This is a genomic window from Pseudomonas sp. MWU347, from assembly GCF_017947305.1.
In the GTDB taxonomy this organism is placed as follows: Bacteria; Pseudomonadota; Gammaproteobacteria; order Pseudomonadales; family Pseudomonadaceae; genus Aquipseudomonas; species Aquipseudomonas putida_A.
In genome coordinates this window covers 285,727-343,397 of record NZ_JAFGZB010000003.1, presented here as the reverse complement: position 1 = coordinate 343,397, position 57,671 = coordinate 285,727, and the positions used below count along the sequence as shown (strand labels likewise).

The following is a 57,671-nucleotide window of genomic DNA, read 5'->3' as shown; positions in this document are numbered from 1 at the left end:
TTCGGCCGTGTGCCTGCTGCTGGGGATCGGCATCGGCCCCAGCGGTCTGGATCTGCTGAAGCTGTCACTGGAAAACGCGTCGGTGTGGATGGAGCACCTCACGGAAGTGGCGGTGCTGTTTTCGCTGTTTGTCTGCGGGCTCAAGCTGCGTCTGCCACTGCGCGACAAGCGTTGGCGGATTGCGTTCGGGCTGGCGGGCCCGGTGATGGTCGTGACCATCGCCGGGGTCAGCGTATTGCTGCACTGGGGCCTGCAACTGTCGTGGGGGCCGTCGCTGCTGATCGGGGCGATGCTCGCGCCGACCGACCCGGTGCTGGCCGCGCTGGTGCAGGTCAACGATGCGCGGGATGTCGACAGCGTGCGCTTCGGCCTGTCCGGTGAAGCCGGGCTTAACGACGGCATCGCTTTTCCGTTCGTGATTCTCGGCTTGCTGCTGTTGCAGGCCGACGCGCAACCCGGCGCCTTGACCGATTGGGTGCTGCACGGTTTGCTCTGGGCGGTGCCGGTCGGTTTGCTGACCGGTTACTGGATGGGTCGCGGCATCGGTCGGTTGACCCTGTCGCTGCGCATCCGTAACGACGACAGCACCCTGAGCCCGAATGATTATCTGGCGCTGTCGCTGATTGCCCTGGCTTACGTCGGCGCAGATGCGATTGGCGGTTATGGTTTTCTGTCGGTATTCGCCGCCGGCCTCGGCTTGCGTCAGGAAGAAGTCAAATCCACCGGCGCCAGCCAGCCGCCCGCCGAACATCTGGTGCAACCGGTGGTCGGCCACCAGAACATCGAACCGCAGCACGCGGTGCACGGCGATACCGAACGACTGGAAAGCAGCCAGGTCGCGGCCGGGATCATGATGGGCGACATGCTCTCATTCGGCAGTCTGGTGGAACGGGCCATGGAAGTGTTTCTGGTGACCCTGCTCGGTGTGGTGCTGGTGCCACATTGGGACTGGCGGGCGTTGGTCATTGGCGCGGTGCTGTTCTGCGTGGTGCGTCCGGCCTGCGTTGCGCTGATGCCATGGGGCACTTTGCTCGACGGTGGTCAGCGGCTGTTGATCGGTTGGTTCGGCATTCGCGGGATCGGCAGTCTGTTCTATCTGTTTTATGCCTTGAACCATGGCCTCAGTCCTTCAGTCGCGACGTTGTGCACCAACATCACCCTGTCCGTGGTAGCGCTGAGCATTTTACTGCATGGCATCAGCACCCAGCCGCTGCTGGCGCGCTACGAACAACGGCAAAAACGAAAAAACTGATTTTTCCGGCGGCAATATGTCGGGAAATCCATCGAAGTTTTTTCTGAAAATAAATGGATCCCTCGGCCAAAACCGACAGTCACAACCATAACCCCTCGCTGGATGCACTCGGCGGGGTCCGGCAGGTTCGGTTCCCCTGCGGCTTGCAGCCCATGAAGAGGAATCTTTGGATAACAAGGTCACGGTCATGAAAGAATGCTCGACTCCGGCACAAATCAAGGCTTGCAGGGCTTTGGCCCTGGAACGCAATCGTCAACTGTTCGAAGATGCCCACGCCCTCAACCGAGCGGCTTACGAGCTGCTGGAAGCGGACAATCTGGACCTCGAACAGTTTGAGTACTATCGAGCACTGCGCCGCAAAGCCGATGCGAAGTTCGAGGAAGCCATCGATCACTTGTGCGTCCTCAACGAAGACTTCCCGCCGATTCCAATGTCACCGCATCACTCGCAGGAATTGCGTCGGCAACTTGAAACCGTCGAATAAAGCACACAAGAAAAAGCCCGGCAGCGATGTCCGGGCTTTTTCTTTGGGCGGCGTTCAGCCCCCAGGGTTGGTCACCTGAATGAACACCGCGTAAGCCCCGAGCAGGATCCAGAACGTGGCGAAAATCCATGGCGTGCGCACCGAAAACAACAGCGACTTGCGATAGCCCTTGTGGCTCGACTCCATTTCACTGAACAGCGGCGACTCGTCGTAAGCCATGCCCATGATCGGCTCGCTGCGCAACAACTCGCTCTGCTTGTAGTGCCAGTGATCGATGATGTCGTACGCCGCACGAATCCCCGGCCAGGCGTTGAGCGAACTGAGCAACCCGAGCAGTGCGAGAAACGGCGGCACCACCAGCGTGAACAGCTTGCCCCACTCGGGGTTGAGGTTGGCCATGCACGAAGCGAAGGCAATCACCAGAAACGACTGCGCCGCCAGATAGGCATCGGTGCGATTGGCGAGGATGCTGGTTTCGTACTGGATTTCCTTGCGATAGAAATCCAGCCGTTCCTTGGGTGAGCCGAACATCTTGGCATCGTGTTCGGTCAGGTGCTCTTCAGCGCTGGGCTGAGTCAGTATGCGGGGCAAGGGACGCGCACTCCGTGGCGGGGAAACCTTTTAGAAGGCCCTCGCCACGGACAAGTTCAGGCGGATTCACTTCATCGACTGCGCGATGATTTCCACCAGGTTGAGCTGGGTGAATGGCTTGGGCAGACGCGGCAATTGCGCGGCAAAGCCTTCCAGACGTTCGGCGTAACCGGTGGCCAGAATGATCGGCAGATCCGGCTTGAGCAAACGCACCGCATGCGCCAGTTGCGCTCCGCTCATCTGCGGCATGGCCATGTCGGTGATCATCAGGTCGATGACTTCGCCCTGTTCGAACAACGCCAGCGCCTTGGCACCGGACGTGGCGCTGATCACGCGATGGCCAAGGTCTTCGAGCAGCAGCGTGGTGCTGGTCATCACCAGCGAATCGTCGTCCACCACCAGCACGCTGAGGCGCGGCACCAACACCGGTTTGACCGCCGGGTAGAGGTTTTTTGCCGTCTCCCCGGCTAACGCCACCGGTATCCACATTTCAGCGCGGGTGCCATGGCCTTTTTCGCTCTTGAGAATGAAACGGCCGCCCAGTTGCTCGATAAAGCCATGCACCATCGACAGGCCCAGCCCGGTGCCCTTGCCCACGCCCTTGGTGGTAAAAAACGGATCCCTGGCCGAACCCAGCGTGGCTTCGTCCATGCCCTCACCCGTGTCGATCACGCTCAGGCACACATAGCGTCCCGCCGCCATTGACGAATGGCTTTGCTCAAGCACGACTTCCGGCTGCGCGCAAATGCACAGGCTGCCACCGTCGGCCATGGCGTCGCGGGCGTTGGTCGCCAGATTGAGCAACGCCAGTTCCAGTTGGTTGCTGTCGGCCAGCACCGGTTGCAGATCCTCGGGAAAGCGTGTCTCGATGCGAATCCCGGGGCCTATCGAGCTGCGCAACAGTCCGGTGATGCCTTGCACCAGTTGCGGAATATCGACCGGCTCGGTCTTGAGTTCCTGACGGCGGGCGAAGGCCAGCATGCGTTGGGTCAGCGATACGCCACGCAATGCACCCTGCGTGGCGTTTTCCAGCAGACGACTGTTTTTCGGGTCGTCACCGATGCGTTTTTGCAGAATCTCCAGATTGCCCAGAATCACCGTCAGCAGATTGTTGAAGTCATGGGCGATGCCGCCGCTGAGCTGACCGATGGCCTGCATCTTCTGCGCCTGAAACAGCGCTTCGCGGGTCTTTTCCAGCGCCACTTGCGACTCATGGGCTTCGGTGACATCGCGGGTGATCTTGGCAAACCCGAGCAGCGTGCCGGTTTCGCCGCGAATGGCATCGACCACCACGTGGGCCAGAAACCGCGTGCCATCCTTGCGCATGCGCCAGCTCTTGTTCTCGAAACGGCCCTCGCGGGTGGCAATCTCCAGTGCCCGTTGCGGTTCGCCGGCCACACGGTCTTCCGGGGTGTAGAAAACCGAAAAATGCTGGCCGATGATTTCTTCCGGCTGGTACCCCTTGATCCGCTGGGCGCCCTGATTCCAGTTGCTCACACGACCTTCGGGGCTGAGCATGTAGATCGCATAATCGGTGACACCCTGCACCAGCAGGCGAAACTGCTGTTCGCTTTGCTTGAGGGTTTCCTCGGCCATCTTGCGGTCGGTCAGGTCACGGGTGATCTTGGCATAGCCGAGCAGTTTGCCGTTGGGATCAATGATCGGATCGATGACCACATGGCACCAGAAGCTGGTGCCATCCTTGCGCACCCGCCAGCCTTCGCCTTCGAAGCGTCCTTCGTGCAGCGCTGTGTCGAGCGCGCGTTGCGGCAGACCCGCCGCACGATCATCGGCGGTATAGAAGCGCGAGAAATGCTCGCCGAGAATCTCCGCCTCTTCGTAGCCCTTGAAGCGTTTGGCGCCGGAGTTCCAGCTGGTGATGATGCCGTCCGGGTCGATCATGTAAATCGCATAATCGACCACCGCATCGATCAGCAGACGGAAACGCATCTCCTCGATCGCGGCAGTTTTGCTCGGGTTGTCACTCATCAGATTCACCGCTGGTTTTCATTAGCGCAAGTATGCGGCAATCCGGCGCCATGGGAAGGTGCAAACGCGCCTCTATTCACGGCATGATCAATGGGTTGATTGAGGACGAGTCGGTGCCGAGCGACCACCAGCGTGGCAGCAGTTGCTGAATGCGCGGTTCGGCGAAGCGGTCATCGATCAGCATCACCACGCCACGATCTTCACGGGTGCGGATCACCCGCCCGGCGGCCTGCACCACTTTCTGCACGCCCGGATACAGATAGGTGTAGTCGTAACCTGCGCCGAAAATCGCCGCCATGCGCCGTTTCAACTGTTCGTTGACCGGGTTGAGCTGGGCCAGCCCCAGGGTCGCAATGAACGCGCCGATCAACCGTGCTCCGGGCAGATCGATACCTTCGCCAAACGCACCGCCCAACACGGCGAAGCCGATGCCCTGGCTGTCGGCGGTGAACTGATCGAGAAAGGCCTGCCGCTGCCCTTCGGCCATGCCCCGGGACTGCTGCCACAGATTGATCTGCGGATGGCGTTCGGCGAGCAGCGTCAGCACTTGTTGCAGGTAATCGAAGCTGCTGAAGAACGCCAGGTAATTGCCCGGGCGCTCGCTGAACTGGCGGGCGATCAGCTCGACGATCGGTTCCAGCGACGCCTGGCGATGATTGAAGCGCGTGGAGATACGGCTGACGATCTGCACTTGCAGCTGTTCGGCGCTGAAGGGTGATTCGACGTCTATGCATACCGTGTCGGCGGGCGTGCCGAGCAGATCGGCGTAATAGCGTCGCGGGCTCAGCGTCGCCGAGAACAACACGCTGCTGCGCGCCGCTTTCAGGCGCGGGCCGATGAACGCCGCCGGCACCACGTTGCGCAGGCACAACTGCGACAGCGGCCGCTTGCGCTCAAGGTCGCGCTTGCTGATGTCGAACAGGTAATGCTCGTCGAACAGCTCCGCCACCCGGCCGAACTGCAGCATGTCGAAGTAGAAGGTTTGCAGTGCGCTGTCGAGTCCCTGCGGATGATCATTGAGGTAGTCGCCGATGGCCGCACTGCACAGCGACACCGCTTGCAGCAGCTTCTCCGGGGCCTTGTCGTAGGCCTGATACGGCGCCAGTTGCGGCTGATGCAGCGCGTTCCATTCACGGTTGACCCGTTGCAGGGATTTTTTCAGCACTTCGGGGGCAGTCTTGCGCACACTGGCCAGCGCGGCCTGATCGAGACTGGCGCTGTACATCGAACGCCCACGTTCGACCAGGTTGTGCGCTTCATCCGCCAGCACCGCAACCTTCCACTGGTTAAGCTGAGCGAGGCCGAACAGCAGCGCGCTGAAATCGAAGTAATAGTTGTAGTCCGCCACCACCACATCGGCCCAGCGGGCCATTTCCTGGCTCAGGTAGTACGGGCAAACCGTGTGCTCACGGGCCACTTCGCGCATCGCCGCCTGATCGAGCAGATTGATCCGGCTGGCCGCTTGCCGGGCGGCGGGCAGGCGATCATAAAAGCCCTGGGCCAACGGGCAGGACTCACCGTGACAGGCTTTGTCCGGGTGTTCGCAGGCCTTGTCGCGGGCGACCATCTCCAGCACCCGCAGCGGCAAGCGTTCAGACTGATCGAACAACACCTGACTGGCATCCAGCGCCAGTTTGCGCCCCGGGGTCTTGGCGGTCAGGAAGAACACCTTGTCCAGTTGCTGCGGCGCCAGCGCCTTGAGCATCGGGAACAGCGTGCCGAGGGTTTTACCGATCCCGGTGGGCGCCTGGGCCATCAGGCAGCGGCCGGTGCTGACCGCTTTGAACACCGATTCGGCCAGATGCCGCTGGCCGGGGCGAAAGTCGGCGTGGGGAAAGCTCAATTGCTGCGCGGCCAGATTGCGCGCCTCGCGATGGGCCATTTCTTGCTCGGCCCAGTTCAGGAACAACCGGCATTGCTGTTCGAAAAAGGCCTGCAAGACTGGCGCACTGAAGGCCTCGACCAGACAGGTTTCCTTTTCGCTGACGATGTCGAAATACACCAGCGCCAGATTGATCTGCTCAAGCTCCAGCTTGCGGCACATCAGCCAGCCGTAGATTTTCGCCTGCGCCCAATGCAGCTGGCGATGGTTGGCCGGTTGCTTGCTCAGGTCGCCGCGATAGGTTTTGACTTCTTCCAGACAGTTCTGCGCCGGGTCGTAGCCGTCCGCCCTGCCCCTGACCTTCAACTGCAGAAACTCGCCTTCCAGTGCCACTTCGCTTTGGTATTTGTCGCTGCGCCGCGAGGCCACGGTGCGGTGCCCGAGCATGCCTTCGAGGGCTGTCGGCGAAGGGGTAAAACGCAGGTCGAGGTCGCCGGTCTTGGCGGTGAACTCGCACAGCGCGCGGACGGCAATGCTGTAGCTCAAGCGCTCTGCTCCGCCCATTGCACGTAGCACACGGCGACCGGCATCTGGTGTTGGTGGCAAAATTCCAGCCAGCGCAGTTGGTTGTCCTGCAAGCGGTCACCGGGGCCTTTGACTTCGATCATCCGGTAGGTCTTGTGCTGCGGCCAGAACTGGATCAGATCCGGCATGCCGGCGCGATTGGCCTTGATGTCGAGCAGCAGGCGATTGAACCATTGCTTGAGGTGTTCCGCCGGCAAACACGCCAGCGCCTGCTCCAGCAGTTGCTCATTCAACGCGCCCCAGAACACGAACGGCGACTGCACGCCCCATTTGGCGGCGAAGCGCTCACGAATGGTCGCCGCATAACGGCCGTCGTCGAGTTGGTCGAGGCAAGCCTGAAACAGTTCGGCGCGGCGTTGCTGAAAGTCTTCGTTGAGCAGATCCACCGGCCCGCGCTGAAACGGATGAAAGAACGCTCCCGGCAGCGGCGCAAAAATCGCCGGCCAGCACAACAGGCCGAACAGCGAGTTGATCAGGCTGTTCTCGACGTAGTGCACCGGGCCGCTGTCTTCGTGCAAATGCGCCTGCACGTAAAACTCCACTGACAATCCCGGATCAGTGCGCGGCAGTTGCAGATCAAGGCGCTCGACCGGGCGTGGCGTTGCCCGTTTGAGCGGTGGCCCGCCGAGTTTGCGTCGCAGCCGTGGCAGCATCCGTTGCAGACTCTGCTGCTCCGCAGCGCTTTCCGGCGCCTGTTCGGCGAGGCTGGCGAGCTCCAGCGCCAGTGCGTATTCGCCACAGCGCTCCAGCACGCGGATCATTCGCTGACGGGCGCCGGGGTAGGCGCAATCGCGGTAAATGCTCAGCGCCAGGGCGAACTCAGTGATGCGCTCGCAATACTGGCCGATCTGGAACAGCACCTTGCCACGCCGCCGTTGCAGCCACGGGTTGTCGAACTGCAGCGCGCTGACCTGCTCGACAATGGGCTCCAACGGTTCACCGGCTTCGAAACGCTGTTGACACTGATGCAGGAACAGGCAGGCGTCAACGTCCTCTCGACTGCGCAGACCACGGGAGTCGGCGCAGAACTCGACTTTTTCGTAGGTAAAGATCCCGAGGTCGGCGAGGACGAATTCCGACCAGTCCTGATAAAGGTTGCCGAAGAACATCAGACGCAGGCGGTCGCACAGGTCCATGATGGTCAGGCTGAGCAAGCGGTCGCCGAGCGTCGGTGCCCAATCGGAGAGGCTGCGCGACTCGCTGAATTGCTCGGCGAGCGCCGGCAGCCAGTCGTCCTTGCGGCCCTTGGGTTGCTCGATAAAGCTGCCGAACGCCTGCAGCAGCTCAGCCTTGAGCAACACGTCGAACACTTCGGGCATGCTCAATAAAGCCTGATCGTCGAGCCAGCCGAGACGCAACAACGGCTGCGCGGCGTTGCTGATGTCCCCGATTTCCGGGTAGTTGAGTTTGCCGAAGCGGAAATGCACGCCCTTGCGCATTATCATGCGCACCAGCAAACCCTGCGAAGCGCGTGGCAAGGCCTTGAAGTCGCGGATAAAGCCGTGCTCGGATTCGCTCATCACATCGGCATAGCGAAGCTCAAGCCAATCAAGCACTTGCCGGAAGTTGTTGAGGTAATAGAACGGATAGTCGAGCGGGTTGGCAGTCACGGTAATTCAGGGCCATGGCGAGCGAATACTGGTTATGCGTACAGATACCAGCTCTGCCCCGTCGCGTGCAAACGGAAAAAGATCAGTGGCAGCGCAATCGGGATTTTTTCAGGGTGCCATCGAACTTTTCCCCGTTCGATGGCACCAACCGCGTTAGAGACCGAAGTCGGTCAATTGATATGGAATGAGGGATTTGAGGTGGGTATGAACATCAAGACTCTGGGTCTTCCCCTGGCGGTAGCAGCCTTCCTGGCATTGGGCGGCTGCTCGACACCGACCGTGGTGACCTTGCAGAACGGCACTCAGTATTTGACCAAGGACATGCCGAAAACCAAAAACAAGGACGGGTTCTATGAGTTCGAGGATATTTCCGGGACCAAGGTGAGAGTCCGCGGCGACGAGGTCGCGACGGTGCGCAAAGAAGACTGACCACCCGATAACCCTGTAGGAGCTGCCGCAGGCTGCGATCTTTTGACTTTGTTTTTCAAGATCAAAATCAAAAGATCGCAGCCTGCGGCAGCTCCTACAGGGGAAGTGTTATCCGCCTGGGTTATTCGAAAGCAGGCAGACCCACAATGCTGTGATCACAGCTGAAATACTGTTCACCCCGCCGCGCCAGCTCGGCTTGCAGACGTCGGCAGCGCTCCAGATCCTGCTGGGTCATGCGGTCAATGCTCAGATTGCCAGTGGCCTGCTGCTGTTTGCCGTCACCCAGGCGAATGGTCACGAACGGCTGTTCGGGCTGGATCTGAAACAGGCTTTTCTCTTCGACCGGCTCGGCTGCTTCGGTCTTCGCCGGTTTCGGCAATTGATCGCTACTGATGCCGTAGCGGCTCAGAATCGAGGTTTGAGGCAGATCGGCCCAGGCATTGGCCGATAACAGCGCCAGTCCGACAATCCCGATATACCCCTTGAACCTTTTCACGTGTGCATCTCCTGTACTCAATGGCGGCTGGCTATAGAACGTGTGTGCACGTGCTGGCTTTAGGCCGCTTCTGCTGTTTGCAGAGCTTTTGAGTCAGGGTGTGGCTGTTGAGTCACTTTTGATACCGAGTTGTGGCGAGGGAGCTTGCTCCCGCTTGAGCGCGTAGCGCTCACAAAATCTTCAGGGCCGCTTCGCGACCCAGCGGGAGCAAGCTCCCTCGCCACAGGTTACGGATGCATCAGGCGATCACAATTCCATCGGCACTGAGGCTATTCAGCGCCACCCCAACCAGCGTCACCGAATCCCCGCCAAACTTCAGCACCGTGTCCTGCCCCACCATCGAGGCATGCGCGCGGAAGTCGTCATTGGGCAACACGCCCTGCACGCCAAGGAATACCAGTTTGTCGTTGGACGTAAAACCCACCACCCGATCCTGACCGAACGCGCCGTTGAACAGGAACGTATCCGCCCCGCCCCCGGACTCCATCAGGTCATTGCCGGCGCCACCGACAAACACGTCGTTGCCGACGCCGCCAATCAAATGATCGTTGCCATCCAGACCAAACAACCAGTCACCGCCGGCATGCGCCTTGAGCGTATCGGCGCCATTGGTGCCCTTCACGCTGGACTCATACTGCGTGACGTTGCTGCCGACCTTCAGACCGCTGGCCGTGACGCTGTGGGTCACGTCGTCCTTGAACAGGCCCCAGAGGAAGCCCGGCTCCTTGGTGACGATGCTGCCGATGTCGCGGGTGATGCTGATCCCGCCGTTGGCGTCGCGCACGTACAGATTGCCCGCGCCGTCGTTGGCGAAGTCGAAAGTGTTCACCGATTTCTGCAAGTCGAGGGTGTTGTTGCCGGCGCCACCGAGGATGACGTTGTAGCCGCCAGCGTCGCGGAAGGTGTCGTTGCCGGCGCGACCTTCGAGGTAGTCATTGCCGCTGCCGCCCTGGATCAGGTCATTACTGTCACTGCCGATGATGAAGGTGCTGCCCTTGTGGGTTTCGGCGTTGCGGTTGAGGTCCTGCACCCAGGTGTTGGCCCGCGCCGGATCCGACAGGTTGGCGACGATGATCGTCGAGTCCTTGCTGGTCAGGTCGTAGAACTTCGACTCGATGATGCGGTTCATGCCGTCGCCGTAAGCGGTCGGCAGGTGCGAGATCCAGGTTGGGATGTTGAGGATGGAAAACGGCAGCAAATTCCACGCGGTCGAGGCGTAGTGATCGTTGAAGCTGACGATATTGTCAGTGGCCGACTCCTTGGGCGCGTCGTGCACGCCGACCGAGGCGCCGGTGAAGGTCGAGCCGTCGAGGGCGCGGAACACCGGATCGTTTTCGTAACCGACGTTGAGCACTTTGTCGGTGCTGCTCTGGGTCGGTGAGGCGTAGGCGATGTAGTTGGAATCGGCGAAGAACCCGCCCCACTTGCCGCCACTCAGGTCAGCCATGCTGTTGACCGCCAGCCCGCCGAGGCTGTGGCCGCTGACCAGCACGTCCTTGCCCGAAAGGCCGTTGGCCTTGGCAAACGCCACCACATCATTGAGCAGATTGCCGAACGCTTCGCCGACGTAATTCTTGGCGTAGTCCTTGGGACCGAACGCTGCCAGCAGGTCGTTGATCACGTCGCCGATGGAATCGAGGATCAGGTTTTCCCGCGGGCCGCTGGTGCCGCGAAAGGCGATACCGATTTCCGTGAGATGGCCCTGGGCGTCGTACTTGCCGAGGATTTCCACCTGGGCGGTGGTGTAACCGGCCTTCTCGCCGAAGAAGGTTCCGCGCGCGTCGGTCTTGCCGTCGTAGCCCAGTTGCGAGGCGGTGATCGGTGTCCAGCCAGCCTTTTTCACCGCGTCGAGGGCGAGTTTTTCCGAGTCGGGGTTCCACGGAATACCGGGGATCACCCCTTGCGAATCAGTACCGCCGAGCAGCGCAGTCACCAACGTGGCCGGCAGGCCGAGACCGAAGCCGTTGTGCTGATAACCGGCGGCAAAGCCGTTATCGAGGTTGTGGTAGGAATACAGCGTGATCGCCATGGCATCGCTGAACAGCGCCTTGGAATCGGCTGTGCCGAAGTTCTTGTAGTCATACACACCCATTGCTATTGCCTCTCTTTTGTTGGAATTGTCAGAGATAGCTCACAGCCAGGGCGCCCCTCACGGGCACGCCCCGGAGCATTTCAGTACTACTTGCATTGCTTTTAACTGTAGGAGTGAGCCTGCTCGCGATGAGACCGTGTCAGGCAACATGGATGGAGACTGACTGACCGCGATCGCGAGCAGGCTCACTCCTACAGGGTTTGTCTTAACAAGGAGCTAGGCGAACACGAACGCCGAGTCCGACAGGTTAGCCACTCCCACCCCGACCAGGGTCACGGCATATTCGCCAATCTTCAGCACGGTATCAGCCCCCGACTGTGCAGCATGCTGCTTGTAGTCGTAGCCCTGCCCCGCGCCTTCGACGCCCATGAACACCAGTTTGTCGCTGCCCTGATAGCCATTGATCGCGTCGAAACCGAACGCGCCGCTGAACAGGAAGGTGTTGTTGCCACCCACCGCCGTCATCACGTCGTTGCCTGCGCCGCCGACGAAGGTCACGTGGCCCTTGTCGCTGATCAGCTTGTCATCGCCACCCAGCCCGAACAGCCAGTCACCGTCGGCGCTGGCGTGTAGTGCGTTGCCATACGCATCGCCGTTGAGCGAATGGGTGTACTGGGTCAGTTCGCTGCCATTGGTCAAACCCTTGGCCGTGACACCCCAGGTGATTTCCTTGCTGCCCCACCACGAACCCGACTCCTTGCTCACCAGCGCGCCGATGTCGCGGGTCATGCTGATGCCGCCGTAGGCGTCGCGCACGTACAGCGTGCCGTCACCGTCGTTGGCGAAGCTGAAGTTCTGCAGCGGTTTCTGCAGCTCGAAGGTGTTATGGCCCTGACCACCGAGGAGGATGTTGAAACCACCGTCATCGCGGAAGCGGTCATCGCCGCCCAGGCCTTCGAGGAAGTCGTTACCCGCCCCGCCCTTGAGCCAGTCGTTGCTCTGCGTGCCGATGATGAAGGTGCTGCCGGTGTGCGGCTCGCCGCTGCGCCCCAGATCCTCGACCCAGGTCTTGCCCCGGGACGATTCCTCAAGGTTGGAGACGATGAGGGTCGAGTCCTTGTGCGTGAGGTTGTAGAACTTCGAATCGATCACCCGGTTCAAGCCATCGGCATACCCGAGCGAGCTGTGGGCCGACCAGTTCAGCGGATTGACGATGCTGAACGGCACCAGGTTCTGCGCGGTGGACGCATAGTTGTCGGTGAAATTGACGATGTTGTCGGTGGTCGACTCGTGCGGCCCGTCGTGCTTGCCCAGCGAACCGCTGCTGAACGTGGTGCCGTCCAGCGCACGGAACACCGGATCGTTTTCGTAACCGATGTTCAGCACGTTGTTGCCGGTGCTGCTCTGGGTCGGCGAAGCGAACGCGATGTAGTTGGCGTCCTTGAAGAAACCGCCCCAGTTGCTGGCACTCAACTCGGCCACGCTGTTGACCCCTAGCCCGCCGAGGCTGTGGCCGCTGAACAGCACGTCCTTGGCGGCGATGCCGTTGGCGATGGCAAACGCGGCAACGGACTTGAGCAGGTTGTCGAAGGCGTTTTTCGCGTAGTTGCTCGCGTAATCCGATGGGCCGATGGCGGCCAGCAGGTTGTTCTTCATGTCGCCGAAGGTGTCGCTGTAACCCAGCCCGCCAGTGCCGCGAAAGGCCACGCCGAGGCCGATCAGCTTGCCGCCGGCGTCGTACTTGCCGAGCACTTCAGCCTCGGCGCTGGTGAAGCCGTCCTTCTCGCCGAAGAACGTGCCTTGGGCGCCGACCTTGCCCTGATAACCCAGCGCCGTGGCGCTGAGCGGTTTCCAGGCGGTGGCCGGCAACGGCTGGCCGGTTGGCGTGTAGGCATACAGCGTCAGTGCGATGGCATCGCTGTATAACGCTTTGCCGTCGGCATTTTTATAATCGAACAATCCCATGTTGTGCTCTCTCTTCCTTCAAAACCGGCAGCCCCCAAGGGACTGCCGGCACGCTTTTAGAACTGCCAGTCGAGGGTCAGACCCAAACCGTGGTCCTTCTCGTTGTTACCGATCAGTCCGTTGTAGTCCAGGTTGACCCGGACATCGCGATTGAGCGCCAGCCCGGCGCGTACGCCGACCACCGCCGCATCACGATCCATCGACACACTCTGCACGGTGAACGCGCTGTTGCCATTGGCGAAGGCCAGGTGGCTGTCAGCATCGACACTGCTCAGGTTGTGCTGCCAGCCGAGGGTCGCGCCCAGTTCCAGTTGATGCTTGTCCGACAGCGCGAAGCTGCGTTTGGCGCGTACGCCAAGGGTCGACAGCACCACGTCGCGGTTGTCTTCGCCGCTCTTGAGCGCCGCAGCATCACCCTTCTCGGTGAAGCTGTCGGTGTTCAAGTGCACGTACGACAGGTTGGCGAAAGGCTCCAGATTCATCGGTTGCAGGCGCAGATCGTAAGCCGCTTCGGTGAACACCTGAGTGGTCGCCGCATCGTGCTTGGTTTTCTCTTTGCCATTGACGCCCGCGAACTGCAGATCACGCTTCACGTCCACGCGATGCCAGCTGTAAGCCGCACCGGCGGTCAGACGCAGCGCATCGATCTGATGCCCCAGGTACGCACCCAGGTGGTAGCTGTCGACCGAGGCCGACGAATGCGTGTCGCTGCCCATGTTCAACGAGCTGTCGCTATAACCGGTAACGAAACCCAGACGCGTATCTTCAGCGATTAAACCGTCGACACCGGCCAGCAGGCCGCCGATGGAGCTGTTGGAGTCGGCGTTTTCGTGGCCGCCATCGCTCTTGCCCCACGACCCCAGCACCTTGACCCAGGCGTTGCTGCGGTCGTCGGTCGGTGCGTCGGCATTGAACAGATCACGCTCACGCAGACGCTCGCCCACCGCTTCACGCAGGTAGCGGCTGTCGTTGATCAGCATCGTACCGATGGCCGGATGAATCTCGCCGGACAGTTGCTGGAAGGCTTGTTGCGCCGAGGCCGCATTCGGCGAAAGCAGCAGGGTTTCGAACAGCGCATTGCCCGCGCCCAGACCCTCGGCAGCCGCGCCAACCGCACGCTGGTTCGGCGTCAGGCCGACACTGGCGAACGACGCGCCGTTGCGCCCGACGTCCAGTTGCACGCCGTTTGCCGAGTACGCCAGGGTGCCGCCGAGGAACGCGTAGTTCGGCAGCACTTGCCCGAACTGGCCTTGGATGCCACCGGCCGCTTGCAGGATGTTGAACTGCGAACCGAGCAGGCTCTTCACTTCAGTCGTCGTCAGCAAGGTCGGGCTGTTTTCCAGCGACAGACTGACCGTGGCGCCATCGATCACCGCTTTGCCACCGGCAACGATCTTGTCGCTGCTGGTCGGCGAGACTTCCACCGCGTAAGTCGAACCGCGCTCGAAGGTCACGTCACCGGCGACGTTCAGCGTGCCGATCGAGTTGCCCGGGGCGACGGTACCGCCGCTTTTCGCGGTCAGTGCACCGATGCGGCCGTTACCGCCGAGGATGCCGCTGTCGTTGACCGTGACCGCCGAAGCCAGCGAGCCATTGATCGCCAGACGCCCCTGATTGACCAGGGTCGGGCCGCTGTAGGTGTTGTTGCCGGTCAGCACCAGCGTGCCGATGCCCTGCTTGGTCAGGCCGCCGTGACCGGAAATGTCGTTGCGCCAGGTGTCGAGGCCGCAAGTGATGTCGGTGCACAGGCGCTCGGTCGGTTTGCCCTTGTCGATGATCGCGCCGATGCCCGGCAAGTCCGCGACAAACTGCCCGGAACCGTAGGCCCCCTGAATGCGGAACTCTTCCGGGATGTCCTGCTCGGTGACGAACATCGCCGGGCCGTCGATGCCTTTGCGCAGGTTGATCATGCCCCAGCCGTACAAGGCGTCGATGCCCGGTGCGCCGAGGTCGGTGGCGGTGGTACGCAGCACCGTGGCGACCTGATCGCCGGTCATGTACGGGAAGCGCTCCATCAACACCGCCATCGAGCCCGCCACATGCGGTGCGGCCATCGAGGTGCCGTTGTAGTTCTTGTAGCCGGTGGTCAGGTTATCGGCGTTGGTGCCGCTGATGATCGAGCTGTAGATCTGCGTGCCCGGCGCCGAGACGCAGAAGCTCGCGGTGTAGCCGCAGCGCGAGGAAAACGTACTCATGATGTACGGATTGGCGCTGGCCAGATCCGGGTTCTTCTGCAACGCGGCGACGGTGATCCAGTTCGGCGCGATGTCCGGCACGAAGTAGCCGAGGCCGGCGATGGCGTCCGGGTTGTTCAGGTTGTAATCGTTACCGGCGGCGAAGATCGTCACGATGCCGCTGCGGGCGGCGGCGATGGCGCCGTCGTAGGCGCCGCCGGGCTTGGTGCCGAGCAGTGTGCGGATCTCGTTGAACTGCACTTGCGCGTCGTTGACGGTGAAGTGCGGATACGCCGGGTCGCGGCCGCCGAGGTCGAAACGGTCAGTGATGCCGATGCCCCAGCTGTTGTTGATGATCCGCGCGCCACTGGCGATCAGCGCATCCCAACCGGCCTTGTACACCGCGCCGTCGTTGCCACGGACGATGCCGTCTTCCGGGCCCGGGTCGCCGTTATCCGCGCTGATGATCTGCGCACCGAACGCCACGCCGTGCATCGGCCCGCCGTCACGGCTGCCGGCAGCGATGCCACCGACGTGGGTGCCGTGGGCACCGAGCTTGCCGTCGGAACCGACCGAGGGCGAACCGTCATAACGGAACGCATCGCCGGCTTTGACCGGGATGTACGGGTCGGTGTATTCGCGGATCCCGCTGGTGACCAGGGTGATGACTTTATTGGCACCGGAAAACTCCGGGTGCGCGGCGTACACCGGCTGGTCGAAGATCCCCAGTTTCACACCTTTGCCGGTGTAACCGGCGGCGTAGGCGTAATCCGCGCCGATGGCGCCCAGGCCCCATTCCGCCTGGAACTCGGCGCTGCGCCAACTGGCGGGATCGCCGCTGCGGCCGCTTTCCACATAAGGCGCCGCGTGCGCGGTACCCCAAGTGGCCAGTGCGCAGAGTACGGCGCAATTGAGGGTTTTCATGGCGAAGCGACCGCCCGTTTGCGCGGGGGTTTTGTTGTTATTCATCCAGCGACCTTCCTTAGTGTTGTTGCGAAAAATCCGTGTACTTCAATCTCATGAATGCTGCTTTGTGTGGCGAGGGAGCTTGCTCCCGCTGGGGCGCGAAGCGGCCCTGTGCATGTTTCCAGTCGAACCCGGTGTGGCGGATTTACGACTGCTGCGCAGCCGAGCGGGAGCAAGCTCCCTCGCCACAGTTATGTGTTCACAGCTCCTACAGGGATACGCGTACGCCCTCCGTCAGAACTGCCAGTTCAGGCTCAGCCCCACGCCGTGGCTCTTCTCGCGGTTAGCCAGTTGTCCGTTGTAATCGAGGTTGACTCGCACGTCCTTGCTCAATGCCAGGCTGGCTTGTACGCCGACCAGCGCCGCGTCACGCACCAGCGCCGAACTCTCGACCGCGTACGGTGTGCTACCGCTGGCAAAGCGCAGATGCTGATCGGCGTCGATGTCGCTCAGGCTGTGCTGCCAGCCGAGGTGGCCGCTGACGTCCAGTGCCTGTTGCGCCGACAAATTGAAGCGCTTGACCGCACGCACACCGAGGGTGCTGAGGACCGCATCACGCTGGTCGCCGGAGCTTTTCAGCGCCGCCGCGTCGCCCTTTTCCGTGAAGCCTTCGGTATCCAGATGCACGTAAGCGAGGTTGGCGAACGGCTGCAGTGCCAGCGGCTGCAGGTTCAGCCGGTAAGCCGCTTCGCCGAAGACCTGCGTGGTGCCCGCATCGACCTTGGCTTTCTGTTTGGCGCTGACGTCGCCGTATTGCAGATCGCGCTTCACATCGGCGCGATGCCAGCTGTAGGCCGCGCCGGTGCTCAGGCGCCAGGCGCCGATGTCATGACCGGCGTAAGCGCCGAGGTGATAGCTGTCGACCTTGGCCGACGAGTGCGTGTCCGAGCCCATGTTCAGCGAGCTGTCGCTGTAACCGGTGACCAGACCGATGCGCGTCTGCTCGTCCAGCGCGCCGTCAACACCGGCGAGTAGACCACCGATTGAGGTGCTGTAGCGCGAAGTGTCGTTACCGGAGTTGGTCGAACCCCAGGCGCCGAGGGCCTTGATCCAGCCATTGCTTTGCGTGGCGTTGGCATCGTGCAGACGTTCGCCGACCGCGTCGCGCAACTGGCGGCTGTCATTGATCAGCATCGAGCCGAGGGCCGGGTAGATTTCGCCGCTCAATTGCTGGAAGGCTTGCTGCGCCGAGGCGGCAGACGCCGACAGCAGCAGGCTTTCGTACACCGAATTGCCGGCGCCGAGGCCTTCGACGGCGGCCGCCACCGCACGCTGATTCGGGGTCTGCCCGACGCTGGCGAACGAGGTGGCGTTGCGCTGAATGTCGAGCTGAATGGCGTTGGCCGTGTAGTCGAGGTTGCCGCCGATGAACAGGTAATCCGGCAGCACCGCGCCGAACTGGCCCTGAATACCACCGGCCGCTTGCAAAATGTCGTACGAATGGCCGAGCAGGCTGCGGGTTTCAGTGGTGCTGAGCAGGGTCGGACTGTTTTCCAGCGACAGGCTGACCGTGGCACCGCTGATGCTCGCGGTGCCGCCAGCGACGATGCGGTCGCTGCTGGTCGGCGACAGCTCGACCGCGTAGGTCGAGCCTGGGGCGAAGGTCACGTCACCGGCCACGCTTAAGGTGCCAATGGAGTTGCCCGGCGCTACGCGGCCGCCGCTGTTGGCGAGCAACGAGGCGATCCGCCCGGAACCGCCGAGGGTGCCGCTGTCGTTGACGGTCACCGCCGAGGCCAGCGAGCCGTTGACGCTCAACAAGCCGCCATTGACCGTGGTCGGGCCACGGAAAGTGTTGTCGCCGGTCAGCAGCAAGCGCCCTGCCCCGGACTTGATCAGGCTGCCCTGATAGACCCGCGTCGCTGCTGCGGCATCGCGCGCCATACCGACGGCGTAGTCGGTCTGATCCTGCTGACTGGCACCGGCTGGAATACCGTTCTGCCAGCCCTTGTCCTGCAGAGTCTGCTGCCAGGCGCTGTGTTCGGCGAGGTCTTCGCGCTGGCGCTGAATCAGTGCCTTGTCGGAGATGTCATTGCTCCAAACATCGCTCTGCCCGGCGGCCAGATTGGCATCGAACGCGCCGAGCAATTGCCCCGGCCCGCGCATCGCCCGATTGAGGTTGGCCACGCCCCAGCCGACCCGCTCGGTCGGCGCATCGGTAATCGAGCCGTCGAGTTGCGTGGCGGTGGTCAGCAGCACTTCCAGCGCCTGCTGATTATTCATGTACGGGTAGCGTTCCATCACCAGCGCCAGTGCCCCGGTGGCGTGCGGCGCGGCCATCGAGGTGCCGGACTTGATTGCGTAATCGCCACCCGGAATGGTGCTGTCGATCTTCGCCCCCGGCGTGGTGATGCACCAGTATTTGGCGATGCCGCACTGGTTGTACTTCTGCTGATTGCTTTGGTCCAGCCCGGAGACTGCCAGCCAGTGGCCTTCGAGGTCCGGCTGAAAGTACGGCAACGCCGAGCGCACGCTGGCGTTCGGGTAGCCGCTGTTGCCGGCGCTGAACACGTTGATCACGCCACGGCGCGAGACGTCCGCCGCCGCGTCGAGCCAGGTGCCCTGATTCCAGTGCTGGGCGTAAGCGGCATGCAGATCGGCCAGGGTGCGATAGCTGACGTCCGGCGGCTGACTGCCCCAACTGTTGTTGATCGCACGCACGCCGGCAGCGGCCAGGGCGTCATACGCGGCTTTGAAATAACGCGGATCGGGTTTCGGGCCGAACAGAAAGCTGTCGTTGTTGTTGGTGTTGCCGACGTAGATTTGCGCGTTGTACGCCACCCCGTGCATGCCTGTGCCGTCACGGCTCGCGCCCATGGTGCCGACCACGTGGGTGCCGTGGGAATCGTTGTTGGGGTTGAGGGTGCCGTTGACGTTGAACAGCGAGCCGTCGACGTAACTGCCGGAGGCCAGCACCGGGTGATAGCGGTCGCTGGCGAACTCGGGATGGGCGGCGTCGAAGCCGGAGTCGAGGGCGCCGATCTTCACGCCTTTGCCGGTGATGCCGGCAGCGTAGGCCTGATCCGCCTGCATCCGCGCAAGGCCCCAGTCACGCTGGAATTCGGCGCTGCGCCAACTGGCGGGATCGCCGGGCTTGCCGGTTTCAAGGTACTGCGCATTGGCTTGCGCGATGGAAACTGCGAGCAACAGGGTGCCGACCGCTGCCGGCTTGATGCGTACTTCCATGTTCACCACTCACTTTTATTGTTTTATGCAGGTTCTTCTGCGGTGTAAAACCCTCACCCCAGCCCTCTCCCAGAGGGAGAGGGAGCCAATCCGGGTGTCTTGAGCCATGCATCGACCTGAGAAACCGAGTCGATTATGGATTCAGCACCGCTCACTCATATCGGTGCCCATCTGGAACACCCCCCATTCAGTCCCCTCTCCCTCTGGGAGAGGGAGCCTATCCGGGTGTCTTGAGCCATGCATCGACCTGAGAAACCGAGTCGATTATGGATTCAGCACCGCTCACTCATATCGGGGCCCATCTGGAACACCCCCCATTCAGTCCCCTGTCCCTCTGGGAGAGAGAGCCAATCCGGGTGTCTTGAGCCATGCATCGACCTGAGAAACCGAGTCGATTATGGATTCAGCACCGCTCGCTCATATCGGTGCCCATCTGGAACATCCCCCATTCAGTCCCCTCTCCCTCTGGGAGAGGGTTAGGGTGAGGGCCACTCCCAAGCCATGCACATTAGCGATGAGCAACACCGAACGCCTCATCCACCCGCGCCAGATCCTGTTCGTTCAACGTCCCCGCGTAGTAATGCAGCTTGGTCCAGGCCATCAAGTAGTCGTAGCGCGCCTGGGCCAGATCGCGGCGGGTGGTAAACAGTTGCTGTTCGGCGTTCAGCGCATCGAGGTTCGTCCGTTCACCGCCAAGAATGCTTTGCTTGGTCGACACCACCAGTGCTTCAGCCGAGGCCAGGGCCTTCTGGTAGGCGCGCAGTTTGTTGACGCCCGACAGGCAGGCGCTGAACTGGCGGCGCAGTTCGATCAGCGTCTCGCGGGTCTTGCCGTCGAGTTCGTATTCCGCCTGCTCCATGGTGCGGCTGGCCTGACGGGTCGAGGCCGATACCCCGCCACCGGCGTACAGTGGCACGTTGACTTCAAAGCCGATGGTGTTGGTGTCATAGCGCTGGTTATAGGTGTTGCCGCTGTCCGATTCAGTCTTGCGGATCGACGCATAGGCACTGACTTTCGGCAGGTGCCCGGCGCGGTTGCGCTCGACTTCGTACTTGGCCACTTCCACCGCCTGGCGTTGCGACGCCAGATTGGGATTGTTGCTGATCGCCAGCTCATGCCAGGTGTCGTAGTTGGCCGGCATCAGCGCGAAGGTCTGGAAATTCTGATCCAGTGGTGCCAGCTCGCTGATGTCCACCGTCTGCACGCCGACCAGCGCGCCCAACTCGCGCAGCGCCGCGTCCTGCTCGTTGCGCGCCTCGATCTCTTCGGCGGTCGCCAGTTCATAGCGCGACTCGGCTTCGAGAATGTCGGTGCGGGTGCCCTCGCCCTGCTTGAACATGTGCTCGTTCTGTTGGAACTGCTGCTCATAGGCCTTTTTCTTGGCCTGGGCGATGTCGATCTGATCCTGGGCGAACAAGGCCTTGGTGTAGTTATCCAGCACCCGCACCAGCAGTTCCTGACTCTTGCCGCGAAACGCCTCGTCGGCGAACAGCGACTGCGCCACGCCTTTGCGATACGCCGCGTAGGCTTCGTAGTCGAGCAACGGTTGCTGCAAGGTCAGGGTCGAGCCATAGCTGTTGTAGTTGCGGTCTTCGGTGAGGTTGCCGCGAGCGGTCAGTTGCGTGGCCTTCGAGGTGTTGTGACCCCGGTTGTAGTTGTAACCCAGTCTCGGCAACAGCCCGGCGCGGCCGATGATGCGGTTTTCCAGGCCCGCGTCGCGCTCCTTGATCGCGCCGAGGAACACCGGATCGTTGCGCAATGCCTGTTCGTAGACCTCGAATGGCCCCATGGCCGCCAGCGCGCTGTTTCCTGCGAGCAGCGTGAACGCTGCTCCCAACATCGAAAGCTTATTCATACAGCCGAACATCCTTATTCTTCAGTCAACGCAGAGCCAGCGCGATCGAGCAATGGTTTGAACAGGTAATTGAGCAGTGAACGTTCGCCGGTGCGCACGAACATTTCCGCCGGCATACCGGGCTTGATCACCAGACCGTGGAGTTTCTCCATCGCCTGATCACTGACGCTGCTGCGCAGCACGTAGTACGGCACGCCGGTTTTCTCGTCGACCATCTGGTCGGCGGAAATCAGGCTGACCTCACCCGGTACACGCGGGGTCTTGCTCTGGTTGAACGCGGTGAACAGGATATCGACCGGCAGATGCGTGCCGACCTTGTCGATCAGGTTGATCGGCAAGTGCCCTTCGACTTCCAGGGTGGTGCCTTGCGGGACGATCTCCAGCAGTGTTTCGCCCTGACGCACCACGGCGCCTTCGGTGTGCACGCCAAGGTTGACCGCCACGCCGTCGGCGGTGGCGAGGATCTCGCTGTGTTGCAGGTCGAAACCGGCCGAGGTCAGTTGCTCGGACAGGGTCACGCTTTTGAGTTGCGCGTCGGCCAGTTGCGTGCGCACTTCCTTTTGATATTCCTCGCCATGCTGTTGCAGTTTCAGGCGCGATTCGAGGATGCCCTGCTCCACCCGGCCGCTTTCACCGGTGTTTTCCGCCAGTTGTTGCTGCACTTGCGACAGCTGACGCTGGTACTCCATCAAGCGGTTGCGCGGGATGTAGCCGTTGTCCGCCAGTGGCTGCAGGTTGCTCAGTTGCTGTTGCAGCGAATCGGCCTGGGCATTGAGGTCGGTGCGGGCGCGACGCATGCCCGCCAGCTGCGCGGTGGCGCCTTCGATGCTGGCGCGCAGACCGGCCTGCTCGCGGTAGAACGCTTCGCGACGGCTGCTGAACAGTTGACGCTGGCCTTCAAGAACCAGCGCCAGACGCGGATCCGGATCGTTACTCAGTTCGGCAGGAAAGGTGATTTCTTTGAGGTTGTCGCGCTCGGCCTGCCAGCGTGCGAGGCTGGCCCAGGCCATGCGGTACTGGGCTTGCAGCGACTGCACGTCGGCGGCCACCTGGGTCTGATCGAGGCGAAACAACGGTTGACCCTGCTTCACGATCTCGCCTTCGCGCACCAGAATCCGGCTGACCACGCCGCTGCTCATCGACTGCACAGCCTTGCGCTTGCCCGAGACCACCACGGTGCCCTGCACCGGAATGCCCTGATCAAGCGGCGCCAGTGCGGCCCAGGTGAAGAAACTGCCGGCGCCGACGATGGCCAGAATCCAGCCCATGCGGGCGAAGAATTTCGCATCGCGCTCCGGGCGCTCGGTGACGTACGCGTGTTCCATGGAGGCTTCGTTTTCAGTGTTCATGCTGGCGCTGCTCATACACCCGAATTCCTTGTCGAGGGCTGGTACTGCCGGCTCATGCTGAGCCCGCCCGGTGCCTGCGCGGATTTTTCCCGTTGTTGTTCCTGAGCGCCGGACAGCGCCTTGAGCACTTCCTGACTGGCGCCGAACGCCTGCAAGCGGCCATCGTTGAGCACCAGCAGTTTGTCCGCCTGAGCCAGTACCGAAGAGCGATGCGTCACCAGCACCACGGTGGTGCCCTTGGCCTTGAGCTGGGCGATGGCGCTGGCCAGCGCGGCTTCACCAACAGTGTCGAGGTTGGAGTTCGGCTCATCGAGCACCACCAGGCTTGGATCGCCATACATCGCACGGGCCAGGGCCACACGCTGCTTTTGACCGCCGGACAGGCCACTGCCGTCCTCGCCCAGTTGCGTGTCGTAGCCTTGCGGCAGGCGCAGAATCATCTCGTGGACGCCGGCCTGTTGCGCGGCGGCCACGACCTTCTCCGGGTTGGCTTCGCTGAAACGGGCAATGTTTTCGGCGATGCTGCCGCTGAACAGTTCGATGTCTTGTGGCAAATAGCCGATGTACGGGCCGAGCTCGTCGCGGTTCCAGCGATGGATGTCCGCACCGTCCAGGCGCACCGTGCCGCCGAGGGTCGGCCACACGCCGACCAGCACTCGGGCCAGGGTCGACTTGCCGGAACCGGAGGCACCGAGCACGCCGAGCACTTCACCAGCGCCCAGATTGAAATTGATCATCTGCAGGGTTGCCGCGCGCTGCCCCGGAGGGCCGGCACTGACTTGCTCGAAGGTGATCTGGCCTTTCGGCGCCGGCAGCGCCATGGCGTCGTCACTCGGCGGGAACGCCTGCAGCAAAGAGTCCAGACGACGATAGGCCAGCTTCGCCCCGCTCCACTGTTTCCACACGGCGATCAACTGGTCGATCGGGCTCAGCACGCGGCCCATCAGGATCGAACCGGCGATCATCATCCCGGCGGTCATGTCGCCCTTGATCACCAGTAACGCACCGAGGCCCAGCACCAGCGATTGCAGGCACAGGCGCAAGGTCTTACTGATCGAGCTGATCACTGCGCCGGTGTCGCTGGCCTGATTCTGCAGGCCGAGGAAACGCGAGTGCACACCGAACCAGCGCTTGCGCAACGCGCCGAGCATGCCCATGGCCTGAATGGTTTCGGCGTTGTGCAGGTGGCTGGTCGCCAGTTGGCTGGACTTCTGCGAGTAACCGGCGGCTTCGCCCAGCGGCTTCCTGGTCATGTATTCGTTGAGGCAGGCCAGCGCAATCAGCAGCAGCGCGCCGGCTGTGGCGAGCACGCCCAGCCAGACGTTGAACAGGTAGATGACAAACAGATAGACCGGGAACCACGGCGCGTCGAAAAACGCGAACAGGGCCGGGCCGGTGACGAATTGTCGAATGTGAGTCAGGTCGCCCAGCGATTGCCCGGCGTTGCCCTCGCCCTTGAACAGGTTGCGCTCGAATGCTGCCTGATACACCCGCAGGTTGAAGCGGCGCTCCAGTTGGCTGCCGATGCGGATCACGATGAAGCTGCGGATCACCTCCAGCATGCCGATGAAGGCAAAGAAGCCAACCACCATCAATGACAGCATCGCCAACGTCGTTTCGTTCTGCGAAGACAGTACGCGGTCGTAGACCTGCAGCATATAAATGGAGGGCACCAGCATCAGCACGTTAATCAGTGCGGTAAAGCACCCGACGCTGATCAGAATGCTTTTATAGTCACCCAAAGCCTTGAACAAGGGAGCGGTGGCTGGGGCCTTCGCCATCTTCATTGTTTCTTCCTGAAATGATAGATCCCGCCAGACTTCGACGAGCGCTCAATTAATGTTCCGCCTACCTGCGAAAGATGTTTTGCAAGTACTCGCTTACCATTCAACAACAACTGCGACGATCACTTATAACGTTCAAACACTGCCATATATTCAATCTGAATTAGTTGAGCGTTTATTTCGTCGCGCGTTCGAGTGTAACAACCAGGCCCGACTTCAAAGTGCTGGAATAGAGCCCGTCACCTTGTCGGCTGAAAAACACGATTCTTGAACCTTCCTTGCCGGTGATCGAAATTCCGTCGGGTTCCGGAAACCAGCCGATGGGCGAATCTTCCAGCCATGCGCCAAGGCATTCGGCGCCCTTGCCGACGGTCTGATTGGCTTGCAGTTCGAGGGCACAGGTGTTCGACGGTTTATCCTGCAGCTTTTGCGCTTCGGGCGCGTCATTTTCAGTGCTCAACGTCGCCTGCCATTGCCCGGCAAAAACCGATGGATCTTCAAGTCTGAGGCTGCTTGCCATGGTTGTTTCTCCAGAAATCATGATGAACGCCGCCGAAAGCCACGCCATTGCCTTGTAGGTAAAAACTTTACAGATCATCAGAAAATTCGCTCCAGCACCTAGCCTTGCCCAGCCATCAACACGATGCAAGCAAAGAAAGCGGCGCATCAAGCGCCGCTTCCCGTTTCACATCACGCCACGATGTCGCTGGTCGCTGCCTGGCCTACGGTGCTGACCTGGAAGTCCGCCACGCCGTGCCCGGAGAAATCCACCGACAACAGGCTGTTACCGCCCGACGAGGTCAGGATCGCGTCGCCGGCCGAACCGGTGAAGCTGCTGACAAAGTGCAGGCCGGAACCGTTGGTGATGGCGCTCAGGTCGATTTTGTCCAGACCGCTGACGAAATCGAGGATCTGATCGATTGCACCCGGCTTGGAGTCGGAGCTGGAGGCGAACACGAAAGTGTCCGAACCCGCACCGCCCCACAGTTTGTCCGCACCACCAGCGCCGTAGATGATGTCGTTGCCGGCACCGCCCTTCAGCTCGTTGGACGCACTGTTACCGATCAGCAGGTCGTTGCCCGAACCACCAATGGCGTTCTCGATGGTCACGCCCTTGGCGATGGACACGTTACCGATCATGCCGCCAACGTCGGAGAACGAGGCTTCGTTGAGATTGATCTTCTGGTTCTGGGTGAAACCCGAGAAGTCGAAGGTGTCCTTGCCGCCCGCATCCCACACCGAGAACACCAGCTTGTCGCTCGACGACGAGGCGCTGAGGAAATCGCGACCGGCGTTGGAGTTGAAGCCGTAGGTGGTGTCACCGGTACGGGTGGTCAGGTTGGCGCCGTACAGCTTCTGGATCGCTGCAATGTCGTCCATCAGCGGGCCGGAAGCATAGGCTTCTACACCCCCCTTACTGAAGTTCTGGGCGGTGTTGCTTTCGCTCCAGTAACTCATGAGGCTGTAACCGCGGGTGTCTTGCCCGTAGGAAGCATCCTTGTAAGTCGGATTGCCTTCGCCGGCGTTGTAGTCGCCAGGGTGAGACAGGCCCAGGGTGTGGCCGATTTCGTGGGTCAGGGTTTGACGCCCGTAATTGTTCAGACCCGGGGTTTTGTTGACGTCGTAGCCACTGCCGGTCAGGTACCAGGATTGACCGTCATAGCCTGGCTCGGTGCCTGGCAGGAACGCAAACGCCGCTGCGCCTTCCTGGCCGCCGCTGTAGTTACCGAAGGTCATGTGACCGTCGCCACCTCGGGCCGATTCGGTGAACGTCACGTTGGCGACATCCGCCCAGGATTGCATGGCGAGCACGGCCTGGGCTTTCTGCAGGGAGCTGAACTGACTGAAACCGGTGACGCCCAGGCCGCTGAAGTTAGCGGTTTTGGCGGTCAGAAAGGTGTAGGTCAGTTCGATCTTGCCACTGTTGTCCAGGTCGTGCCAGGAGGCACCGTCGCGCAACAGTTGAGTGGCGGCTTGATCCACCGAGAAGGACGGTTTGCCATTGACCGTGAGGTTGCCGCCACGATCGTATTGATGGCTGAAGCTATTGATCTGGTTCCAGGCAGAGCTGGTCGCAGCCAGAGATTGCGCTGCGCCGACAGGCACGAATGTGTCTGCGGTGATATCAATAGCGTTCGCTTTTACTTTCGACATAAACACACTTCCTTGTTTAGCAATGGAACAGTTTTTGTCAGATAGCGACGATCCCTGGCGAGATCGTCCTATCACTCGCCCAATGAAGGCGTAAGAAACCTGACACAATTTGAAATCTGTCGTCTAGCATTTTTTTGAGATCAAAACCGACTGTTCCGTCAAATGCCCGTAAACAATGACTGCGGGGTCGAAAGATTGTTATGAGGTGTTTGTTCTCGCCTAATTGTCTGACGATTTTCTATTTAAATATTAAATATGGGTAAGTTGCTTTTTGATAGATACGTCTCACTTTGCTGCACTCTATTAGTGCGATGCCAGTGTAGTGATATCAATCAAATCAGCGTTGCTAAAACACTTGTGGGAGCGGGCTTGCTCGCGAATGCTATTTATCTGCCAACCTGTTTGCTGACTGATCGAACGCATTCGCGAGCAAGCCCGCTCCCACAGGAGGGGTGATGTGGTTTAGCTACCGGTACGGATCTTGTTCCACACCCGTGTGCGGATCCGGTCAATGTTCAGCGGCATTGCCTCCAGCGCAAACAGCTTGCCCATCATCTCCGGGCTCGGATAGACCTTGGTGTCACCCTTGATTGCCGGATCGATCAGGCTGTCAGCCTGCTGGTTGCCATTGGCGTAGTGCACGTAATTGCTGATGCCGGCCATCACGTCCGGGCGCAGCAGGTAGTTCATGAATGCGTAACCGGCCTTCTCGTCCGGTGCATCGGCCGGCATGGCGACCATGTCGAACCAGATGGCGGCGCCTTCCTTGGGAATCGCGTAACCGATGTCGATGCCGTTCTTCGCTTCCTTGGCGCGGTTTTCCGCTTGCAGGATGTCACCGGAGAAACCGACCGCCACGCAGATATCGCCATTGGCCAGGTCGCTGGTGTATTTCGAGGAATGGAAGTAGCTGACATACGGCCGCACTTTCATCAGCAGTGCTTCGGCTTTCTTGTAGTCCTCGGGGTTCTTGCTGTGGGGCGGCAAGCCCAGGTAATTGAGCGCCGCCGGCAGCAGTTCCGGGCCGTTATCGAGGATCGCCACGCCGCACTTCTGCAGTTTTTCCATGTATTCGGGCTTGAAGATCAGATCCCAGGAATCCACTGGCGCGTTATCACCCAGCACCGCCTTGACCTTGGCGACGTTGTAGCCGATGCCGGTGCTGCCCCACAGATACGGGAAACCGTGCTCGTTGTTCGGGTCATTGACCTGCAAGGCCTTGAGCAACACCGGGTTGAGGTTTTTCCAGTTCGGCAACTGGCTCTTGTCGAGCTTCTTCAGCGCCCCGCCCTGGATCTGCCGCGCCATGAAGTGGTTGGACGGGAACACCACGTCATAACCGGATTTGCCGGTCATCAACTTGCCGTCGAGGGTTTCGTTGCTGTCGTAGACGTCATAGGTGACGCCGATGCCGGTGTCTTTCTGGAAATTTTTCGTGGTGTCCGGCGCGATGTAGTCCGACCAGTTGTAAATTTTCACCGTTTCAGCGGCATGACTAATGGAGGCGACCAGCAGCAGCGGCGCCAGAGCGAGGGTTTTCTGGATCATGGGGTCGATTCCTGTAGTGGCTATTTTTGTTGGCAGGCAATCAAAGGATCAAACAATCAGAAAATAAGAACGTAGGTCTTGCGCACGGTCTCCTGGATATCCCAGATGCCGAGCGTGTTGGCCGGCAACATCAGTGCGTCGCCACCTTGTATGTGCAGGGTTTCGCCGCCGTCGTCCGGGGTGAACGTGCAACGGCCGGAGATGAAGTGGCAGAACTCCTGCGCGGTGATCTGCCGGCGCCAGCGTCCCGGGGTGCATTCCCAGACGCCGGTTTCAACGCCGTCGTCGCGCTCGACACTGGTGGTCGAGGCAATGGCGACCGGCTCGCCGAGTGGCACGGCCACCGGGTTGGATTCATCCAGTTGCAGGCTGGCGGTGTTCTTGAACTGCGTAATGCTCATGGTGAGACCTGTCTTGTGAAGAAAACGGCGGTTAGTGCATGAAACCTTCCATGAACCCAGCGACCTGACTGGCCAGCTTGCGCCGCCACGGTGCGCTGGCCGGGTTGGCCAGGGTCTGGTCTTCGTGGACGAAACTTTTGATGATCGCGTTGTAACCGAGCCAGCGGCACGGCTCCGGCTCCCAGGCGCGTAGCGCATGAATTCCGCCGTCCGGCAGCACCCACGGCTGATGCACCAGTTCGGTATCGCGCTCAAGAATCAGATCGGCCAGGGTGCGGCCGCCGAGATTGCTGGCACCCACACCCTCCCCGCCATAACCGCCGGACAGCGCAATGCCATTGGCGCGATCGCAGAGCATGTGCGGCTTGAAGTGCCGGGACATGCCGAGGTTGCCGCCCCAGGCGTGGGTGATCTGCACGTTTTTCAACTGCGGGAACAGCTCGCCGAACAGATAGCGGCGCAGCTCGACTTCATCACGGGTCAGATCGAAGTTGTGGCGCAGTTTGCCGGCGAACTGGTAACCGCCGCGGGCGCCGAAGATCAGGCGATTGTCGGCACTGCGCTGGCCATAAGTGACCTGACGGCTGAACTCACTGAAGGCCTGGCCACGGTTGAGGCCGATTTCATCCCAGGTCGCTGCCGACAACGGCTCGGTGGCAACAATCAGACTCTGCACCGGCAACTGATAGCGACCCAGCGGTGGGAGCGTGACCGAATAGCCTTCGACCGCCGGCACAATCCAGCGACTGCGCACACTGGCCCTGGCCGTGCGCAAACTGCCGGACTGCCAATGCGTCACGGGGCTATTTTCGTAGATCTTCACGCCCATGTTCTGCACGGTGCGCGCCAGACCGCGCACCAGTTTCGCCGGGTGAATGGTCGCCACGTGCGGCGCATAAATGCCGCCGTAGGGTTTCGCCACACGAATCTGTTGCGCCAGTTGCTCGGGGTTCAGCCAGCGGTAATCGTTGTCGGTCAGGCCTTGGGCGTGCAGTTTGTCGAGGTATTCGCGCAGGCTGGCTTCCTGCTCCGGGTAACGGGCGGCGCAGTACAGCACCCCGCCTTTACGGTAATCGCAGTGGATGCCCTCACGTTCGAGGACAACTTCCACTTCATCCGGAATGCTGTGCAGCAGATCAAACGATGCGCGACGTTGTTCTGGAGAGAGACCGGCGAGCAGTCGATCCTCGCCCAGCAGGTTACCCATCAGCCAGCCGCCATTGCGCCCGGACGCGCCGAAACCGGCGGTTTGCGCCTCGACGATGGCGATATCGAGACCGGGGGCGAGTTTTTTCAGGTAGTACGCGGTCCACAACCCGGTATAACCGGCGCCGATGATCGCCACGTCGACATCCAGATCCTGCTCCAGCGCCGGCCGCGCAATCAGCGGCTCGTCGAGTTGATCCATCCACAAACTGATAGTGCGCCACGCCGGCATGCAAGACTCCGCCACTGAAAACCTTCGATGGCGTCGATCCTAGTGTGTGACTTCAATCACTGTCTTGCGCGCGTGCCCGCAAAGAAATTTGTTTGGCGTAGGCCTTCGGCGACTGGCCGGTGTGCTGGCGAAAACAACTGTAAAACGCTGACAGCGAGTTGAAACCCGCGGCAAACGCCAGTTCGTCGATACGCAGCGGTGGCGTGGCCTGATCCAGCGTCTTGAGCAAGTGCTGCAAGCGTGCCTGATTGACGTAGCGGTAAAAGCTTTGGCCGAGCACCTGATTGAGCAGGTAGGAAATCTGGTTGCGGCTGTAGCCGCACTCCTTCGCCACCCGTTGCAGATCCAGTTCCGGATCGAGATACGGTTGCTGGCGTTCGAAATATTGCTGCAGATCCTCGGCCATGAAACTGATCTGGCGCGGCGACAGCCCCAAGCGACTGACCGCCGGGCGCTGACTGGGTGCGACAGCGCCGTTGGTTTGCGTGCGGACCAGCGAGGCGTATTCGTTGACCCGCCAGATCAGGCCGTCCTTGACCGTGATCGCTTCGCTGGATCGGAACGACACCAGCCCGTCGCCACCGCGCAAAGTCACTTCGTATTGAATGAACGCGGTGTTGCCATCCACGCGAATCCGGTCGCAATGCTCGAGCGCTTCGTCGGATTCTCGCGGCATGCTCACGCGCACGTACTCACGCAATTCGTCGAGGCCGAGGACCCGGTTCTGAAAGAAATCGTTGTATTGGACGTCCGGGTGATACAGCGCCATGACGCTGTCCAGATCGCGGTGCTTCCAGCTCAGGTGGTAGCGCATGACCGTGGCGGCCGTGGCCGGGGTCTGTTCGGGGCCGTCATCGTCGGCGTGCATAAAGGGCTCGGCGCAAAAGAACCGAGCTTGCCCAAGTTCGACAAAACGATCAACGAGCAAACCGTAGTGGCCATTTGGCGATGACTGATCCCGACGTGACTTACATCAAAAAACGCGCAGCAATCGCAAAATGAACTGAAAAATCTCACGGAAAATTCACACGCGGGTGCTACTTTTAACGTCACTGACCGGTTGAGCCAATGAAGGCTCTTCCCACCTAACATGAGCAAAAGGAAGCGCTCGATGAAGAAGGCGGGCAACACATGAATAAAGGCTCCAGTAAAGTCACGTTTCCCAATGCGTGCCAACTGATGCGTTGGCACTTTCATCCCATGGGTTTTGAGGCAACGATGGATGCGCCGGGCAGCATGATTGCCCGTCTGTTTGATCGTGCCAGCGGTGAAACCATGATCGCCATCGCCGGTATTCCTTGTGCGACGGTGATGAACGCGGCCGATGTCGAGCGCATCATTGAGGCTGTGGAAGACGAACTGGAGGCTTTCATTCCTCCGGAATCTCTCAAGAGTTACGCATAAACTATTGTTTTATATAAAAAAGCCCGCCAATTCAGGCGGGCTTTTTTTGTGCTTGCGTGCTACGCGTTTTGCGGCTGTTTTCGGTGATCGACGAAGTATGCCTTGCCTTGGGCAACCCGATCGGACGCCCTTGGCATGTTCACCGCCTGGGTATCCTGCGGCTCGACGTACCAGTAGCAATGGCTGACCGCCCGGGTGATACCAACGTAGGCCAGCCGCAGAATCTCGTCCTTCTGCGCCGTGTCATAAGGCTCACTGTCGCCAGCCTTGCCCAAGCCGGCCATGCGATACACCTGATTCTTGTAGGGCGAACTGGTCAGGTGCTGGCAGTCACCGAGCAGGAACACCGCATCAGCCTGCAGCCCCTTGGCGCTGTGGTAAGTCAGCTGTTTCAGCCGTCGCGCTTCGTACGGCAAGCTCGAATCAACATTAACTACAGGCTGAATATGCTGCTCTATCAATAACTTATCGCTGCTTTTTCGATAGAGCATCAAGATCGAATCGCCACGATTGTAATGTTCAGCCAGGCGCTGTCCCAAGGCCTGATCATCGCGCTCCAGCACATTGACTGGCTGCAATGCCTTGGGAGCACCGCTGGCCTTGGCCTTCTTGCCGGGGATTGCCGGCGCGGCGCGGACGATGTGTTCGGCAGCATCGATGATGTGCTGATGGCTGCGATAGTTGTCACTGAGCATCACCCGCGTGGTGCTCGGTGACGGGAATTCCTTGTTGAACTCCATGAAGTAACTCGGCGAACTGCCGCGCCAGCCGTAGATCGACTGCCAATCGTCGCCGACACACAGCAACGAAGAACGCTGCGCACCCCGCCCGACATGCATGGCCGGGCCGCGACTGCGGATTTCCGCCAGGCTGGCGCGGATCCACGAGACGATTTGCGGCGATACGTCCTGAAACTCGTCGATCATCAGGTGCGACATCGGTCGCAGCAGCTCATCGCTGAGCAACTTGAGGTTCTCCGGCGAATGTTCGCTGAACAGCGCGAACATTCGGTTGTAGGTCATCACCGGCGGCTTCTGATCGAGCAAATGATCTTCCAGGGCACGCCAGAACAGGCTCAGCGCCTCAAAGAAGAATCGGTCCGGGTCGTCTTTGGCAAAACTCATGCGGCCGACGGCATCCGGCACGTCCAGCCCAAGGTTTTCGATAAAGCCGGCCGCCGCAACAAAACAGTCCAGTAACGGCGCCGAAACCAGTTCACCTTTGACCTTGTAATCGAACCCCGGACCGGCGCTCGCATCGCCAGCCAACGTCGACAGAACCCGCTTTGACATTTCATAGCTATCCAGCCAAATCAATGGCTTACGACAGAAAGCTTGAAACAGGGTGCGCTTCACAGCCCATTCAGCACGCACGCTAAGTTTGGCGTTTGGACGGCAGATTTGCGGGTTTTCCCGGGGATCGAAGCCGAGCACCACCCAGGTATCGAGGCTAGGAATGTACCCGTGGCAGTGAAAGGTCGAACCGTTGATCTCGAACGTCTGCCGGCTGGGCTCAATGCCCTTGATCGGCCAGGCACCGGCGCGAAACCACAGGTCTTCGATGGCATCGCACAGTTCTTCGTCGCGTTTGGCTGCCAGTTCGGTCACCGCCATGCGCTTCTGCACGTCCGGGTGATCGCGCTCAAGCTCCTTGAGCTGCAAGGCAGCCTTGGCCAGTGGTTGAATCAACTGGCGGAAACGTTGGTCCTGATTGAATAACCGGTGGTAGCACGCGTTGAGCTGCTGGCGCTGGGCATCGTTGATCCGCAGATCGAACGGGTTGCTGTCGACCTCCTCGTCAGCGCCTTGTGGCCGATTGCTGAGATTTTCAAAAGCCTGCAAGCGTTCGAACCCCGGCAGGCTGCGTACCATCGGCAAAATGCGTGAGTGAAAGGTGCGCACCAGTTCCCGCGCCTGTTGCAGGCTCAATGGCTGGCCCCAGAGCGCGAACATCTCGATCAGCTTATTGATGAAATCCTTGCGCGACTCACGGGTGAAGGTCACCACGGTCATTGAATCCAGCTCAAAGCCCAGATAATGCGTGAGCAACAGGATGCGCAGCACCAACGTGGTCGACTTGCCTGCCCCGGCCCCGGCGATCACCGAGGTCGAAGGAGTGTCACTGAAAATCATCTTCCATTGAGCGAGGCTTGGCTGGGCATGCGCGGGCAGCAGGCGCGCCACATCGGCTTTCATGCGTTTCTTCAGCTCGGCGCTGAGCGGCAGACGCCAGTCGTCGAACAGATGATTATCGACGCTCGGCGGACGATGCTCGGTGCTGCGACTGTCACGAATCAGCAAAACCTGGCGGCCTTCCTCCAGCCCTTCAAGTTTTCCCTCTTTGAAGCCGTACTCCACGCCAGCGGTGTGTCCGCTGCGAAAACCGTCCGCCTGACCGTGCAGCCAAGAGGCTCGGTGCTGGGCGCGCAAACGCGTCAGGCCGTGGCCGAAAAAACGCGCGGCCAGACGCTTGAACCATGGCATCTCGGCCAGTGGGCGAAGTTCGGGAGGAAGATCGGGAGTGTGTTGCGCCACGCTGAGGGGCTCCAGTGTGTGAGGCTGTTGGGGGCTATGGTGGCCGTATTCGCCCGTGAGTTCTAGCGAAATGCTTACAGCTCATTGGTTTAGGCGATGAACTGAAAGTTGGATGAGATCGTTTCGAGCCAGTTTCTCATCAACGGATTCGATGAGAATGCCGCACTTTTTACGCTTTTTCTCGATGGTTGCCTGATGGATGATGCCCGTCATAACCGACGGTCTCGCTTCATGGCTTTGGCGTTACGCCCCATGACGAACCTTTTGAGGAGACGATCATGCTTGAACTCAGACCTTTCAATACGCTGGGCGGCGCTCACCACGGCTGGTTGGATGCCCATCACCACTTTTCGTTCGCCGAATACTACGATCCGCAACGCATGAACTGGGGCAATCTGCGGGTGTGGAACGATGACGTGATCGCCGCCGGCACCGGATTCCCGCTGCACCCGCACCGCGACATGGAAATCATCACTTACGTGCGTGAAGGTGCGATTACCCACCAGGACAACCTTGGCAACAAGGGCCGTACTGAAGCAGGCGACGTGCAGGTCATGAGCGCCGGCACCGGCATCGCACACAGCGAGTACAACCTGGAAGACAAAGAGACCCGAATCTTTCAGATCTGGATTCTGCCGACGGAAACTGGCGCGCCGCCATCGTGGGGTGCCAAACCGTTCCCCAAAGGCCAGCGCGAAGGCTTCGTGACCCTCGCCAGCGGCAAGGACGGCGACGATCAGAGCCTGCGCATTCGCGGTGATGCGCGGTTGGTCGCGGCCAACCTCAAGGCCGGCGAAACAGCTGAATATCAGTTGGATGCCGGACGTCGAGCGTATCTGGTACCCGCCACCGGTCTGATTGAAGTCAATGGCTTGCGCGCACAAGCTCGAGACGGTGTCGCCGTCGAGCATGAGTCAATACTGACGGTGACGGCACTCGAAGACAGCGAAATCGTGTTGGTGGATCTGGCTTGATCGCCTGATATGCAGGTAAAAAAAGGGGCGACCGTCATGGTCGCCCCTTTTTTGCAGCTTTTGTGGCGAGGGGATTCATCCCCGATAGGCCGCAAAGCGGCCTTCTTTTCAATGGAGCGGACTGCTACGCAGTCCATCGGGGATAAATCCCCTCACCACAGGAAGAACTCACCTCCCTGAAGATCACTTGGTGCTGATTGCGCCATCCACCAGCGTTTGCGCTTCAGCCACCAGTTGCTTGAGGTGGTCATCGCCAATGAAGCTTTCGGCGTAGATCTTGTAGATGTCTTCGGTGCCCGAAGGACGTGCGGCGAACCAGCCGTTTTCGGTCATCACCTTCAGACCACCAATGGCCTGATCGTTGCCCGGCGCATGGCTGAGAATGCTCTGAATCTTCTCGCCTGCCAGTTCGGTCGACGTTACTTGCTCCGGCGACAGTTTGCTCAACAGCGCTTTCTGCTCAGGGTTGGCCTTGGCGTCTACGCGCACCGAGAACGGCTCGCCCAGTTCATCGGTCAGTGCGCGATAAGCCTGGCTTGGATCACGCCCGGTACGAGCAGTCATTTCCGCCGCCAGCAGGGCTGGAATCAGACCGTCCTTGTCGGTGCTCCAGACGCCGCCATCCTTTCGCAGGAACGAAGCGCCAGCGCTTTCTTCGCCACCAAAACCCAGCGAGCCATCGAACAGGCCATCGGCGAACCATTTGAAGCCGACCGGCACTTCGTACAGACGACGTTCCAGACGTTTGGCCACACGATCGATCAGGCCACTGCTGACCACGGTTTTACCCACGGCGGCATCGGCGCGCCATTGCGGACGGTTCTGGAACAGGTAGTCGATGGACACCGCCAGATAGTTGTTCGGTGCCAGCAGACCACCCGACGGGGTGACGATGCCATGGCGATCGTGATCCGGGTCGCAGGCGAAGGCCACGTCGTAACGCTCCTTGAGACCAATCAAACCTTGCATGGCATGGCTGGACGACGGGTCCATACGGATCTGTCCATCCCAGTCGACCGTCATGAAGCGGAAAGTCGGATCGACCTGCTTGTTCACCACATCCAGATCAAGACGGTAATGCTCGGCAATCGCCGACCAGTAGCGCACCCCTGCTCCGCCCAACGGATCTACACCCAGACGCAGCTTGGCGTCACGGATGGCATCGAAGTCGATCACATTGATCAGGTCAGCGACGTAGGTGTTGAGGTAGTCGTGACGGTGGGTGGTGCTGGCCTTGAGCGCCTGCTCGTAGCTGATGCGTTTGACGCCTGCCAGCTTGTTGGCCAGCAGCTCGTTGGCCTTGGCTTCGATCCACTTGGTGATGTGGGTGTCGGCCGGGCCGCCGTTGGTAGGGTTGTATTTGTAGCCCCCGCTTTGTGGCGGATTGTGCGACGGCGTAATCACGATGCCATCGGCCAGGCCCGAAGTGCGGCCACGGTTGTAGCAGAGGATTGCATGCGAAACCGCCGGTGTCGGCGTGTATTCGTCACCTTCGGCGATCATCACGGTCACGCCGTTGGCCGCCAGCACTTCCAGCGCACTGGCCCCGGCCGGGGTCGACAGCGCATGGGTGTCGATACCGACGAACAACGGGCCGTTGATGCCCTGGGCTTCGCGATACAGGCAGATCGCCTGGCTGATTGCCAGAACGTGCCATTCATTGAAACTCAGGTCGAAGGAGCTGCCGCGGTGCCCGGAAGTACCGAACGCAACACGCTGGGTGGCAATCGAAGCGTCCGGTTGGCCGGTGTAATAAGCCGTTACCAGTCGCGGGATGTCGACCAACAATTCTGCTGGTGCCGGTTTGCCCGCAAAAGGACTGATAGTCATGCAAAACCTCTGAAATAGAGTGGTTCAGGAAATACAGCGCAGTTTACTGACAGTTCGACCGCAGCGCGACGGGATCTATCCGACAGATTTCAACGTTCATTCCAGCGGCGCCAAGCGCAACGCCTCTCCCAACCTCTCGAGCGCTCCGCCCAAGCCGCTCTCTCCGTGATCCAGCAGGTTCAGGCGCAGATGCCGACGGTGCAATCCCTGCAAGCTGAACAGTTCGCCCGGCGCAATCAACACCTGTTGCCTGAGCAGGCGCTGAAACACATCGCGCATGTCCACCGGCCGCCGTGCCCGTACCCAGACCGTCGCCCCACCTTGTGGCTCGACAACCTGCAGCGCTTCGCCCAGACGCTCGCGCAACAAGTCGATCATCGGCGTACGGCGTTCCTTTAGGCGCCGGCGAAGTACGTACAGATGCTGGTCGACCCGACCGTTTCCATACAGCCGGGCAATGGCCTTCTGGCGAACGGGCGACAACCGGAACGAGCGCATCAGAAAATGCCGCTGCATTTCGTGCTTCCATTGGCGCGACAACACGTACCCGTAAGGCGCTTCGATACCGATGAATTTCTCGAACGTGGAGAAGACCAGCAGTCGGTCAGGGTCCAGTTGATCACGCAGACGCTCGACGCCCGTTGCCTCGCCCAGTTCACCGTAGCAGTCGTTTTCCAGCACCCAGGTGCCGTGCTCGCCAAGCAGGCCGGCGATCGCGTTGCGGTTATCCGCTGGAACCTGTGTACCGCGCGGCATGCACAGGCCCGAGGACAGCAGAATCAGCCGCACGTCTTCGGTCTTGAGCAGTGTTTCCAGCCGCTGCGGCTCCAGCCCGCCACAGGCCTGCAACGGCAGTTCGATTACACGCACCTCAGCCGCCTGCAGCAACCGCAGTATCACCCAGTCACAGGGCGACTCGACCAGAATGGTTGTGTGCCTGAGCTGCAGAACGGCCACCAGGATCTCCAGCACCCCGCGCATATCCGCGCCGATGTAAACATCCTCGGCGTGCCAGCACTGCTTTGGCGAGGTGGTATAGCGGGCCGCCAGGACGGCGCGTAATTCCAGTTCACCACAAGGCTGGTCGAGCAACGGCGGCTGGCGGGGATACTGGCGCAGCAGCTCACGCTCCAACAACAGCAATGGACTGTCCAGTGACTGCAGCGAAACCGGATCATCAGCATTCAACAAACGCATACCCGGGTGCCGCGCGTTGACATAGAGCGTTTCGAGCAGATCATTGCTCATGGCAGGTGGCGTCCCCCCCGAAACCGCCGTGGCGTAATACCCGGACTTGGCCACCGAATAGATCCGCCCTTCCTTTTCGAGCAACGAGTAAGCGTATTGAATGGTCGAGATCGACACGTTCAAGCGATCTGCCAACTGACGCAGCGATGGCAGCCTTGAATTGCCATCGCAAGCCGACTCGGCCATCAAGCGCATCAGGTATCGATAGACTGCCTGGTAGGCGAAACCGGATTCCCGTGCAGCCTTCATGAGGCGGACACCATAACCGTTGGTGCGCCCAAGGATCGCTCGCTCACTTCATCGTTCCACTGACCGGTCACCCACGCCGGAGCCATCGAGGCCTGCCGCGTCGAGTGCGGTCTCCAGTGTTTGCCGGGCCGCACCGTGCGCTGGCAAGGGTTCCATGGCGTAGAGGTGGCCGATGAGCCGAACCGGTAAACCGCTGACGTCCATCATCCACTGCATTACCTGCTCCGGGCCGTGCAGCCCCTGCATGGCCCGATGCAAATCAGGCAGCGCCACCAACATGCCGGGATGACAGCTGCGCAGAAACCGCTCGAGCCCGGCTCCACGCTCGATGAACGGCGTGAACAGCAGGCAGACCCATTGTGCTTCGTTCAGACCGTAAGTCTGGTGCAGCCAGCTCGCCGCTGCTTCGCGCAGTTCTTCCGTGGTCTGCCGTTGCCCCAATCTTGCGATCATCTGCTCGCAGACCGGTTCCGGCACCCGCTGCAGCTGCATGTTCGCCAGCATGCGCTGGACATGTTCCGAGAACCCCGCTTCATAGCTGCGATCGCTGAGGAACTCGGCTTCCAGGCCGCGTAAATGGGCCTCGATCAAAGGGTCGGCGTATTCGCCCTCACCCTGGTGAAACACCCATTCCTCTGCCTCGAACCCCAGAAACTCGCTCAGTAGCGGCCAGCGTTCTTCAAGATTGCCGACCGCCATGTCATGAATGTCGACAAATGTCGTGCGACGACATGACTCGAAGCCACCCTCGGGACGCCAGCATTGCCGCTCCGATTCGGAGTAAAAACCGCGATACAAATCCCCTCCCAGTCCGTCCAGCAAAGCGAACAGCTCATCGAACGTCCCGGAATTCGGCGTCAGCGCCCCGATACCGGCCTTCTGCACGGCCCGGTCCAGGTCTTCGACAAACTGCTTCTGACGACGCGGCGATTCGCTGGCCAGCCAGGCATCCACGCCGTTACTCCAGCGAGCAATCTGGCCGTAAAATTCGGCCCAGGCCAGGCAGGCGTCGTCCCGCCACTCAAGCTTCTCGCCCCTGGCACGTCGATGCCCCATCATCAGCAGATTGGTGCGATGGGCGTCCGCGTTGTCCATTCCGAGTGGCGCCAGATGGTTGAACGGCATCACTTGTCGATGTTCCACCATGAGCAACTCGACACGGGGGTCGTCATACAGAAACAAGGCAGCGAAGCTGCGGTGCATGTTGTTCAGCGCCGCCGTCCCCGATTCGCTGCGGCGCAAGGTGGCCACACGTAACTGGAACGTGGCGGGGGCGCGGCCGGCAATACTCAACTGGGCGGCGCGCAGCAGCGCCAGCATGTAGCAACTGTCACGGGTACCGGATGGCGTCACCATGACCTTGTATTCACCCATGCGCTCCATTCCGCCGGCGGCGACCACCAGACGCTGGATCAGCAACTGCAGCGCTGTGCGCTCGGCTCTGGAAAAGAAACTCAGCAGGCGTTGCAATACTTGCTGGTAGACATAGTTCATTGCCTGATCATGGATCGTGCTCATCAGTACTTTACCCGGCATAAAAAATTCATATCGCGCATCAGCGATGACGCTGGCGCAATAAATTCATCAATAAGTAATAGACGATCAAATACTAACACTTATGATTTTGAAGTTATTTGAAACACTTGACGCAATGAAGTCAGCAACCCCACCGCCTCATACAACGTAAACCCCCGTCAGCATTGAGTTTTTTCTGATCAGAAAATATCTGAGGAAACTTCTTACAGCGTCCCACGAACATTGAGTACAACAAAAGCAGAACAACAATAGGAAATGCCCTACAGTCATTAAACAAAAACCGCTATATCCCCCATGAGGGGAAACGTTAAACGCGAAATGAAAAACAGAATGCACAGACATGGCTCATTCCTTGAGATGAAAGTAATCATTCAATTATCAGGGCTTATATGGCGAATAGAAGATACAGATGGCAGACAAAAACCGGTTCAGATGCACAACCGGCCACGCACCATGCTTGGTCTGTCTGATTATTTGCGAGAGGTAAAAACGCAAGAGTCCGTGGGGCCACGGACTCTGTTCGGAGGGCGTTACGCGGGTTCGACCTGAAGGGCGACCCGTTCGCGGCATGGGCATTCGTCCATGTAGCGATGTGCTTCGACGAACTCGTTGAACGGGAAGACCCGGGTCTTGAGTGGCAGCAGCACACGGTCGGCCGTCAGCTGATTGATATCACGCAGGGCACGCTGCAAGGCGACTTGATCCTGAACAATGCCCAACTCGGGTTTACCAGTGAAATTACCGATGCAGTGCACAAAGAACTGGATGTTTTTCTGGAACGCCGCACAGGCCGGAAATGGTGTCTGGTTGCCACCCTGCAGACCATACAGGACCAGGCTGCCACGCGGTGCGAGGACATCGCCGAGCAACGACATCTGCGGGCCGCCAAGACCGTCGAACACCACATCGACACCACGGTTGTCGGTGATCTTGTTGATTCGCATCAACAAGTCTTCTTCCTCGGTGACGATGACTTTCTCGGCACCCAGCGACAGCAGGTACTCACGCTCATCAGCGGTTTTCGTCGCGGCAATCACCCGCACACCCATGGCCTTGCCCAACTGGACAAAGGACGGACCGGCGCAATGGCTGGCATCAGTGACCAAGGCAAACTGCCCTGGTTTGACCCGCGCCAGATCGGCGTAGGCGAAGTAGGCGATCAACAACGGCGTGTAATGCACGCTGGCCTCAACCGGGCTGAGCACATCCGGATAACGGGTCAGCGCGGTACGTGGCAGCACGATCTGCTCGCCATACACCGGGTAATCGTTCGGGCTTTCGGCCGGGAAACTGGCCACCTTGTCGCCGACCGACAGATCGTCCACACCGTCACCGACGGCGGTGACCACACCGGCCATTTCATGGCCGAGACCGGACGGCAGGCGTGCCTGGGACGAGGCCAGGTTCTGACGCCAGAGAATGTCGTACCAGCTGATGCCGATCGCCTCGACACGCACCTGCACTTCGCCAGGACCTGGCTGAGCGGCCGCATGCTCTTCGCATTTGAGCACCTCGGCCGGACCAAACTTGTGAAAACGGATCGTGCGGGACATCGCAAACCTCGTCAAAGTAACCTCTAATGCCCTGAACTCTATCTGGGCTTTTGACCCAAGACTATCAGTGGCTATTAATAGTCGACATGCCTGTCATTGATTCCGCAGTATGAACGGCATTGGCAAAATTGATGAAAAAATGCCGCCACCGGCCCGGTAAAGCTGAATTTAGCGGTGCAGAGTACCAGCCTTTCCCCGTAATATTCATGCCGGCCATTGTTCTCATATGGTCGCTCTCGTCAAGCTTGATGACTCTGCCAGGACTCCAGATGAATCGTAATGACCTGCGTCGTGTCGACCTGAACCTGTTGATCGTATTCGAAACACTGATGCACGAACGCAGCGTGACCCGCGCCGCCGAGAAGCTGTTTCTAGGCCAGCCGGCGATCAGTGCGGCGCTCTCGCGCCTGCGCAGCCTGTTCGATGACCCGTTGTTCGTGCGCACCGGACGCAGCATGGAACCGTCCGCCCGCGCGGTGGAAATCTTCGCCCTGCTCTCCCCGGCGCTCGACTCGATTTCAACGGCTGTCAGCCGCGCGGCGGAATTCGACCCGGCCACCAGTACTTCGGTATTTCGCATCGGCCTGTCCGACGACGTCGAATTCGCCCTGCTGCCGATGCTGCTCAAACGCCTGCGCGCCGAAGCACCGGGCATCGTCCTCGTCGTGCGCCGAGTCAACTACATATTGATGCCGGGCCTGCTGGCCTCCGGCGAAATCTCCATCGGCGTCAGCTACACCACCGACCTGCCGGCCAACGCCAAGCGCAAGGTGCTGCGTCGCAGCCAGCCGAAACTGCTGCGCGCCGACATCGTGCCCGGCCCGCTTAGTCTGGATGACTACTGCGCGCGTCCGCATGCACTGGTGTCGTTCGCCGGTGACCTCAGTGGCTTTATTGATGAAGAGCTGGAGAAACTCGGGCGCAAGCGCCACGTGGTGCTGGCCGTGCCGCAGTTCAATGGCTTGAGTACGTTGCTTGCCGGTACTGACATCGTCGCGACGGTGCCGGATTACACGGCGGATGCGCTGACGGCTGCCGGCGGCGTGCGGGCGGAGGATCCACCGTTGCCGACGCGCACGTTCGAACTGCATATGGCGTGGCGTGGGTCGCAGGATAACGATCCGGGGGAGCGTTGGTTGCGGTCGCGGATTCAGATGTTCTTTGGCGATCCGGACAGTCTCGAGCTGCCTGCGCATTAACCAGGCAGCCAGCGACTCAAGCCCCAGCCCGGCTGTTGCGATAAATCGACAGGCAGTAAAACGACAGCGCTGCCGCCGCCAGCATCCCCCCCACCACCCCGATGTAAGCAAAACCAAACTGGCTGCCCACCCAACTCCCCACCAGTGCCCCGCCGCCGATACCGATGTTGTAGATGCCTGAAAACAGCGCCATCGCCACATCGGTAGCGTCCGGCGCCAGTACCAGGACTTTCGACTGTAACGCCAGCCCGAAGCCCATGATCGCCATACCCCAGAACACACTCAGCACGCCGAGGTAGGAGACGTTGCCGCTCAACGGCAACAGCAAAGCCAGGCACAAGGCGAGCACCGATACGCAGATGATCAGAAAGCGCTGGGGGTTATAGCTGTGCAGGTAGCTGAACAGCAGCGAGCCGAAGATACCGGCACCGCCGAATAGCAACAGCAGCAGCGTCACCACGTCGCCGCTCATGTTGGCCACGGTCAGTACGAACGGTTCGATGTAGCTGTAAGCGGTGAACTGTGCCGTCACCACCAGAGCCGTCAGAACATAGACGGCCACCAGCGCAGGTCGCTTCAGCAATATCGGCAGGCTCTTGAGCGAGCCTGAGTTCTGGCTGGGCAGCAGCGGCAGTACCTTCGCCAGGCAGAACACCAACGCCGCGGCAAAGCCTGCAATCACCATGAACGTGGTGCGCCAGCCCATGGCCTCGCCCAGCAAGCGGCCGAGGGGAATCCCCAGCACCATCGCCAGCGAAGTACCGGTTGCCAGCAAGCCCAAGGCCTGAACCTGTTTGCCCGGTGGTGCCAGGCGCACGGCCAGAGACGCGGTGATCGACCAGAACAACGCATGCGACAACGCCACACCGATCCGGCTCACCAGCAGTACACCGAAGCTGGTCGCCAGACTCGACAGAATGTGACTGGCGATAAACATCCCGAACAGCACAATCAGCAATTTCCGCCGCTCGACGTTGCGCGTCAGCAGCATGATCGGCAGCGACGTCAAAGACACCACCCACGCATAGATGGTCAACATGAGGCCGACCTGCGCAGTCGACATGTCGAAGCTGCTGCCGATCGAACTCAACAGACCGACCGGGACGAACTCGGTGGTGTTGAACACGAACGCAGCCAGTGCCAAGGCAATGACTGCGTACCAGTTGCCGTTGTTTGTCGCCGTAGAATCACTCATTTAAACGTCGTATTACTCTTTGATGATCGCGCGTAATTGTACGCAAGCGATCTGTGCCCATCTGTCGGTGTCTTGATACCGATTGCCGAATGTGTCGACGTTCAGGGGACGCACCATCATAGGGTCAAGCCACACTGATCGGGTCCAATGCGGTAGAGCATACGAGGTCTTGATCAATCAATCTGCCTTGTTCACTGTCCCGAGTAACCTTTAACGCGCATGCAGTCATTGGTCAGGTCGATCTGTTTCTCCGCTATGACAATCCCGTCACCCACGGCGCTGCCCATGCCGTGGGTTTTATCGTTCGCTGCCGGGGTTGAATGGTAGCTGGCGGTCGCGGCCTTGGCCTGATACTGGCATTCAGCTTTATCGTGCTGGATAACAGCAGCACTGGCGCCGGGCCTGGACCAGTCCTGCACAGATGTCACACAGGCGCTCAACAGCGTCGCAAACAACGCAATCATCAATAATTTCATAGTGTGTACCGCCGATTCATTAAGGGCTGCTTACTTGCAGACGAATGTCACATTGGTTACTTCATTCGCAGGATCGAGCGGCAGGCGCGATTGCACGTCAAACACGTCGATCTGCTTGCCGAGCGATGCACATTTTTTCTCGGCGCCATCAAGGGACATCCGACGGGCCTCGGAGTGCGTGTGTCGGGACTGCAGTGTCTTTGCCGAGACCTGGTACTCGTAGGGACCGAGTTTCAGGTCATGGGACTGCCAGACATAGTTGCCGACCAATGCAATTGCGCTCACAGCGATGATCATATTGAGTTTCATGGCCAGTATCGGACGCTGGATATTTGATTGCTCATCACGCCCACCCTTCTCTATGAATCAAGCCTCATTGCTGTCATGCGAAAGTTCGGATGACACCCGGTGCAGTGTGTTGTGCAGGTTGAAGCCGCTCACTGTCACCGCAGAGCAATGATTGAGCAGCCATATGTTTAAGTGAAGAAAAACGCAGTATCTTTCAGCAAAGATTAGAAATACTTATCCAGAGCGACAGCCATGCAACTCGACGCAAAACAGATGCAGGCGTTCCTCGCCGTGGTCGACAGCGGCAGTTTCGAGAAGGCTGCGGAACGGCTAAACGTGACGCCGTCGGCGGTGTCGCAACGCATACACGCCCTTGAAGTGCGTCTGGGCAGCTCGGTTGTGGTGCGCGGGCGCCCGTGCGAGCCGACGCTGGCGGGTAGAAAACTGATGCTCTATCTGCGCCGTGCAACCGTGCTTGAAGAGGAACTGCTCAACGAGCTGAGCGGCGATGAACAGGATCACCTGCGCGTGGTGATTGCGGTCAATGGCGACACGCTGGCGACCTGGTTCTTTCCGGCACTGGCCGAGATCTTCGTCAGCGAGAATATTTTGCTCGACGTTGTGGTCGACGATCAGGATCACACCTATGCCTTGCTGGAAAGTGGTCAGGTTATTGGCTGCATCGGCACGCGTTCACAGCCTATGCGGGGATGTTTTGCCGAGTTGCTGGGGTCGATGCGCTATCAGTTGGTCGCATCGCCCGCGTTTCAGCAGCGCTGGTTTGCCAAGGGCCTGACTCGCGCGACTGCACGTAAGGCGCCGGTATTCGCCTATTCGCGCAAGGACACCTTGCAGTCGGATTTCATGCAGTCGCGTTTCGGTCTTACCGCAGACGCTTATCCCACGCACTACCTGTCACTTCCGGAGGCACGCCTCAAAGCCATACGCCGTGAACTGGGTTATGGAATGGTGCCGCACATGCAGGTCAGCGATTTGCTGAAAAGTCGGGAACTGGTGGATGTCGCGCCGGGGCATTTCACTGATGTCGAGCTTTACTGGCATGCGTGGGCGCTGCAATCACCGCGCATGGAAATGCTCTCCGAGCGCGCGGTACATGCTGCGCGACGCCTGTTGAGCAGCAAAAGACCGGTGAAGCGCTCGACCATGCCGAGGAAGTAAGAGGTTTCGCTGCTGATCCTGTCTCGTCGTCAATATCGATCATTGCATTGGCAGCAACACAGAATTGCGTTGAAAAGATTGATAGCCCCCTAACGAAAGGTGCATGCTAGAGGGCTCGAATCGGTCTTATATCATTCCGAATGATAGTTACCTTTGCTTCATTCGATTCGTGCCATCACAGCCTGCCGAGCATCATCCGCCCATCTTCAATACATTGGCGGATGATTCCATGGAACAGTCACTCAAACATTTGCGCTTCCCCTTGGCCATGCTGGCCGTGCTGGTGATGAGCGCTTGCGGCAAGACTCCGGAGACTGCCGCCACCCTGCCCGCTGCCAAAGTCAGCGTGGCCAAGGTGCTGGAACAACCGGTCAACGAGTGGGACGAATTCACCGGGCGCCTCGAAGCGCCGGAAACTGTTGAGATTCGTCCTCGGGTCTCTGGCCAGATCGACGAGGTGGCGTTCACCGAAGGTGCGCTGGTCAAGAAAGGCGACCTGCTGTTCCAGATCGATCCGCGTCCTTTCCAGGCTGAAGTGCGCCGCCTCGAAGCCCTGGTAGCCCAGGCCCGCGCCAATGCCACTCGCAGTGAAAACGAAGCCGGGCGTGGCGAACGTCTGCGTGCGAGCAACGCGATCTCCGCTGAACTGGCCGATTCGCGTACCAGCGCTGCCCAGGAAGCCCGCGCCGCCGTCGGCGCCCTGCAGGCGCAACTGGATCTGGCCAAGCTGAACCTGAGCTTCACCCGCGTCACCGCACCGATCAGTGGCCGCGTCAGCCGTGCCGAGATCACCGCCGGTAACCTGGTGACTGCCGACACCACCCCGCTGACTAGCGTGGTTTCCACCGACAAGGTCTACGCCTACTTCGACGCCGACGAGCGTGTGTTCCTCAAATACACCCAACTCGCCCGCAACGGCCAACGTGGCGCCACTACCCCGGTGTACATGGGCCTGTCCAACGAGGACGGCAATCCGCACCTCGGTCAGATGAACTTCGTCGACAACCAGGTCAACCCGAAAACCGGCACCATCCGTGGTCGTGCGGTGTTCGACAACAGCGACGGCACCTACACCCCTGGCCTGTATGCACGTCTGAAACTGGTCGGCAGCGGCACCTACAACGCCATGCTGATCAACGACGAAGCGGTCGGTACCGATCTGGGCAAGAAGTTCGTGCTGGTGATGGATGCGGACAACAAGACCGCTTACCGCGCCGTCGAACTGGGGCCGAAGATCGAAGGCCTGCGCATTGTGCGCAGCGGTCTGAACAAGGACGACACGATCATCGTCAAGGGTCTGCAGCGGGTACGTCCGGGTTCGCCGGTGACCCCTGAAGTGATCCCGATGGCCAGCGAGCAGACCATTGCCGCTCTGGCTCAACAACGTCAAGCGCTGGAAGCCAGCAACCTGCCCAAAGTCGCACCCGCCAAAGGTGCACAGGGTACGGCTGTGAAGCTGGCCGCTACGACCCCACGCGGTTAAGGGACGACAACTCCGATGAATTTTTCCCAATTCTTCATTTCACGGCCGATCTTCGCAGCGGTGCTCTCGCTGTTGATCCTGATCGCCGGTGCGATCTCGCTGTTCCAGCTGCCGATCAGCGAATACCCGGAAGTCGTGCCACCGACCGTGGTGGTGCGTGCCAACTTCCCGGGCGCCAACCCCAAAGTCATCGGTGAAACCGTGGCCGCTCCGCTGGAGCAAGCCATCACCGGCGTCGAGAACATGCTGTACATGTCCTCGCAGTCCACCGCCGACGGCAAGATCACCCTGACCATCACCTTCGCTCTGGGCACCGACCTGGACAACGCGCAGGTGCAGGTGCAGAACCGGGTGACCCGGACCGAGCCGAAACTTCCCGAAGAAGTGACGCGCATCGGTATCACCGTCGACAAAGCCTCGCCCGACCTGACCATGGTTGTGCACTTGACCTCGCCGGACAAACGCTACGACATGCTCTACCTGTCCAACTACGCGATCCTCAACATCAAGGATGAGCTGGCGCGCCTGGGTGGTGTCGGTGACGTGCAGCTGTTCGGTATGGGCGACTACTCGCTGCGGGTCTGGCTCGATCCGAACAAGACTGCTTCGCGCAACCTGACCGCCACCGACGTGGTGACCGCAATTCGTGAACAGAACCGTCAGGTCGCTGCCGGTCAACTCGGTGCGCCCCCTGCCCCGAATGCCCAGAGCTTCCAGCTGTCGGTCAACACTCAGGGCCGTCTGGTCACTGAAGAAGAGTTCGAGAACATCATCATTCGCGCAGGCGATAACGGTGAAATCACTCGTCTGAAGGACATCGCGCGCGTCGAGCTGGGTTCCAGCCAGTACGCCCTGCGTTCGCTGCTGAACAACCAGCCCGCTGTAGCGATCCCGATCTTCCAGCGTCCAGGCTCCAACGCCATCGATATCTCGAACGAAGTTCGCGGCAAGATGGAAGAGCTGAAGAAAGGCTTCCCGCAAGGCATGGACTACAGCATCGTCTATGACCCGACGATCTTCGTACGCGGCTCGATCGAGGCGGTGGTTCACACCCTCTTCGAAGCGCTGATCCTCGTGGTGCTGGTGGTGATCCTGTTCCTGCAGACCTGGCGCGCCTCGATCATTCCGTTGGTGGCGGTGCCGGTATCGTTGATCGGTACGTTTGCAGTCATGCACCTGTTCGGCTTCTCGCTCAACGCCCTGTCGCTGTTCGGCCTGGTACTGGCGATCGGGATCGTGGTCGACGACGCCATCGTGGTGGTGGAGAACGTCGAGCGAAATATCGAGCTCGGACTGACCCCGGTCGAAGCGACCAAGCGAGCGATGCGTGAAGTGACCGGCCCGATCATCGCAACCGCGCTGGTGCTGTGTGCGGTGTTTGTTCCGGCGGCGTTCATCTCCGGCCTCACCGGGCAGTTCTACAAGCAGTTTGCGTTGACCATTGCGATCTCGACCGTGATCTCCGCGTTCAACTCGCTGACCCTGTCGCCAGCGCTGGCCGCTGTGTTGCTGAAAAGTCATGACGCGCCGAAAGACCGCTTCTCCAAAGTGCTCGACAAGATCTTTGGTGGCTGGTTGTTCCGTCCGTTCAACCGCTTCTTTGAAAAGGCCAGTCACGGTTACGTCGGTACTGTGCGCCGGGTCATCCGTGGCAGCGGCATCGCCCTGCTGTTGTATGCAGGCCTGATGGTGCTGACGTTCTTCGGATTCTCCAGCACACCGACCGGTTTCGTACCTGGCCAGGACAAGCAATACCTGGTGGCCTTCGCGCAACTGCCGGACGCCGCGAGCCTGGATCGCACCGAAGACGTGATCAAGCGCATGTCCGACCTGGCGCTGAAACAGCCGGGCGTGGAAAGCGCCGTAGCGTTCCCGGGCCTGTCGATCAACGGCTTCACCAACAGCCCGAACGCCGGCATCGTGTTCGTGACCCTGAAACCGTTCGACGAGCGTAAAGACCCGAGCATGTCCGCCGGTGCCATCGCCGGGGCCTTGAACGGTCAGTACGCGAACATTCAGGAAGCGTACATGGCGATCTTCCCGCCTCCGCCGGTACAAGGTCTGGGCACCATTGGCGGTTTCCGTCTGCAAATCGAAGACCGGGGCAACCTGGGCTACGACGAGCTGTACAAAGAGACGATGAACATCATCACCAAGAGCCACAGCGTGCCTGAGCTTGCGGGGCTGTTCACCAGCTACACCGTGAACGTACCCCAGGTCGATGCCGCCATCGACCGCGAAAAGGCCAAGACCCACGGCGTGGCCGTCAGCGACATCTTCGACACCCTGCAGATTTACCTGGGTTCGCTGTATGCCAACGACTTCAACCGTTTCGGACGCACCTATCAGGTCAACGTTCAGGCTGAGCAACAGTTCCGCCTCGAATCCGACCAGATCGGTCAACTGAAAGTGCGCAACAACAAGGGCGAAATGATCCCGCTGGCGACCTTCATCAAGGTCAGCGACACCTCGGGTCCGGATCGCGTGATGCACTACAACGGCTTCATCACTGCGGAAATCAACGGTGCGGCAGCCCCCGGCTACAGCTCCGGCCAGGCCGAAAAAGCCATCGAGAAACTGCTCAAGGATGAATTGCCGAACGGCATGACCTACGAGTGGACCGACCTGACCTACCAGCAGATTCTGTCCGGTAACACCGCGCTGTTCGTGTTCCCGCTCTGCGTATTGTTGGCATTCCTGGTGCTCGCGGCGCAGTACGAAAGCTGGAGCCTGCCACTGGCGGTGATCCTGATCGTACCGATGACCCTGCTGTCGGCCATCACCGGGGTGATTGTCTCCGGCGGCGACAACAACATCTTCACCCAGATCGGCCTGATCGTACTGGTGGGCCTGGCGTGCAAGAACGCGATTCTGATCGTCGAGTTCGCCAAGGATAAACAGCTGGAAGGTCTCGATCCGCTGGCTGCGGTACTGGAAGCCTGCCGCCTGCGTCTGCGGCCGATCCTGATGACCTCCTTCGCGTTCATCATGGGTGTGGTGCCACTGGTGTTCTCCAGCGGTGCCGGTGCCGAGATGCGTCACGCGATGGGTGTGGCGGTGTTCTCCGGGATGCTCGGGGTAACCTTCTTCGGTCTGTTGCTGACGCCAGTGTTCTACGTGTTGATCCGTAATTTCGTCGAGCGTGGCGAAGCCCGCAAAGCGGCCAAGGCGCAAGCTCTTCAAAAGCCACTGGAGGCGCAATAATGAGTCTGAAAGTCTTCCTGCCGAGTCTGCTGGTGCTGGCATTGAGCGCCTGCGCCGTCGGCCCTGACTACAAGACCCCGGCGACGGAGGCGGCCAACATCACGACCGCCACCGACGGCGCTGCCGGTCAGAAGAACTTTGACCGTTCGAAGTTCGAAGGCATCTGGTGGCAGCAATTCGACGACCCGACCCTCAACCAGTTGGTGACGCAATCGCTGCAAGGCAACCGTGAACTGCGCGTGGCGTTCGCCCGCTGGAAAGCCGCCCGGGCGATCCGCGACGACGTCAGCAACGATGCGATGCCGACCATCACCAGCCGCGCGAGCAGTGATCTGGCCAAGGGGCAAATCCCCGGCCAGACCACCAAACGGGTCAACAGCGAACGCTACGACCTGGGGCTGGACATGGCCTGGGAACTCGACCTGTTCGGGCGTATCCAGCGCAATCTGGAAGCCAGCGACGCCGACCAGCAGGCGGCCGAAGCCGATCTGTACCAACTGCAAGTCACCATGATTGCCGAACTGGTGGACGCCTACGGTCAACTGCGCGGTGCGCAATTGCGCGAGAAGATCGCCGTGGCCAACCTGGAGAACCAGCAGGAGTCGCGCAAGATCACCATCAGCCTGCGTGACGCCGGCGTGGGCGATCAGCTCGACGTCGAACGTGCCGATGCGCGTCTGGCCTCGGTCGAAGCCAGCGTGCCGCAATTGCAGGCGGAACAGGTTCGGCAGAAAAACCGCATCGCCACTCTGTTGGGTGAACGTCCCGACAAACTGACCGTGGATCTGAGCCCGAAAGACTTGCCGGCGATTGCCAAGGCCCTGCCGATCGGCGATCCGGGTGAACTGCTGCAACGCCGGCCGGACATCCTCAGCGCCGAACGCAAACTGGCCTCGGCCACCGCGCGAATCGGTGTGGCGAAGGCTGATCTGTTTCCACGGGTCAGCCTCAGCGGGTTCCTCGGCTGGACGGCCGGGCGTGGTTCGCAGATCGGCTCCTCTGCGGCCAACGCCTGGGCACTCGGCCCGAGCATCACCTGGGCGGCGTTCGATCTGGGCAGCGTGCGCGCGCGTCTGCGCGGCGCCGATGCCGACGCCGAAGGCGCACTCGCCACCTACGAGCAACAGGTGTTGCTGGCGCTGGAAGAATCGGAAAACGCCTTCAGCGATTACGGCAAGCGTCAGCAACGGCTGATCTCGCTGATTCGTCAGAGTGAATCGAGCCGCAAGGCTGCCGATCTGGCGGAAATCCGCTACCGCGAAGGCACCACCGACTTCCTCGTGCTGCTCGATGCTCAGCGCGAACGCCTGAATGCCGAAGACAGCCAGGCACAGGCCGAAGTTGATCTGTATCGCGGCATCGTCGCGATCTACAAGGCCTTGGGTGGTGGCTGGCAGCCGGAAACCGTCGCCAGTAAGTAATAGTTGTTAAAGAGCTCCTTTGGTTGGCCGCAACCAACCAATTTTTTTGCCCCGCGTATCATTCGGTCGCGGGGCTTTTTTTGGCCTGATGGTTTTGCGCTTCCAGAACAGTGACAGTGGCTGTCGTACCGGCCCTTAATCGATTCTTGCCGGCATAGTCACCATCAATGCCGATGCGCACCGGCACCCGCTGCGCCAGCTTCACCCAGGTGTAACTCGGATTGATATTGGCCAGCAGTCGGCCACCCGTGGCGTTTTCCCGGTCGGCGATGGCAAAGGCGATGCTCTGGACCGAGCCACCAAAGGTTTCTCCGCTCATCAACTGCACGCGCACGCGGTCCCCCTCCTCGATTCGCGGCAATTTGGTCTCTTCAAAGTAACCGCTGACGTAGAACGAATCGCTGTCGACCAGTGCCAGCAGTGCACCACCCGCAACCGCGTAATCACCCTGTCGGGTCAGCAGATTAGTGACGTAACCGCTGACCGGCGATTCGACACGAGTACGCTGCAAGTCCAGTTCCGCCTGAGTCAGTGCAGCAATCGCCAATTGCACATTGGCCTCGGCCAGCCCGAGATTGGCCTGATTGCGCAACAGATCAGCCTGAGCCACCGCCACATCGGTATTGGACTTCTCCCATTCTTCCCCGGAAATTGCAAAACCCTGCTTGAGCGTACGCCGGCGCCGCTCTTCGCTCTGGCGTTGTTTGAGCAGCGCTTCACTGGCGACGATGGATGCCTGTGATTGACCCAGCGTCGCCTTCGCCACCTCGACCGAACGCCGCGCATGCTCGACTGCCAGGCTGTAGCGCGCCGGATCGATCTCCATGAGCAATTGCCCCTTGTCGACATGCTGGTTGTCCTGCACCACGAGGCTGACGATACGCCCGGAAACATCGGCTGATAGCGTCACCACATCCGCCCTCACCCGCGCATCCCGCGTCCAAGGCGCACGGGTGTAATGCTCCCAGGCAAACCAGCCAAGCACGATGGCCAGCAACACCACCGCTAATGTCGTTGTTCGAGCGAGTAACACTTTCAAGGCATCAGGCTCCCATCAGCAAAATCAGCGAGGCACAAACGCATGCATACAAGGCGCCCTCAAACAGCGCCTCGTGCCAGACCAGTCGCAACACACCCAGACGTCGCAAACACCAGTCCAGGAGCATAAATATCGGTATCGCCAGCAATAGGGCCTGGGCAATGGGTGGCAGATAAACGCCACCCATTTCGAAATCAATGGGCAAGGGCCGGTTCTCCTTCCGAGACGTTACGTTGCAGGTATTCGCCGTGGCGTTTCAGGAAAGACACGACGATCAACAGCGCCACGCGCATGCGAAACACCGACCACAAATGTTCGTGGCTGGCGACGTGCAACTCGTCCAGCTCATCACCCAATAGCTGGAGCGAGGTCAACAACGCTTGCAATTGCACGTGCTGGCGCCCGGCCACAAAACGGCCGGTCTTGCGCAGCGCCGAAGCCAATTGCTGGCTGAACGCGTCCCTCAGCAGTGCATTGTTCTGTGCCTGCTGCCGGAGTTGATGCATTGCTACGCCCAATGCGACGCACGCCAGACTGATTTCATAGAGCAGCTGCATGGCGCGCTCGCTCACGGCCGGCAGCAAGCCAAGCATGCTGGTCAGTCGGTCGACCATACGGCTTTCGAAAGCGAATTGCTGTTCATCGGTGGCCGGTTTTTTGGTCAGTTCATAAACTTGCTCACGCGCCTCGTTATAAAAGCGGCGGAGACGCAATGCCGGACGGAACGGGAAAATCCATGCATAGACCATCAAAGCGAGCATCGCCGCGCTGACATAGGCGCCGGCGAATTCGAACCATTGAATTGCAGTGTTCTGCCCGGTGCCGACATTCTGTGGGCCGAGCAGGAGGAAACTCGACAACCCCAGGCCCATACCAATGCCCGCGGTCGTCGGGCTCGCCAAACCGACAGCGATCACGTACAGCAGCGGTGCCAGCATCAACGCCAATGGCTCGAAATCACTGATGGTCGGCACCAGCATGAATTGATAGAACGCCGAGACCACCAGTGCCAGTCCCAACCCACGCGCGTAACTCTGCGCGGCCATCAGTGGCCGCGGGAATGTCGCCATCAGCGAACAGAGAATCCCCACCAGAATCATCCCGCCCCGCGCGCCATCCCAGGCGGTTTCGATCCAGATCAACCCGGCTACCAGTAATGCGGTAAAGGCGCGGATGGCGTTCATTGAAGCCAGTGTGAAATCAAGATGCAGCGGGCTGGCCTGACCGCGATACAGACAACTGGCTTCGCGCCCTTCCTGAATGGCATCACTCAACTCCAGAATCTGCTCCAGTTGCTGCAACAGCCGCGCCTGCTCCCAGCGTAACGCCCACGCCAGCGAACGCAGGATAGCGCTCATGTCTTCGGTCAGTTGTTCGGCCTCATACGCCAAGGCTTCAAACTGCTGCTGCAGCGTGATGAATTGATGCCGCCGCTCGGCGGGCAGCGCTCGGCCCAACTGCGCCAACTGGTCGAGAAGTGCGAGCTCTTCTGCACGCAAGCGCTGTACGTCCAGAGGAAGATCGCCCTCCCAACGTTCGGTGAGCAATTCGCGCTGATGACGTAATGCAGTCAAACGCGAGGTCAGCAACATCAGTTGATTACCCAACAGCAGCACCAGATTGTCGGCACCGCGCAACCGTGGGGCATCGAAATACAGATGGCGGCGCAACCCTTCGAGCGCGCTGATTTCACCGAGCAACTGCATCTGACGGCGCTGAAAGTCGGCTTCACTTTCTTCTGTGCGAATCACCGCAGCGGAGTGACTGGCAGCCAGTTTGATCACCTGATCGACCTTGGCGAAGTAACCTTTGGCAACTGCTTCCGGACGCGCAGTGAGCAGGCTGACCACGCAGACGCACGCTACGGCCAGCAAGGTTTCGGTAACGCGGGTGACAGCCAGCAGAAAGGTGCCATCCTGGTCGGGAATGGCCAGCAATGCCACCACCACGGCGGTATAACCACTGAGCACAAACGCCTGAGAACTGGTATAGCGCAGCAACGTGCCGCCCGCGGTGCAGAGCGCCAGCCACAGTGCCAGCGTTGTGATGAACGGAAGCGGCGCCTGCGGGAATATCGCCATGATCAACACCGCCACCGCAGCACCCAGCGTGGTGCCAATCACTTGACCGAAACTACGCGCCAGCGCCATGCCGGCCAACGGCTGGCTGACAATCACGACGGCCATGATCGACCACTTGGGTTGGTCGAGATCGAACAAAAACGCCAGATACAGCGTCAACAGCCCGGCGGCAATGGTGCGCAGGGCAAACAGCAGGACAGCCTGACCGGGATGGATCACGACCTGGAAATAATTGCGCAGGGCTTGCATGGGGGCTCTCATCGAAGCGACTCCTGCAAGCGTAGACTCTGCATCGAATGCCTGATGGGTAACTGAATCGACAGATGTTGTAGGGCGATTCGCATGCACGGGGTTTGACTCACGGCCCTCGCTGGTCGAAGCTTGCCGTTCTGCTATAGAACGCCAGTTCACGGAAATCTGCATGCCTCAGTCCCGCCGCTACCTGCTTATCAGCCTTGGCCTTGTGCTGCTCGTCGTCATCGCCTGGTTATCCCTGCGCTCCACCGCCCCGGTGGTGCCGGAAGCGATCAAGCGCGGCTACAGCGAAGCCCTGACGGCCGCCCGTTCCGGTCAGCCGGGAGCCGCGCGACAGTTGTATCAGCAATTGGGTCGCCCGGACCTGTCGGTCAAACGCAGTGTCTGGCTGCTGGCCGAGCTGCCCAACTATCCGAGCCCGCAAGCGCTAAAACTGGCCGATGCCCATCTGCAGAACGAAGCCCCCGAAGTACGGCTGGCAGCGATTCAAAGTGTGGTCGGACTGGTGCCCGGCGGGCAACGCAGTCTGCTGCTCGGGCCGATGCTCGACGATGAGGACCAAAACGTACGGTTCGCCGCGATCAACGCCCTGCTCGGTCTGACGCCGGATGAACTGGGGCTGTATTTCGCCCCGCTGCAGCAGGCGATCGATGGCTGGGAACAAGCACTCAAGGGACAGCCGGAAAGCGCCGCCACCTATGCGCAACTGGCACGCCTGTATCTGCACAACGCCGAACTCAAACAGGCCCAACAAGCGCTGGACAACACCCTGCGGCTGGAACCGGGCAACCTGCCGGCACTGGTGATGCAGATCGATGTCCTCGACCGCCAGGGTCAGAGCGACGCCGCCCGCCAGTTGCTCGCCAAACAGTTGCAGGCGCAACCGGATTCCGCCTACCTGCAACACGCGCTCGGACTGTGGCTGTTGCACCACGGCCAGCGTGAATTCGCCCTGCTCGGCTTGTCCAAAGCGGTGGAACTTGAGCCTGACAACAAGGATTACCGCTACGACCTCGCCACCACCCTGCACGCTGCCGAAGAGCTGGAAGCGGCGCAAAAGCAGTTGCAGGAAGTCGTCCAGCGTCACCCAGCCGACCGCAAGGCGCGAGTGCTGCTGATCAATTACTGGAAGGAAAGCGGCCAGTTGCAGAACGTGCAGATTCTGCTCGCGCAACTGGAGCAGATGAACCCTGATGACCCGGCGTTACAGCAGGGACTCTGAGCCCTTACCCGCTGATTCAATGACATTTTGATATCGAAACATCGGAACCGTCATGACTGGCAGCGGTCAAGTAATCAGGTAGAGCACAACGGCTGATACAGCCTGCTGCCTCGATTCCCCTAGTCATGAGAGGGCATTCTTTGTCTACGTCCAACGAGTTGATCAGTGCAAAAGCCGCCACCGGCATCATTGGCCTGGATGACATCCTCGCCGGTGGTCTGTCCCGAGGGCATGTGTTTTTGCTCGAAGGTGAACCCGGTACAGGCAAAACCACCGTCGCGTTGCATTTCCTGATGGCGGGCGCCCGTGCCGGCGAACGCTGTCTGTACATCACGCTGTCGGAAACCGAGCGTGAACTGCGTCAAGGCGCGGCCTCCCACGGCTGGGAGCTGAACGAGAACATTGAAATCTTCGAGCTGACGCCGCCCGAGAGTCTGCTCAACGCCGAGCATCAGCAAAGCCTGCTGTACTCGTCCGACCTTGAGCTGGGCGAAGCCACCAAGCAGATTTTCGAAGTGGTCGAGCGTTTCAAACCGACCCGCGTGGTGCTCGACAGCCTGTCGGAGATCCGCCTGCTGGCGCAGAGTTCGCTGCGCTACCGCCGGCAGATTCTGGCGATCAAACATTACTTCGTGCGTTACGACGCCACCGTGCTGCTGCTTGACGATCTGACCACCGAGTCGCTCGACAAGACCGTGCACAGCGTCGCCCACGGGGTGATCCGCCTCGAAGAACTGACGCCCAATTACGGCGCCGAGCGCCGCCGCGTGCGCATCGTCAAATATCGCGGCCAGAAATACCGTGGCGGTTACCACGACTTCACCATCATGGGCGACGGCGTCCATGTGTTCCCACGACTGGTCGCCGCCGAACACCGCAGCGACTACCCGCGCCTGCAATTGAGCAGCGGGATTCAGGAAATGGATGCCTTGCTCGGCGGCGGGGTCGAAACCGGCTCCAGCACGCTGATTCTTGGCCCGGCCGGTACCGGCAAATCGCTGATTTCGATGATCTTCGCCGCTGCGGCAGTGGCCCGGGGCGAAAAAGCGGCGCTGTTCATCTTTGATGAAGAGCTGGGCTTGCTGTTCGAGCGCATGAAAAACATCGGCATCGACCTCAAGGCCCTGCAAGCCACCGGCAACCTGCTGATCGATCAAGTGGACGCCGCCGAGCTGTCCCCCGGCGAGTTCT

At 60.3% G+C, this 57,671-nt stretch carries 41 protein-coding genes (2 of these 41 only partly in view); 12 read left to right on the top strand and 29 right to left on the bottom strand.

Annotation, left to right across the window (positions count from 1 at the left end):
* Nucleotides 1-1,252: the 3' portion of a cation:proton antiporter gene (locus KCG87_RS07925; RefSeq protein WP_210557182.1), read on the top strand. 92 nt of this gene lie to the left of the window's left edge; only the last 1,252 of its 1,344 coding nucleotides appear in the window; its start codon lies off the left edge, out of view; its stop codon occupies nt 1,250-1,252.
* 187 nt (nt 1,253-1,439) lie between these two features.
* The gene (locus tag KCG87_RS07920; protein ID WP_210557428.1) at nt 1,440-1,736 is read left to right on the top strand and encodes a hypothetical protein; all 297 of its coding nucleotides are present in this window, start codon (nt 1,440-1,442) and stop codon (nt 1,734-1,736) included.
* A gap of 54 nt (nt 1,737-1,790) precedes the next feature.
* Here KCG87_RS07920 and KCG87_RS07915 read toward each other — a convergent pair whose 3' ends face one another.
* From KCG87_RS07915 to KCG87_RS07900, 4 genes are all read right to left on the bottom strand, one after another.
* A complete protein-coding gene (locus tag KCG87_RS07915) occupies nt 1,791-2,327 on the bottom strand; it encodes a hypothetical protein (RefSeq protein WP_047597231.1) in 537 nt (178 codons plus the stop codon).
* Between the two features lie 66 nt (nt 2,328-2,393).
* Nucleotides 2,394-4,316 carry a PAS domain-containing sensor histidine kinase gene (locus KCG87_RS07910; RefSeq protein WP_210557183.1) on the bottom strand — a complete coding sequence of 641 codons (1,923 nt, stop codon included), beginning with the start codon at nt 4,314-4,316 and terminating at the stop codon, nt 2,394-2,396.
* Between the two features lie 76 nt (nt 4,317-4,392).
* Nucleotides 4,393-6,684, bottom strand: a complete 2,292-nt coding sequence (locus KCG87_RS07905) for an ATP-dependent DNA helicase (RefSeq protein ID WP_210557184.1) — start codon at nt 6,682-6,684, stop codon at nt 4,393-4,395.
* The gene (locus tag KCG87_RS07900) at nt 6,681-8,333 is read right to left on the bottom strand and encodes a VRR-NUC domain-containing protein (protein ID WP_210557186.1); all 1,653 of its coding nucleotides are present in this window, start codon (nt 8,331-8,333) and stop codon (nt 6,681-6,683) included. The genes KCG87_RS07905 and KCG87_RS07900 overlap by 4 nt, the downstream gene beginning before the upstream one ends.
* A gap of 204 nt (nt 8,334-8,537) precedes the next feature.
* Between KCG87_RS07900 and KCG87_RS07895 the strand changes: the two genes are divergently transcribed.
* A complete protein-coding gene (locus tag KCG87_RS07895) occupies nt 8,538-8,762 on the top strand; it encodes a YgdI/YgdR family lipoprotein (RefSeq protein ID WP_064590001.1) in 225 nt (74 codons plus the stop codon).
* Nucleotides 8,763-8,883: 121 nt separating this feature from the next.
* Here KCG87_RS07895 and KCG87_RS07890 read toward each other — a convergent pair whose 3' ends face one another.
* The 14 genes from KCG87_RS07890 to KCG87_RS07825 all read right to left on the bottom strand — a co-directional run bounded on the left by KCG87_RS07890 (nt 8,884) and on the right by KCG87_RS07825 (nt 30,978).
* Nucleotides 8,884-9,258, bottom strand: coding sequence for a hypothetical protein (locus KCG87_RS07890; RefSeq protein ID WP_210557188.1), 375 nt, complete (start codon nt 9,256-9,258; stop codon nt 8,884-8,886).
* Nucleotides 9,259-9,496: 238 nt separating this feature from the next.
* Nucleotides 9,497-11,350 (bottom strand): polyurethanase, encoded by a 1,854-nt coding sequence (locus KCG87_RS07885; protein WP_103367040.1) that lies wholly within the window; start codon nt 11,348-11,350, stop codon nt 9,497-9,499.
* 216 nt (nt 11,351-11,566) lie between these two features.
* Nucleotides 11,567-13,255 (bottom strand): polyurethanase, encoded by a 1,689-nt coding sequence (locus KCG87_RS07880; RefSeq protein WP_210557193.1) that lies wholly within the window; start codon nt 13,253-13,255, stop codon nt 11,567-11,569.
* A 56-nt stretch (nt 13,256-13,311) separates the two neighbouring features.
* Nucleotides 13,312-16,398, bottom strand: coding sequence for an autotransporter serine protease (locus KCG87_RS07875; protein WP_210557194.1), 3,087 nt, complete (start codon nt 16,396-16,398; stop codon nt 13,312-13,314).
* Nucleotides 16,399-16,629: 231 nt separating this feature from the next.
* Nucleotides 16,630-19,581: an autotransporter serine protease gene (locus KCG87_RS07870; protein ID WP_210557196.1), complete on the bottom strand. Its 2,952-nt coding sequence runs from the start codon at nt 19,579-19,581 to the stop codon at nt 16,630-16,632.
* A 508-nt stretch (nt 19,582-20,089) separates the two neighbouring features.
* Entirely contained in the window at nt 20,090-21,448 is a 1,359-nt protein-coding gene (locus KCG87_RS07865; protein WP_210557197.1) for a TolC family outer membrane protein, read from the bottom strand.
* 2 nt (nt 21,449-21,450) lie between these two features.
* The gene (locus KCG87_RS07860; protein ID WP_003225006.1) at nt 21,451-22,800 is read right to left on the bottom strand and encodes an HlyD family type I secretion periplasmic adaptor subunit; all 1,350 of its coding nucleotides are present in this window, start codon (nt 22,798-22,800) and stop codon (nt 21,451-21,453) included.
* The gene (locus KCG87_RS07855; protein ID WP_098964082.1) at nt 22,797-24,572 is read right to left on the bottom strand and encodes a type I secretion system permease/ATPase; all 1,776 of its coding nucleotides are present in this window, start codon (nt 24,570-24,572) and stop codon (nt 22,797-22,799) included. The genes KCG87_RS07860 and KCG87_RS07855 overlap by 4 nt, the downstream gene beginning before the upstream one ends.
* 172 nt (nt 24,573-24,744) lie before the next feature.
* Nucleotides 24,745-25,167, bottom strand: a complete 423-nt coding sequence (locus KCG87_RS07850) for an AprI/Inh family metalloprotease inhibitor (protein ID WP_171061834.1) — start codon at nt 25,165-25,167, stop codon at nt 24,745-24,747.
* A 92-nt stretch (nt 25,168-25,259) separates the two neighbouring features.
* Nucleotides 25,260-26,723, bottom strand: a complete 1,464-nt coding sequence (locus tag KCG87_RS07845; protein ID WP_098964084.1) for a serralysin family metalloprotease — start codon at nt 26,721-26,723, stop codon at nt 25,260-25,262.
* Between the two features lie 462 nt (nt 26,724-27,185).
* Nucleotides 27,186-28,271 carry a polyamine ABC transporter substrate-binding protein gene (locus tag KCG87_RS07840; RefSeq protein ID WP_134786451.1) on the bottom strand — a complete coding sequence of 362 codons (1,086 nt, stop codon included), beginning with the start codon at nt 28,269-28,271 and terminating at the stop codon, nt 27,186-27,188.
* A 56-nt stretch (nt 28,272-28,327) separates the two neighbouring features.
* Nucleotides 28,328-28,672 (bottom strand): cupin domain-containing protein, encoded by a 345-nt coding sequence (locus KCG87_RS07835; protein ID WP_123586418.1) that lies wholly within the window; start codon nt 28,670-28,672, stop codon nt 28,328-28,330.
* A gap of 31 nt (nt 28,673-28,703) precedes the next feature.
* The gene (locus KCG87_RS07830; RefSeq protein ID WP_210557198.1) at nt 28,704-30,110 is read right to left on the bottom strand and encodes an FAD-dependent oxidoreductase; all 1,407 of its coding nucleotides are present in this window, start codon (nt 30,108-30,110) and stop codon (nt 28,704-28,706) included.
* 52 nt (nt 30,111-30,162) lie between these two features.
* The gene (locus KCG87_RS07825) at nt 30,163-30,978 is read right to left on the bottom strand and encodes a helix-turn-helix domain-containing protein (protein WP_027612776.1); all 816 of its coding nucleotides are present in this window, start codon (nt 30,976-30,978) and stop codon (nt 30,163-30,165) included.
* 263 nt (nt 30,979-31,241) lie between these two features.
* Between KCG87_RS07825 and KCG87_RS07820 the strand changes: the two genes are divergently transcribed.
* A complete protein-coding gene (locus KCG87_RS07820; RefSeq protein WP_025109621.1) occupies nt 31,242-31,514 on the top strand; it encodes a DUF1652 domain-containing protein in 273 nt (90 codons plus the stop codon).
* Between the two features lie 59 nt (nt 31,515-31,573).
* Here the strand turns inward: KCG87_RS07820 and KCG87_RS07815 are convergent, their stop codons facing one another.
* Nucleotides 31,574-34,048 (bottom strand): UvrD-helicase domain-containing protein, encoded by a 2,475-nt coding sequence (locus KCG87_RS07815; protein ID WP_098964088.1) that lies wholly within the window; start codon nt 34,046-34,048, stop codon nt 31,574-31,576.
* 278 nt (nt 34,049-34,326) lie between these two features.
* On the opposite strand from KCG87_RS07815, the gene KCG87_RS07810 reads away from it, so the two are divergent.
* On the top strand, nt 34,327-35,022 hold the full coding sequence (locus tag KCG87_RS07810; RefSeq protein WP_027612774.1) for a pirin family protein: 696 nt from the start codon (nt 34,327-34,329) through the stop codon (nt 35,020-35,022).
* 183 nt (nt 35,023-35,205) lie between these two features.
* Here the strand turns inward: KCG87_RS07810 and pgm are convergent, their stop codons facing one another.
* From pgm to KCG87_RS07790, 4 genes are all read right to left on the bottom strand, one after another.
* The gene (pgm, locus tag KCG87_RS07805) at nt 35,206-36,852 is read right to left on the bottom strand and encodes a phosphoglucomutase (alpha-D-glucose-1,6-bisphosphate-dependent) (RefSeq protein ID WP_210557200.1); all 1,647 of its coding nucleotides are present in this window, start codon (nt 36,850-36,852) and stop codon (nt 35,206-35,208) included.
* A 96-nt stretch (nt 36,853-36,948) separates the two neighbouring features.
* A complete protein-coding gene (locus KCG87_RS07800; protein WP_210557202.1) occupies nt 36,949-38,349 on the bottom strand; it encodes a PLP-dependent aminotransferase family protein in 1,401 nt (466 codons plus the stop codon).
* A 48-nt stretch (nt 38,350-38,397) separates the two neighbouring features.
* Nucleotides 38,398-39,867 (bottom strand): hypothetical protein, encoded by a 1,470-nt coding sequence (locus KCG87_RS07795; RefSeq protein WP_210557204.1) that lies wholly within the window; start codon nt 39,865-39,867, stop codon nt 38,398-38,400.
* A 548-nt stretch (nt 39,868-40,415) separates the two neighbouring features.
* Nucleotides 40,416-41,438: a zinc-dependent alcohol dehydrogenase family protein gene (locus KCG87_RS07790; protein WP_027612770.1), complete on the bottom strand. Its 1,023-nt coding sequence runs from the start codon at nt 41,436-41,438 to the stop codon at nt 40,416-40,418.
* A gap of 269 nt (nt 41,439-41,707) precedes the next feature.
* Between KCG87_RS07790 and KCG87_RS07785 the strand changes: the two genes are divergently transcribed.
* Nucleotides 41,708-42,637 (top strand): LysR family transcriptional regulator, encoded by a 930-nt coding sequence (locus KCG87_RS07785; protein ID WP_246881675.1) that lies wholly within the window; start codon nt 41,708-41,710, stop codon nt 42,635-42,637.
* A 16-nt stretch (nt 42,638-42,653) separates the two neighbouring features.
* Here the strand turns inward: KCG87_RS07785 and KCG87_RS07780 are convergent, their stop codons facing one another.
* The 3 genes from KCG87_RS07780 to KCG87_RS07770 form a co-directional block, all read right to left on the bottom strand.
* Nucleotides 42,654-43,832, bottom strand: a complete 1,179-nt coding sequence (locus KCG87_RS07780; protein ID WP_139053923.1) for a sugar transporter — start codon at nt 43,830-43,832, stop codon at nt 42,654-42,656.
* Nucleotides 43,833-44,023: 191 nt separating this feature from the next.
* Nucleotides 44,024-44,308: a hypothetical protein gene (locus tag KCG87_RS07775; protein WP_210557207.1), complete on the bottom strand. Its 285-nt coding sequence runs from the start codon at nt 44,306-44,308 to the stop codon at nt 44,024-44,026.
* 30 nt (nt 44,309-44,338) lie between these two features.
* Nucleotides 44,339-44,617, bottom strand: a complete 279-nt coding sequence (locus tag KCG87_RS07770; RefSeq protein WP_210557209.1) for a hypothetical protein — start codon at nt 44,615-44,617, stop codon at nt 44,339-44,341.
* Between the two features lie 231 nt (nt 44,618-44,848).
* Here KCG87_RS07770 and argP point away from each other — a divergent pair, with 231 nt between their 5' ends.
* The 4 genes from argP (at nt 44,849) to KCG87_RS07750 (ending at nt 51,883) form a co-directional block, all read left to right on the top strand.
* A complete protein-coding gene (gene argP / locus KCG87_RS07765) occupies nt 44,849-45,775 on the top strand; it encodes an HTH-type transcriptional regulator ArgP (RefSeq protein ID WP_210557211.1) in 927 nt (308 codons plus the stop codon).
* Nucleotides 45,776-46,004: 229 nt separating this feature from the next.
* Nucleotides 46,005-47,258 carry a multidrug efflux RND transporter periplasmic adaptor subunit MexE gene (mexE, locus tag KCG87_RS07760; RefSeq protein ID WP_210557212.1) on the top strand — a complete coding sequence of 418 codons (1,254 nt, stop codon included), beginning with the start codon at nt 46,005-46,007 and terminating at the stop codon, nt 47,256-47,258.
* A gap of 15 nt (nt 47,259-47,273) precedes the next feature.
* The gene (locus KCG87_RS07755) at nt 47,274-50,462 is read left to right on the top strand and encodes an efflux RND transporter permease subunit (RefSeq protein WP_098964106.1); all 3,189 of its coding nucleotides are present in this window, start codon (nt 47,274-47,276) and stop codon (nt 50,460-50,462) included.
* A complete protein-coding gene (locus KCG87_RS07750; protein WP_027612754.1) occupies nt 50,462-51,883 on the top strand; it encodes a TolC family protein in 1,422 nt (473 codons plus the stop codon). Before KCG87_RS07755 ends, KCG87_RS07750 begins: the two co-directional genes overlap by 1 nt.
* A 58-nt stretch (nt 51,884-51,941) precedes the next feature.
* On the opposite strand, the gene KCG87_RS07745 is transcribed toward KCG87_RS07750, so the two are convergent.
* The 3 genes from KCG87_RS07745 to KCG87_RS07735 are packed head-to-tail and all read right to left on the bottom strand — an operon-like array spanning nt 51,942 to nt 55,264.
* Entirely contained in the window at nt 51,942-52,922 is a 981-nt protein-coding gene (locus tag KCG87_RS07745; protein ID WP_210557213.1) for an HlyD family secretion protein, read from the bottom strand.
* A gap of 4 nt (nt 52,923-52,926) precedes the next feature.
* Nucleotides 52,927-53,127, bottom strand: coding sequence for a DUF1656 domain-containing protein (locus tag KCG87_RS07740; RefSeq protein ID WP_027612752.1), 201 nt, complete (start codon nt 53,125-53,127; stop codon nt 52,927-52,929).
* Nucleotides 53,117-55,264, bottom strand: a complete 2,148-nt coding sequence (locus KCG87_RS07735; RefSeq protein ID WP_246881676.1) for an FUSC family protein — start codon at nt 55,262-55,264, stop codon at nt 53,117-53,119. Before KCG87_RS07735 ends, KCG87_RS07740 begins: the two co-directional genes overlap by 11 nt.
* Before the next feature lie 160 nt (nt 55,265-55,424).
* Here KCG87_RS07735 and KCG87_RS07730 point away from each other — a divergent pair, with 160 nt between their 5' ends.
* On the top strand, nt 55,425-56,480 hold the full coding sequence (locus tag KCG87_RS07730) for a tetratricopeptide repeat protein (protein WP_027612750.1): 1,056 nt from the start codon (nt 55,425-55,427) through the stop codon (nt 56,478-56,480).
* Nucleotides 56,481-56,620: 140 nt separating this feature from the next.
* A protein-coding gene (locus KCG87_RS07725; protein ID WP_098964109.1) for an ATPase domain-containing protein crosses the window boundary here: on the top strand, nt 56,621-57,671 show its 5' portion. Its footprint extends 452 nt past the window's final position; the window shows 1,051 of its 1,503 coding nt (coding positions 1-1,051); the start codon lies at nt 56,621-56,623; its stop codon lies off the right edge, out of view.

Bases quoted from the DNA above. Each gene is read 5' to 3' on its own strand.
- KCG87_RS07865 (WP_210557197.1), bottom strand. From the start codon at position 21,448: ATGTTCGGCTGTATGAATAAGCTTTCGATGTTGGGAGCAGCGTTCACG.
- KCG87_RS07860 (WP_003225006.1), bottom strand. From the start codon at position 22,800: ATGAGCAGCGCCAGCATGAACACTGAAAACGAAGCCTCCATGGAACAC.
- KCG87_RS07875 (WP_210557194.1), bottom strand. From the start codon at position 16,398: ATGAATAACAACAAAACCCCCGCGCAAACGGGCGGTCGCTTCGCCATG.
- argP (WP_210557211.1), top strand. From the start codon at position 44,849: ATGCAACTCGACGCAAAACAGATGCAGGCGTTCCTCGCCGTGGTCGAC.
- KCG87_RS07840 (WP_134786451.1), bottom strand. From the start codon at position 28,271: ATGATCCAGAAAACCCTCGCTCTGGCGCCGCTGCTGCTGGTCGCCTCC.
- pgm (WP_210557200.1), bottom strand. From the start codon at position 36,852: ATGACTATCAGTCCTTTTGCGGGCAAACCGGCACCAGCAGAATTGTTG.
- KCG87_RS07910 (WP_210557183.1), bottom strand. From the start codon at position 4,316: ATGAGTGACAACCCGAGCAAAACTGCCGCGATCGAGGAGATGCGTTTC.
- KCG87_RS07800 (WP_210557202.1), bottom strand. From the start codon at position 38,349: ATGAAGGCTGCACGGGAATCCGGTTTCGCCTACCAGGCAGTCTATCGA.
- KCG87_RS07835 (WP_123586418.1), bottom strand. From the start codon at position 28,672: ATGAGCATTACGCAGTTCAAGAACACCGCCAGCCTGCAACTGGATGAA.
- KCG87_RS07775 (WP_210557207.1), bottom strand. From the start codon at position 44,308: ATGAAATTATTGATGATTGCGTTGTTTGCGACGCTGTTGAGCGCCTGT.
- KCG87_RS07820 (WP_025109621.1), top strand. From the start codon at position 31,242: ATGAATAAAGGCTCCAGTAAAGTCACGTTTCCCAATGCGTGCCAACTG.
- KCG87_RS07885 (WP_103367040.1), bottom strand. From the start codon at position 11,350: ATGGGTGTGTATGACTACAAGAACTTCGGCACAGCCGATTCCAAGGCG.
- KCG87_RS07785 (WP_246881675.1), top strand. From the start codon at position 41,708: ATGAATCGTAATGACCTGCGTCGTGTCGACCTGAACCTGTTGATCGTA.
- KCG87_RS07790 (WP_027612770.1), bottom strand. From the start codon at position 41,438: ATGTCCCGCACGATCCGTTTTCACAAGTTTGGTCCGGCCGAGGTGCTC.
- KCG87_RS07735 (WP_246881676.1), bottom strand. From the start codon at position 55,264: ATGAGAGCCCCCATGCAAGCCCTGCGCAATTATTTCCAGGTCGTGATC.
- KCG87_RS07850 (WP_171061834.1), bottom strand. From the start codon at position 25,167: ATGATCTGTAAAGTTTTTACCTACAAGGCAATGGCGTGGCTTTCGGCG.
- KCG87_RS07730 (WP_027612750.1), top strand. From the start codon at position 55,425: ATGCCTCAGTCCCGCCGCTACCTGCTTATCAGCCTTGGCCTTGTGCTG.
- KCG87_RS07880 (WP_210557193.1), bottom strand. From the start codon at position 13,255: ATGGGATTGTTCGATTATAAAAATGCCGACGGCAAAGCGTTATACAGC.
- KCG87_RS07750 (WP_027612754.1), top strand. From the start codon at position 50,462: ATGAGTCTGAAAGTCTTCCTGCCGAGTCTGCTGGTGCTGGCATTGAGC.
- KCG87_RS07895 (WP_064590001.1), top strand. From the start codon at position 8,538: ATGAACATCAAGACTCTGGGTCTTCCCCTGGCGGTAGCAGCCTTCCTG.
- KCG87_RS07845 (WP_098964084.1), bottom strand. From the start codon at position 26,723: ATGTCGAAAGTAAAAGCGAACGCTATTGATATCACCGCAGACACATTC.
- KCG87_RS07755 (WP_098964106.1), top strand. From the start codon at position 47,274: ATGAATTTTTCCCAATTCTTCATTTCACGGCCGATCTTCGCAGCGGTG.
- KCG87_RS07920 (WP_210557428.1), top strand. From the start codon at position 1,440: ATGAAAGAATGCTCGACTCCGGCACAAATCAAGGCTTGCAGGGCTTTG.
- mexE (WP_210557212.1), top strand. From the start codon at position 46,005: ATGGAACAGTCACTCAAACATTTGCGCTTCCCCTTGGCCATGCTGGCC.
- KCG87_RS07770 (WP_210557209.1), bottom strand. From the start codon at position 44,617: ATGAAACTCAATATGATCATCGCTGTGAGCGCAATTGCATTGGTCGGC.
- KCG87_RS07830 (WP_210557198.1), bottom strand. From the start codon at position 30,110: ATGCCGGCGTGGCGCACTATCAGTTTGTGGATGGATCAACTCGACGAG.
- KCG87_RS07795 (WP_210557204.1), bottom strand. From the start codon at position 39,867: ATGAGCACGATCCATGATCAGGCAATGAACTATGTCTACCAGCAAGTA.
- KCG87_RS07810 (WP_027612774.1), top strand. From the start codon at position 34,327: ATGCTTGAACTCAGACCTTTCAATACGCTGGGCGGCGCTCACCACGGC.
- KCG87_RS07825 (WP_027612776.1), bottom strand. From the start codon at position 30,978: ATGCACGCCGACGATGACGGCCCCGAACAGACCCCGGCCACGGCCGCC.
- KCG87_RS07780 (WP_139053923.1), bottom strand. From the start codon at position 43,832: ATGAGTGATTCTACGGCGACAAACAACGGCAACTGGTACGCAGTCATT.
- KCG87_RS07870 (WP_210557196.1), bottom strand. From the start codon at position 19,581: ATGGAAGTACGCATCAAGCCGGCAGCGGTCGGCACCCTGTTGCTCGCA.
- KCG87_RS07855 (WP_098964082.1), bottom strand. From the start codon at position 24,572: ATGAAGATGGCGAAGGCCCCAGCCACCGCTCCCTTGTTCAAGGCTTTG.